The sequence below is a fragment of the Bradyrhizobium sp. CER78 genome, from assembly GCF_029846235.1.
GTDB lineage: Bacteria > Pseudomonadota > Alphaproteobacteria > Rhizobiales > Xanthobacteraceae > Bradyrhizobium.
The window spans coordinates 1-57,509 of the sequence record NZ_JARVWP010000023.1 but is presented as its reverse complement, the minus strand read 5'-3'; the positions used below and the strand labels follow the sequence as shown (position 1 = coordinate 57,509).

General features: G+C 63.3%; 52 protein-coding genes and 1 tRNA gene (1 of these 53 running past the window's edge). 34 read left to right on the top strand and 19 right to left on the bottom strand.

Annotation, left to right across the window (positions count from 1 at the left end):
• A protein-coding gene (locus QDT69_RS33250) for an EthD family reductase (protein WP_279710693.1) crosses the window boundary here: on the top strand, positions 1-91 show its final stretch. The gene continues 179 nt to the left of window position 1, outside the view; 91 of the gene's 270 nt are visible here — the last part of the coding sequence; its start codon lies beyond the left edge, outside the window; its stop codon occupies positions 89-91.
• Between the two features lie 540 nt (positions 92-631).
• Here the strand turns inward: QDT69_RS33250 and QDT69_RS33245 are convergent.
• The gene (locus tag QDT69_RS33245; RefSeq protein WP_279710692.1) at positions 632-928 is read right to left on the bottom strand and encodes a hypothetical protein; all 297 of its coding nucleotides are present in this window, start codon (positions 926-928) and stop codon (positions 632-634) included.
• Between QDT69_RS33245 and QDT69_RS33240 the strand changes: the two genes are divergently transcribed.
• From QDT69_RS33240 to QDT69_RS33155, 18 genes are all read left to right on the top strand, one after another.
• Positions 912-1,064: a DUF1127 domain-containing protein gene (locus QDT69_RS33240; protein ID WP_279710691.1), complete on the top strand. Its 153-nt coding sequence runs from the start codon at positions 912-914 to the stop codon at positions 1,062-1,064. The genes QDT69_RS33245 and QDT69_RS33240 overlap by 17 nt on opposite strands.
• A 705-nt stretch (positions 1,065-1,769) precedes the next feature.
• Complete coding sequence (locus QDT69_RS33235) at positions 1,770-2,612, top strand: metallophosphoesterase (protein ID WP_279710690.1); 843 nt, start codon at positions 1,770-1,772, stop codon at positions 2,610-2,612.
• A gap of 619 nt (positions 2,613-3,231) precedes the next feature.
• Entirely contained in the window at positions 3,232-4,095 is an 864-nt protein-coding gene (locus QDT69_RS33230) for a hypothetical protein (protein ID WP_279710689.1), read from the top strand.
• A gap of 15 nt (positions 4,096-4,110) precedes the next feature.
• Positions 4,111-4,359, top strand: coding sequence for a hypothetical protein (locus QDT69_RS33225; RefSeq protein WP_279710688.1), 249 nt, complete (start codon positions 4,111-4,113; stop codon positions 4,357-4,359).
• Positions 4,360-4,451: 92 nt separating this feature from the next.
• Positions 4,452-5,834, top strand: a complete 1,383-nt coding sequence (locus QDT69_RS33220; RefSeq protein ID WP_279710686.1) for an AAA family ATPase — start codon at positions 4,452-4,454, stop codon at positions 5,832-5,834.
• Positions 5,835-6,200: 366 nt separating this feature from the next.
• A complete protein-coding gene (locus QDT69_RS33215) occupies positions 6,201-6,536 on the top strand; it encodes a DUF6634 family protein (protein WP_279710685.1) in 336 nt (111 codons plus the stop codon).
• A gap of 708 nt (positions 6,537-7,244) precedes the next feature.
• Entirely contained in the window at positions 7,245-7,949 is a 705-nt protein-coding gene (locus tag QDT69_RS33210; protein WP_279710684.1) for a hypothetical protein, read from the top strand.
• Positions 7,950-8,253: 304 nt separating this feature from the next.
• A complete protein-coding gene (locus QDT69_RS33205; protein ID WP_279710682.1) occupies positions 8,254-8,832 on the top strand; it encodes a hypothetical protein in 579 nt (192 codons plus the stop codon).
• Between the two features lie 1,114 nt (positions 8,833-9,946).
• On the top strand, positions 9,947-10,375 hold the full coding sequence (locus QDT69_RS33200; protein WP_279710681.1) for a hypothetical protein: 429 nt from the start codon (positions 9,947-9,949) through the stop codon (positions 10,373-10,375).
• A 58-nt stretch (positions 10,376-10,433) separates the two neighbouring features.
• Entirely contained in the window at positions 10,434-10,805 is a 372-nt protein-coding gene (locus QDT69_RS33195) for a hypothetical protein (RefSeq protein WP_279710680.1), read from the top strand.
• 596 nt (positions 10,806-11,401) lie between these two features.
• The gene (locus QDT69_RS33190; protein WP_279710679.1) at positions 11,402-12,136 is read left to right on the top strand and encodes a TnsA endonuclease N-terminal domain-containing protein; all 735 of its coding nucleotides are present in this window, start codon (positions 11,402-11,404) and stop codon (positions 12,134-12,136) included.
• 194 nt (positions 12,137-12,330) lie between these two features.
• Positions 12,331-14,715 carry a transposase family protein gene (locus QDT69_RS33185; protein ID WP_279710678.1) on the top strand — a complete coding sequence of 795 codons (2,385 nt, stop codon included), beginning with the start codon at positions 12,331-12,333 and terminating at the stop codon, positions 14,713-14,715.
• Positions 14,716-14,733: 18 nt separating this feature from the next.
• The gene (locus tag QDT69_RS33180; protein WP_279710677.1) at positions 14,734-15,441 is read left to right on the top strand and encodes a hypothetical protein; all 708 of its coding nucleotides are present in this window, start codon (positions 14,734-14,736) and stop codon (positions 15,439-15,441) included.
• An 83-nt stretch (positions 15,442-15,524) separates the two neighbouring features.
• A complete protein-coding gene (locus QDT69_RS33175; protein WP_279710676.1) occupies positions 15,525-16,586 on the top strand; it encodes an ATP-binding protein in 1,062 nt (353 codons plus the stop codon).
• Positions 16,583-18,898 (top strand): hypothetical protein, encoded by a 2,316-nt coding sequence (locus tag QDT69_RS33170; protein WP_279710675.1) that lies wholly within the window; start codon positions 16,583-16,585, stop codon positions 18,896-18,898. The genes QDT69_RS33175 and QDT69_RS33170 overlap by 4 nt, the downstream gene beginning before the upstream one ends.
• A 39-nt stretch (positions 18,899-18,937) precedes the next feature.
• Complete coding sequence (locus tag QDT69_RS33165) at positions 18,938-19,162, top strand: hypothetical protein (RefSeq protein ID WP_279710674.1); 225 nt, start codon at positions 18,938-18,940, stop codon at positions 19,160-19,162.
• Positions 19,163-19,412: 250 nt separating this feature from the next.
• On the top strand, positions 19,413-19,823 hold the full coding sequence (locus tag QDT69_RS33160) for a glyoxalase superfamily protein (RefSeq protein WP_279710673.1): 411 nt from the start codon (positions 19,413-19,415) through the stop codon (positions 19,821-19,823).
• A 516-nt stretch (positions 19,824-20,339) separates the two neighbouring features.
• On the top strand, positions 20,340-20,918 hold the full coding sequence (locus QDT69_RS33155) for a hypothetical protein (RefSeq protein ID WP_279710672.1): 579 nt from the start codon (positions 20,340-20,342) through the stop codon (positions 20,916-20,918).
• A 703-nt stretch (positions 20,919-21,621) separates the two neighbouring features.
• Here the strand turns inward: QDT69_RS33155 and QDT69_RS33150 are convergent.
• Positions 21,622-22,428, bottom strand: a complete 807-nt coding sequence (locus tag QDT69_RS33150) for a cyclic nucleotide-binding domain-containing protein (RefSeq protein ID WP_347952179.1) — start codon at positions 22,426-22,428, stop codon at positions 21,622-21,624.
• 474 nt (positions 22,429-22,902) lie between these two features.
• Between QDT69_RS33150 and QDT69_RS33145 the strand changes: the two genes are divergently transcribed.
• Positions 22,903-23,007, top strand: a tRNA-OTHER gene (locus tag QDT69_RS33145).
• Between the two features lie 58 nt (positions 23,008-23,065).
• On the opposite strand, the gene QDT69_RS33140 is transcribed toward QDT69_RS33145, so the two are convergent.
• The 10 genes from QDT69_RS33140 to QDT69_RS33095 all read right to left on the bottom strand — a co-directional run bounded on the left by QDT69_RS33140 (position 23,066) and on the right by QDT69_RS33095 (position 34,588).
• Positions 23,066-24,574: a glycerol-3-phosphate dehydrogenase gene (locus tag QDT69_RS33140; RefSeq protein WP_279710670.1), complete on the bottom strand. Its 1,509-nt coding sequence runs from the start codon at positions 24,572-24,574 to the stop codon at positions 23,066-23,068.
• On the bottom strand, positions 24,571-25,299 hold the full coding sequence (locus QDT69_RS33135; protein WP_279710669.1) for a class II aldolase/adducin family protein: 729 nt from the start codon (positions 25,297-25,299) through the stop codon (positions 24,571-24,573). The genes QDT69_RS33140 and QDT69_RS33135 overlap by 4 nt, the downstream gene beginning before the upstream one ends.
• Positions 25,300-25,336: 37 nt before the next feature.
• Positions 25,337-26,377, bottom strand: a complete 1,041-nt coding sequence (locus QDT69_RS33130; RefSeq protein ID WP_279710668.1) for a 2-hydroxyacid dehydrogenase — start codon at positions 26,375-26,377, stop codon at positions 25,337-25,339.
• Positions 26,370-27,950, bottom strand: coding sequence for a carbohydrate kinase (locus QDT69_RS33125; RefSeq protein ID WP_279710667.1), 1,581 nt, complete (start codon positions 27,948-27,950; stop codon positions 26,370-26,372). The genes QDT69_RS33130 and QDT69_RS33125 overlap by 8 nt, the downstream gene beginning before the upstream one ends.
• 2 nt (positions 27,951-27,952) lie before the next feature.
• Positions 27,953-29,062, bottom strand: a complete 1,110-nt coding sequence (locus QDT69_RS33120; protein WP_279710743.1) for an ABC transporter ATP-binding protein — start codon at positions 29,060-29,062, stop codon at positions 27,953-27,955.
• 18 nt (positions 29,063-29,080) lie between these two features.
• A complete protein-coding gene (locus QDT69_RS33115; RefSeq protein ID WP_279710666.1) occupies positions 29,081-30,178 on the bottom strand; it encodes an ABC transporter ATP-binding protein in 1,098 nt (365 codons plus the stop codon).
• 4 nt (positions 30,179-30,182) lie between these two features.
• The gene (locus QDT69_RS33110) at positions 30,183-31,040 is read right to left on the bottom strand and encodes a carbohydrate ABC transporter permease (RefSeq protein ID WP_074127298.1); all 858 of its coding nucleotides are present in this window, start codon (positions 31,038-31,040) and stop codon (positions 30,183-30,185) included.
• A gap of 14 nt (positions 31,041-31,054) precedes the next feature.
• A complete protein-coding gene (locus tag QDT69_RS33105; RefSeq protein ID WP_279710742.1) occupies positions 31,055-31,984 on the bottom strand; it encodes a sugar ABC transporter permease in 930 nt (309 codons plus the stop codon).
• Between the two features lie 119 nt (positions 31,985-32,103).
• The gene (locus QDT69_RS33100; protein WP_279710665.1) at positions 32,104-33,543 is read right to left on the bottom strand and encodes an extracellular solute-binding protein; all 1,440 of its coding nucleotides are present in this window, start codon (positions 33,541-33,543) and stop codon (positions 32,104-32,106) included.
• A 28-nt stretch (positions 33,544-33,571) separates the two neighbouring features.
• On the bottom strand, positions 33,572-34,588 hold the full coding sequence (locus tag QDT69_RS33095; protein WP_279710664.1) for a sugar-binding transcriptional regulator: 1,017 nt from the start codon (positions 34,586-34,588) through the stop codon (positions 33,572-33,574).
• A gap of 134 nt (positions 34,589-34,722) precedes the next feature.
• Here QDT69_RS33095 and QDT69_RS33090 point away from each other — a divergent pair, with 134 nt between their 5' ends.
• From QDT69_RS33090 to QDT69_RS33080, 3 genes are read left to right on the top strand one after another with little or no spacing between them, the layout of a single operon-like run.
• A complete protein-coding gene (locus QDT69_RS33090) occupies positions 34,723-36,003 on the top strand; it encodes an FGGY-family carbohydrate kinase (protein WP_279710663.1) in 1,281 nt (426 codons plus the stop codon).
• Positions 36,000-36,869 carry a TIGR01459 family HAD-type hydrolase gene (locus tag QDT69_RS33085; RefSeq protein ID WP_279710662.1) on the top strand — a complete coding sequence of 290 codons (870 nt, stop codon included), beginning with the start codon at positions 36,000-36,002 and terminating at the stop codon, positions 36,867-36,869. The genes QDT69_RS33090 and QDT69_RS33085 overlap by 4 nt, the downstream gene beginning before the upstream one ends.
• An 8-nt stretch (positions 36,870-36,877) precedes the next feature.
• Positions 36,878-37,906: a class II aldolase/adducin family protein gene (locus QDT69_RS33080; protein ID WP_279710661.1), complete on the top strand. Its 1,029-nt coding sequence runs from the start codon at positions 36,878-36,880 to the stop codon at positions 37,904-37,906.
• Positions 37,907-37,942: 36 nt separating this feature from the next.
• Here QDT69_RS33080 and ilvA read toward each other — a convergent pair whose 3' ends face one another.
• The 5 genes from ilvA to QDT69_RS33055 form a co-directional block, all read right to left on the bottom strand.
• A complete protein-coding gene (ilvA, locus tag QDT69_RS33075; RefSeq protein ID WP_279710660.1) occupies positions 37,943-39,484 on the bottom strand; it encodes a threonine ammonia-lyase, biosynthetic in 1,542 nt (513 codons plus the stop codon).
• 335 nt (positions 39,485-39,819) lie between these two features.
• Positions 39,820-41,010: a Xaa-Pro peptidase family protein gene (locus QDT69_RS33070; RefSeq protein WP_279710659.1), complete on the bottom strand. Its 1,191-nt coding sequence runs from the start codon at positions 41,008-41,010 to the stop codon at positions 39,820-39,822.
• A gap of 16 nt (positions 41,011-41,026) precedes the next feature.
• Entirely contained in the window at positions 41,027-42,433 is a 1,407-nt protein-coding gene (locus QDT69_RS33065) for an MFS transporter (protein WP_279710658.1), read from the bottom strand.
• An 18-nt stretch (positions 42,434-42,451) separates the two neighbouring features.
• Positions 42,452-43,243, bottom strand: a complete 792-nt coding sequence (locus tag QDT69_RS33060) for an alpha/beta fold hydrolase (RefSeq protein ID WP_279710657.1) — start codon at positions 43,241-43,243, stop codon at positions 42,452-42,454.
• Positions 43,244-43,254: 11 nt separating this feature from the next.
• On the bottom strand, positions 43,255-44,874 hold the full coding sequence (locus QDT69_RS33055) for an FAD-dependent monooxygenase (RefSeq protein WP_279710656.1): 1,620 nt from the start codon (positions 44,872-44,874) through the stop codon (positions 43,255-43,257).
• A 109-nt stretch (positions 44,875-44,983) separates the two neighbouring features.
• On the opposite strand from QDT69_RS33055, the gene QDT69_RS33050 reads away from it, so the two are divergent.
• From QDT69_RS33050 to QDT69_RS33015, 8 genes are all read left to right on the top strand, one after another.
• A complete protein-coding gene (locus tag QDT69_RS33050; protein WP_279710655.1) occupies positions 44,984-45,880 on the top strand; it encodes a LysR family transcriptional regulator in 897 nt (298 codons plus the stop codon).
• A gap of 296 nt (positions 45,881-46,176) precedes the next feature.
• A complete protein-coding gene (locus QDT69_RS33045; protein ID WP_279710654.1) occupies positions 46,177-47,550 on the top strand; it encodes an aromatic ring-hydroxylating dioxygenase subunit alpha in 1,374 nt (457 codons plus the stop codon).
• Between the two features lie 11 nt (positions 47,551-47,561).
• Positions 47,562-48,065, top strand: a complete 504-nt coding sequence (locus QDT69_RS33040) for an aromatic-ring-hydroxylating dioxygenase subunit beta (protein WP_279710653.1) — start codon at positions 47,562-47,564, stop codon at positions 48,063-48,065.
• Between the two features lie 8 nt (positions 48,066-48,073).
• Positions 48,074-48,397: a non-heme iron oxygenase ferredoxin subunit gene (locus QDT69_RS33035; protein WP_279710652.1), complete on the top strand. Its 324-nt coding sequence runs from the start codon at positions 48,074-48,076 to the stop codon at positions 48,395-48,397.
• A 39-nt stretch (positions 48,398-48,436) separates the two neighbouring features.
• Complete coding sequence (locus tag QDT69_RS33030; protein ID WP_279710651.1) at positions 48,437-49,750, top strand: MFS transporter; 1,314 nt, start codon at positions 48,437-48,439, stop codon at positions 49,748-49,750.
• Positions 49,747-50,340, top strand: a complete 594-nt coding sequence (locus tag QDT69_RS33025) for a MarR family transcriptional regulator (protein ID WP_279710650.1) — start codon at positions 49,747-49,749, stop codon at positions 50,338-50,340. Before QDT69_RS33030 ends, QDT69_RS33025 begins: the two co-directional genes overlap by 4 nt.
• Before the next feature lie 147 nt (positions 50,341-50,487).
• Complete coding sequence (locus QDT69_RS33020; RefSeq protein ID WP_074127324.1) at positions 50,488-50,769, top strand: hypothetical protein; 282 nt, start codon at positions 50,488-50,490, stop codon at positions 50,767-50,769.
• A 222-nt stretch (positions 50,770-50,991) separates the two neighbouring features.
• Positions 50,992-51,945 (top strand): helix-turn-helix domain-containing protein, encoded by a 954-nt coding sequence (locus QDT69_RS33015; RefSeq protein ID WP_279710649.1) that lies wholly within the window; start codon positions 50,992-50,994, stop codon positions 51,943-51,945.
• A 27-nt stretch (positions 51,946-51,972) separates the two neighbouring features.
• On the opposite strand, the gene QDT69_RS33010 is transcribed toward QDT69_RS33015, so the two are convergent.
• Positions 51,973-52,842, bottom strand: coding sequence for a DUF2066 domain-containing protein (locus QDT69_RS33010; RefSeq protein ID WP_279710648.1), 870 nt, complete (start codon positions 52,840-52,842; stop codon positions 51,973-51,975).
• A 202-nt stretch (positions 52,843-53,044) separates the two neighbouring features.
• Here QDT69_RS33010 and QDT69_RS33005 point away from each other — a divergent pair, with 202 nt between their 5' ends.
• Entirely contained in the window at positions 53,045-54,058 is a 1,014-nt protein-coding gene (locus QDT69_RS33005; RefSeq protein ID WP_279710647.1) for an NAD(P)-dependent alcohol dehydrogenase, read from the top strand.
• An 18-nt stretch (positions 54,059-54,076) separates the two neighbouring features.
• On the opposite strand, the gene QDT69_RS33000 is transcribed toward QDT69_RS33005, so the two are convergent.
• Positions 54,077-54,850, bottom strand: a complete 774-nt coding sequence (locus QDT69_RS33000) for an enoyl-CoA hydratase-related protein (RefSeq protein WP_279710646.1) — start codon at positions 54,848-54,850, stop codon at positions 54,077-54,079.
• Between the two features lie 104 nt (positions 54,851-54,954).
• Between QDT69_RS33000 and QDT69_RS32995 the strand changes: the two genes are divergently transcribed.
• Both QDT69_RS32995 and QDT69_RS32990 read left to right on the top strand, forming a co-directional pair.
• Complete coding sequence (locus QDT69_RS32995) at positions 54,955-56,544, top strand: gamma-glutamyltransferase (RefSeq protein ID WP_279710645.1); 1,590 nt, start codon at positions 54,955-54,957, stop codon at positions 56,542-56,544.
• Positions 56,545-56,588: 44 nt separating this feature from the next.
• On the top strand, positions 56,589-57,443 hold the full coding sequence (locus QDT69_RS32990) for an enoyl-CoA hydratase-related protein (RefSeq protein WP_279710644.1): 855 nt from the start codon (positions 56,589-56,591) through the stop codon (positions 57,441-57,443).
• The last annotated feature ends 66 nt before the right edge of the window (positions 57,444-57,509 follow it).

The window sequence follows — 57,509 nt, the reverse complement described above, 5'->3', positions numbered from 1 at the left end:
CTCGCTCGACGAGTGCCGGTCGGCGTTTGGCCCGCACGCCCATGAGATCGACGAAGACATACGCAATTTCACTGATGTGACGCCGATCTGAGCGCGGCATAAAAACGCGCGGATTGGCGGCGGGAGACCTTTGCGGCAAAGCGGTTCGTTACGGCGCTCTGCCGCCCGGTTGGCGCGGCCGAGCATGCCAGGTGAACCTGGGACTAAACCAACGTCTAGTCGATTTATACCGATGCACTAGCCCGAGCGTTCCTTGGTCCGATCGCTTCATACCCGCGCGCAATGGCTCCATCAGGTACTCGCTGCTATCCATGAATGCGGAGTGACGCGCAACGGAACCGGCCCGCGAGCCGGCAGTTGCAGGACAAGGCCGGCGGTGTAGCGCCCGCCGACCTTTTTCCTGATCGAGCCCGCGTCCGCTCCAGCAATTGGTGTCTACCGCCACAGTTGGCTGCGGAGAGTACGCCATGAGAAACATCGCCGATCTCCTAATCCGGATTTGGCAAGGGAGCCAGACCGCGTCCGATGTTCAGGTTGCGGCTGTGACCGAAAGTCGGGATCAATCCAGCATGGCCGATTTTGTCCGCATACTGCAGGCCTACGATCAAGACCAGCACGGCAGGCGTTAGGGTCAACCGCATCGCACGAGCGCCGCGACCTTGCGCATGGCCGCGGCGTTTTCGTTCCAGCTCGATGTCGCATCAGCAGTGGCATTGATGGCCGAGAACATCGCTGGTGCGCGGCACGACCAGCAGGGAGTGTCATAAATCTTTGTATCGTTCCGTTCCCCTTCGGTGTGTCCGACGACCACCGGCGTCCAATTGAACCGCTGATCACGATCGTCTTTAAGCTGGATGTGTTGGAAAACCGCATTTTGCGAGAGCTGAATCGAACGATAAGGAGACTTACTAATGTTGCTTTCGTTCATCAACATGATCAAGGCGTTCAGGGACCGTCGGCGCAATATCGCCGAGCTATCCCAATTCAGCGATCGCGAATTGGCCGACATCGGCCTTCATCGCTCGGATATTCTGCGCGTAGCAGCGGGCAACTATAACGGCTGATCCTCCCCAACCAGACGTTTCGGCCCGCCCAACTCATATGGCAGCGGAGCGGATTTTCGCGGCCCTCTCAATCGCTATCGCAACCACGTTCGCGACTATGCCTTTCTCCGCGCGTTCGAGGGCAGAAGGATCGAGCAGCTCGCACTCTACATCGGCGGCGATCGCGACCACGTCCTCACCATGCTCGCAAACATACTTCCGCTGATGAAAGACGCCCTGCCCGATTTGCGCGTATGGATTTGCTACCCGGTTGCGGCCACTGGACCCAGTAGGAACGGCCCGACAAAGTAAACATCAGGCTGATCGCCTGGCTGCGAGACATCTGACCTCTGTTACCGCGATGCCAAGAGGATACTGCGCTTTTCTTCGATGACATGAGCTCGTGAGCCGAACGGGTTCAGATAGCTAGATATTTAGATATCTAGTTATTGACTCGGCTTCATGTTCCTGCTTTGTTCTATCTAATGGAAGTAGTGCTGAGGCCGTTTTGATGACAAGCGTCGTTCGAGCTTCGAGTGTCGTACTGGTTGAGGCTGCCTCCGACCTCATCCTTCCGTCGAGGGGCGCGCGAGCTGCGGCCCAAGTCTCCTCCGACTGCGGCAAGGCTGGCGCGACTTGCTTAAGCGGGACGAAGTTCCGGATGAGGATTCGCGGTTCCCAACGGTGGTTTCCTCTCAAAGAAACGCGACAAAAGGAGGATTAACCGTGCGTTTGTGGATCCTGTCAGATCTGCACGTCGAACTGACCCGCGGCTGGGACCTACCGTCCGGAGGCGCGCGTCCACAATTCGACGTCCTGGTCGTCGCCGGGGATCTCATCCCGCGCATGGAGCGGGGCGTGAAATGGCTGCTCGAGCGCGTCCCGGACAATCCAGTGATCTATGTCCCGGGTAATCACGAAGCCTATGGGACCGATATCGACGAGACTGTCCGGAAGGCGATGGCAGCCGCTGAGGGCACCAAGCTGTTTGTGTTGCAGAATCACTGGATCAGGCTTGGCGACGTGACCTTCGCAGGTGGTACCGCGTGGACGGACTTCGATCTGTTTGGCGAGCCGTACCGCGCGATGAGAGTCGCGGCTGAACGGATGAACGATTTCCGGAAGATCAGGATGGCGCACTACAAGCAGCGGTTTCGGCCTCACCACGCTCTGGGCCGCCACATGCAAACGCGTAGCTTTCTCGATGCCGAGATGCGAAAGCCGCGTAACGGACCGCTGGTGGTGGTCACCCATCACGCACCAATACCGAGCCGCGCGTACCGATTGCCGCCTCACTATCCAGACTCGCGCCTCTCCGAGGAGGAGATGCTCGACGCGGCATACCGCAGTGACCTGACCGCCCTGATGCGGCTTGCGTCCGGCGATGCCGGACGCGACGCTTTGATACCCGCCGATCTTTGGATTTACGGACACACCCATGAGTCCGAGGACACGGTGATCGGCGCGACGCGAGTGGTGTCGAACGCCAAGGGTTATGGACCTTGGCTGCCGCAGCAGCGCGCCTGGGACAACCCGCACTTTAATCCAAACTTCGTCATTGAAATCTAAGGCTGGGAAGGACGCAGGACCGACATCTGCGAGCACTCGAAATAGAAGGCAGCATCGGATGCAATTCCATTGGTCCCGTGCGACCGTGTCAACACCACTCAAGACCCCTGCCCGCGTATAGGAACGGGTTAGTACCGACTCTTCGACGGCGCCACGCGCATCCGGCGCTCGCGCGGGAAAATGTTTTCACAGTTCGGAGGAAATGAGGGATGCTGGTGATAACGGTCGATCTCGTACCGGGCGGATACGAGCCCATGCGGCGTACGATCGCTGCAATGCGAATAGCGAACATTTCGGATCTGACAGAGATCTCGGACTACCAAATCGTGGCGAGCGAAGCGAGCAATCCCATTGCCGGCACTCCGCCTCGCACAGTTCGTTGCCTTGTACACGGACACGCTCGGGCGCAATCCGTATGGGCGTTGCTGGCAAGGGCCTCAGACGAGGTCGTGAAGTCTGATCCGTCGAACTCTAGTGGGGTCGGGTAAGGCGCTTCTTCTTACCGGCGCCGGTGTGGTCGACCACTTGATCGAGAGGTTCAAAGCGACAAGCCAACTTTAGGACCGCCAGCGGACGAGAGTCCGCCTTGCTACGACTGTCGAAAGACAGGAGCTCAAAGATGAGTACGGATGCGTTGGAGAATAACCATCGTCACTCGATGGGACTGGTAACCGATCACGCGGAGTGGAAGGCGGTCCTCGCCGCTTTGGAGTCCGCGGGCATTCCAGCGGCCGCGGCTACGATCATGCAGGAGCAAAGGTGGGATCAGCAAGCGCTCCGATATTTTATCGGGCCTCACGTCGAGATCGAAATACGGGATGCCCGCACCTGGGCCATGAACGAGCCTGACCGGATCGAGCTGGAAGCGCGGCTTCGCGCGGCCGCGCCGCCAGAATGGAACGGACCTCACCTCGTCGTTGCATGGCGCCGACCTGTGGCCGGCAAATGGGGGGCGGCCTGGCTCGACGCGATCGATAGGCTCTGGCGCGACTGGCGCCGTCGGCGGATCGCAGATGACGCATTCCACGATTCTCTAGACGCGCTGTCCGAGCTTCATCGCCGGGTGTGGTACGAGGCAGAAGGCCAAGGTCCGCTCCTGCCGGAGATCGCGGAGATCCTGGCCAAGGCGCGTCGTCATCCACCAGCAGCGCGGCAGTTTCCGCCGCTGCCGCCGGGCCAAGTCGATGTTGCGGAGGTGGTGGACATCTTGCGGCGTATCGCAAGCGGGTCTGCGCGCCCAGAGGTCGTCTCTCCAAAGGATGGCTGGAAACTTTTGTACCATGGCATCGGCGAGTTCACCGTCGATGGTTGGTCGATCCAGTCGTTCAAACGCAATTTCGGGATGAAGTACGTGCAGGAAGCGCGTGCGCCCGACGGGCGGACCGGCGACTACCCCTCATTCGCCGCGCGCGAAGGTAACCCTTTCAGTCTTCTCGAAGACGATGAGCAGGACGCCATCTGCGAAATCCTGGAAGGACTTTAGGTGGGAGGTCCTGGAATGTCCGAGGTCACCTACTACGTCGCCCTGCCCTTCGTCGCCACCTGCAACGGCATCCTGCCTGGCGAAGCTGTCGAGTGCTTCAACCCGAATTCGGCAGTGATACGCGCCAAGGCGTTTTCGCATAAGCCCGGCTACGTCGGCGCGCTTGCGTTCAGCCGGACGGGTGATCCGGCGACGGGAGATTTTCGGGACGCCAAAATCATCTGCTCGTTCGGCAAGGTACCGAACGATCTGAGCAAATTGTGATGCGGCTTTTCGGCGACGCCTCGCGGCCTCCTCGCCGTACTAAACCAAAGCGATCATACGCAGCCAAGCCTGCGCCATCGAGGAACTGAGTAATGGCTCAGGACGTAACAAGCGATTCGGTATTGGCGCCTTTGCCGGTCGAGCTTCTGTGTCTGTCTGGCTGGCCCCCGGCCGCACTGCTATTCTGGGCGCGCATTGGCGACAGCGAAGGTTTCCGCGATCAAGTTGCGGCCGATTTCTGGTCGGGCAGGAAGGAACGCAGCAAGCAGGCCTGCGAGAAGCTCGCCGACCGCTTGTTCGCGGTTGGCCGCGGCGAGGAGGCGCTCGCGGCGCTCATGCTCGCGGCTGATCCCGGTAAGCAGAAAACCTTCGAAGTTGTGTTGCCGCAATTGGCTTACGCCATTGAGCACCTATGGGACTCGCCAATCGCCAAAGTATGCAAACCTCTGGCGCTTCAGCGCCTCGGCATATGGTGGCGTGCGGCAAGGGGCGATTTCAAGGACGAACCGCGGAGCATCTTTTTCATCGCCTATCTCGAGACGCGGGATCAGGATGCCTCCTCGCATGAGCCGCCAACCACGCCCGAGCCGAACAAAAGCGAACAGCAAGATAAGCCAACGGAGCCCGGGCTTGTCGTCATGCCCAAGAACAAGGCATCCGCTCTTGATAAGCAGTCCAGCTTCAAGGACCTTCTCGATCTGAGGTTGCCGCTGGTCGTCGCCCGCGACCTTGGCAGGGTGCGCGCCACGTTGATGACCGAGTATCCGCACGCCACCACCGCAATCGACCTCGTACTGCGCAACCTGGGCAACGGTGAACCAGTACGGCTCAAACCTCTGCTTCTGACCGGGCCTGCCGGCGTCGGCAAGTCGCGCCTCGTGCGCAGGATCGGTGATCTGCTCGGGATCGGCGTCTACCGCTACGACGGGGCCAGCGCCTCCGACAACATGTTCGGCGGCAGTCCGAAAGCATGGAGTAACACCACACCTTCAGCGCCGGTGCGCGCTATCCATCAGATGCGCATCGCCAACCCGATTCTGATGGTCGATGAGATTGAGAAAGCTGGCACCTCATCGCACAACGGCCGACTGTGGGACGCCCTTTTGCCATTCCTCGAGAGCGAGACGGCGGCGAGGTACCGCGACGTCTCACTCGATGCCGAGCTGGACCTGTCCTTTATCTCCTATATCGCGACTGCAAACTCGATCGATGCCCTGCCCGCCCCGTTGCAGGATCGCTTCCGTATCATCAAGATCCCAGCGCCTCGGGTGAGTGATCTGCCACTCCTTGCAGCCAAAGTATTGCAGGATCTCGCGATCGAGAACGGCGACCAGGCATTCATTTGGCCGCTTGCCTATGATGAACTCGACTTAATTGCCCGGTCCTGGGAACGGGCCGGATTCAGCATCCGCAAGCTGCAGAAAATCGTTGCAGCCACCATTGAGGCGCGCAATGCCACTGCGGTGAGGCACTGAATGTCGCTTGTACAGGACCATTTCGACCGAGTGCTTAGACTGGATATCGAGCGCTATCTCAAGGGCCAAGGACCCAGACCGGTTGAGCTTGCAAGCGCCCCTCTCCTAGAGCGGTGGTGTGTGAACCTTGTGTACGAAAGAATCGAGACAGCATCCTCGGTGTTGTTCAAGGACGCCATGTCGCTCAGTGGCCATGTCGCCAAACGTCCCGGGCTAACCGACGAAGTTCTGGTTACGATGACAATACTGGTATGGCTCGACCGCAATGAAAAATGGGCGAGAACCAAGCATCGTCTCTACCGACTCGGAAGCCGGTCCGACGTAGCGGGTTAGCGCCAAGTCGGACAAATGATTGGGACCTTCCACATGCCCTCAGAGGATCGTGATACCGCGGCAAAGTTGAAGCGCGACTTCGAATCTTATCTGAAGGGCGGAGAACCGTCGTCGCCCGAACTCGCCTGCGCCCCTCTGCTCGAGGGCTGGCGCACGACTGTGTTGCGGTTCAAGCGCGAACGAGATCCTTGGCCAAGGGTCCTCGTATTGTTGGGACGCGTCACCGGGCATCCGCAGCTCTATGACACCGCGACAATTCGCACCTCACCATTGATCTGGCTTGACCGCAACCGCAAATGGGCGCGCACCTGGAATCGAGTCTACCGGCTCGGAGACCGAGCGGACGATGCGACGACTACCTCAACGTGATCACAGAAATCGCGATAGAGTTCGAGTCTGCACAATCGGTTCGTTGCGCCCTCACCAGCCGCTGATCGACCTGTCGTACGCGCCGGTACACTCGGCGCCCCATGAGCATCGCTCATACAACGACGCCTATCTAAGTCGAAGATGAACCGTATTCTCGCTCTAGCGACTGCTCCGCCCGTCCCGATCGGGGGTCGTCTAGATAAGTTACCGAACTCGAAAGCTACCTATTTCTTCCGCTTGTGCCGCGAAAGCCAATCCCTGATCGCGGACTCGGCCAATTCGTAAGCAGGCCGTTCGCGATCGAGCGCCGCCTGCTTAAGCTCTGTAATGACCTCCCTTGAGAGGTAGATCAACATTTGTCGACGCCCATCGGCTCGCTTACGAGCGGGGGATGCCTTTTCTTTGGGCTTTTGCACCGACTTTTTTCTCCTGGACGGAATCGGGAGGCTGCAGATAGCCAGCTATCGCAACCAGTTAACACCTTGGAAGACAAGGGGAAAGTCAGAATACGGCTCGTTTCCAGGGCATCCACAAGTCGCGATTTGAAGGGACTGGAGACAGATTTTCACTGGGATCGATATCTAGATAGCTAGATAGCTCGCTATCTAGCTATCTATTGACTTAGAACGTCGTGGGATGTTTAGCTTCAATCGGTCTTCGATCAGATCCTCGAAAGGACGACGACTGTCCGGAGGAGGAGCGACCACGATGCCGAAAAAATTGGTTACACCTGCTATCGGGCGCGCTGCCCGCAACGACAAATCCCAACCGGACTTCCGGGTGAGTCCAATCGAACGAACTCGCTCTGCTCAAACTCAATATCCAGATGCCCCCAAGGGCCTCCCGACGTCTTTGTCGAGATTGGACGAGTTCGGTATTCAGCTTCTACTCGACCCGCACGTCACAGCGCTCGAATTTCGTACCTCCCTTCCCTATTCAGGTCGCGAAGTCCCACTCGAAATGTTCGTAGCCGATCTGGACGACGGCGAACGCGCTGCGTTCGACCTCATCGACCAACGCCCATTTAGAAGCCTCGACGGCGAAGGCTTGTTGCTGCTTGCCCTTCAAAGCCACGAACTGAACCTTATTGAAATTGATTCTGCCGTTATTGATAGTGAGCCCCGCGCAAGCAACACGCGCCACCTCTGGAGCTTTCGCGAGCATCGGGTGCCGCCGCCGTTGAGAGCGTCCGTCGATCGCGTTTTGGCTGCCCGTCAGCATCTCACTGTCCAATCGTTAGCTAAGATCGTTGGACTACGAGATCCGATGCCGTTGCTCGGTGCGCTAGTCTCTCAGGGTGTGCTCGCCATCGATCCGGCGAAGCCGCTCGGTCCCCATTCCGTCGTTGGTCGGAGGTGCGATCGCTGGCCAATTGCCATGGGATTGAACTGGTTCGGAAAGGCCGGCCAATGATCGAGCAGAGTTGGCAGCGATTGCCAGTCCACCAGCATCCGCTGCCTTTCGTCCCCAAGCTTCGTGGCCACCCGGTCGATAGTTCCAGCAAGGCCGCACTCCAACGCGCCCTGCAGGGTAAGAGGCTGCTCACAATTCGGGACCTCAGTCCGATGAAAGCTGTATGCGCTCTCGTTTGGAAGGGTGTACGCACCCTTGAACTCTCGCGTCCGCTCGGCGCGGAAACACGGGCCGGTGGACGGATCGAAGGCCGTCCCGCACCACGTTATTCGGCGCCCTCCTCCTCTAGCGGGAGAACTCGTTGATGAAGAACTGGCAGCAGGATCTCGTCAATCTCCATCCGGAAGTGTTCGTTCGGAGGTTTCGTGGCATTGCGGCTTCGCCTGGCTATCCCGTCTGCCATGATGGATGGTGCGACATCGTAAGCAAGCTTGTCGAGCGCGTTTCTGCAGCTGCAGCGGGATATCCGATTTATTTCGTACAGATCCTAGAAGGGCGCGGTTGCCTGAAGGTCTATTGGAAGGCCGACGCCTCGATTCCCACTTCCGTGGAGCGCATGATCAATGAAGCAATTGAGCTGGCCGAGGCGCGGTCGGCTTGCACTTGCGCGATATGCGGAGCCAAAGGACAGCTATTCAGTAGCGGAAACCGGCTCCTCACCGCCTGTCCCGACCACTCACGTGGTAACTCGGTGCCAGTTCCTAGCGCACTGCAGGACGTCCACATCGTTCGAGCATTCATTAGAGACAATCTTAGCGTGGCTTGCCGACGTTACGATTGGCTTCAAGACAAATTTGTCGAAATCTATCCAGCGCACGTAGACAATTGGCGCAACAATTCGACCCTATTGGGCCGTGCGCGCAAGATTCGCCATCTGACGTGAGGTCCAAACCGCTGAAGCAATCGACGTTTTTTCGCTCCCCTATGCCGCGCCTACTGCGGTTTGGTATCAGCCCTTCCGTGTCCATGAGGCAGGCAGCTCTCACGGGTTCGACATACCCCCATTGTTCCAAGCCGTACGGTGGGCCTTTTCCGGTACGATGGACACGACAACTCCCTGGCGCCTAAGCACTGGCCTCGCCAACGAATCGAGGCTGATAGCATTCACATCCCCGTGAGCAGGTAAAGAAGGTGAGATCTGTTGAACCGAATACTCTCGCTTCTTCGCTCCGTCCGGCTACGCCCAACTCTTCCTCAGCAAGCACGCTCGACCTCACCGGGCGATCCCATTACTAGGATGCAAGTCGGCAGATTTCAGCTAGTCGATTCCTTGGGCCCAATCGACAAATCCTTGAACACTGAGTCCTTAGCACATCGTTCTGTGTCAGCCCTCTAGATTTCATCGAGTCACCCGACGCCTACAATCTACCTAGCGAATCCTAACCCCTCGAACCCTTGAATCATTCGGAACAAAACGAAAGTGGTGGGGCGAACCAGAAGCCACCAAATTTTCTAGGATTCGCGTTTCGAACGAGCAACGCGAAAGTCAAACGATCGTCCAAAGCAGGCAATTGCACAATACCGACCACATCGAGAATGACCTAACAGATCATCCGCTCCGGTACGTGAGAGGCGCGACCGAGTACAATCTCCCTGCTCAGAATCCGCTTGAGTCGCTGGCAGAACGAGTCACTATCTACTTGGCAACAGAATGGAGGTTACGCACACCTCTAGAAGGCACCGCCGATAGCTTCCCACAAGGCTCACGTAATTCCATTCGGAACGAGGTGTCCTGTGGGATCGGTAACCGACGATCGAGGACGTTCAAACGACGAAAGGCGGCCCTGTTTCAGCCAGGACCGCCCGTTCATCAGAGACCAACCAGAGAGGAACCTCGGAAGGACACCCAACGAGACATCCGGAGCGTACAGGCGCGCCTCGCGAAAGCAAGGCCTATTCGCCCGAGGTTGTTCTCCCTAGTCCCACTTTCCACTCATTCGCCCGACGCCAGGACATCCCGGCGAATGGCGGAGCTTGGCTAGAAGGATGCAGTGACGATGAAGATCAATGAACATCCTGCGCAAGATCCATTTCAGGATCCGATGATCGAAGATCCCATTCTGAGCCGGATCACTCTCAATCTTAAGCAGATTATGACCGACCTTCGTCAGCTCACGAGAGACAACGACGTGGTCGCTCAAATTCTTTATGGTCGTGCGCTTACTCTCAAGGAAGCCGCAGACGTTTGGCGATGTAGCGACGAAACGGTGCGAAAGGAATGCAAGAAGGTTGCTGCGAAGAGACAGCCGATAGGACACAAAGTTGCAAACCGCTGGATCGTCTGCAGAGAGCGACTACTCGACCGAATCGAACAGAATGAAGGCCCGTCTGCCCGCTCTATTGCTGAACGCCGCATCAATGAAATGAGGCTAAGAAGCATTGCAGCAGCAGCGGACCGAAACCCGCCAACACCTGCTAAACGCTGAGCCCGCAGCTTACCGAGGAGCGGCGGGGCTCCTTCCCTATCAAGCAAGGGAGACGATCATGATGGCTTCCGGGACTCGAATCGCAGCGGCGATACAACTGCGCGATGCCTCGCTGCGCATCCTAAGCCATATTGGCCGTCAGAGGATTATCGCGAACCCGGAACGGGGCTACTTCCACCGCGTGAACGAGGCAAGAATTAGCGGCTTGACGATCTGGTGTACAGGGTTCACGACCGAGCAAATGGTCGACATTTGGGAAGGCAGAAAGGTCTTCAGCATCAGGTGGAACGTGACGCGAGCGTACCTGGTCGCCTTTCGCTCTGGCACGTGGCAGAGGCTCATCACTAATGCCGACATCGAGTTTACGCTACAGTCCGTCAAATGCTCGGCTGGACTGAAACGCTGGTTGATCGGCAATAGTGAAGCATAAGAGCGGCTTGCCCGAAGCCAAGTCAGAACGTGCCCGTCACGTGGTTCATGCGACGAAGGTGGGCATGAATCAATGCCTCCAGCAGCCAGCCATAAGGCGAGCAACTCTACCCTTCGAGTTGCGCCGAACCGATCTGTAAGGTCGCGAGAATGCTAACAAGCGGCAAGTAGGGATCAGTTCGCAACTTCCCAATAGGGCAGACTGGAATGAACGCCGCAGATCGCCGACATAACTCCGCGAACAAGCGACCATCTCAAGCATAGCCGATAACAGCTCCACCCGCACGAAGCGGGATGGCTCCGAGGCTCCGCGAACGGATCATCCAGTTTGCTGCTGGCTCGTCCTTCGTTCTGACGACGAACGCGCCTGCCGTCACCATTCGCGTCCCGCGCCTCCTTCGACCAAAATTATGCGAAATTTTGGCGTGAGCCAAGAAAAACGCTTCTAACTTGGGACGCGCCAAGCCGCACCTCTCGCAACGACATCTAGGCCGTCGTAGATTCCTCAAACGAGAATACTGCGCCAGACAACAAATCGATCCACCGCGACGCCGGGCCTCTCTCCCGTCGAACGGCGAAGCTTTGCCACCTAGGATCATGAGCACGAAGAGACTCAAGCTCGAGTTCGTCCGGATCGTACGCGCCCGCGGCGGCGGCCCTCTCCGCACGGTCATCCAAGCGGTGCTGAAGATCCCTACCGGCGAATTCCCCTCCCTCAAGGCGGGCATCGCGCTCCCTTGGGAAGGGATTACCGAGCGCCACTTCGTTTGGGTCTGCGAGGCAGACTGGAACGTGCGCTCGTTCATGACGCAGCCGATGCGCATGGAATTCCACATGAGCGACGGCAGCATTCTTTACTACTTTCCTGACGTGGAGCGCGACCTCGCCGACACCGCCATCGAAATCATCGAGATCAAGAAGAGGGAGGCCGAGGCTCGCCGGGATCCGTACTACGAATATAAGCTGCGGCTCGCTCGCCGGGTTTGCGCACTCCGCGGTTGGAGATTCCGCATTCTGACCGCAGAAAAATATCTTGCCGAAGGCCATCGCCTGGCCAACGCGCGGCTGATCCGGATCGACCGCTTCACTACGGTTTCGGCCGAGGACTACATCCGCCTCGGCGAAGCCTTCCGATCCACCGACGGAACGCTGACGTGGGGCGAGGTCGTCGCCGCACTCAGCCGCACCAACGACGAGTGGAGCCCGAACGGTCTCGCGCGCCTGCGCGCACTGATAGTCCGCCGCCACGTCCGCGTCGATATCGATCGCCGCATCAAACAGCAGACGCCGGTCGTCCTGACCGAGAACGCCGCTATCCGGCTCAGCAAGTAAGGGAGCCCGCCCGTGAAGCAGAACACTCGTCCTCCGAACTGGCCTGCAAGGGAACTTTGGATCTGTTGGGGCCTCCCGAAGGAAATCCTAACCGACTGGTCGTGCTCGTTCCATTCGGCGTCCCTGCTGCACGTGTTGACCGAACTCCAGGACGGCTGCACGCGCGATATCGATCCGTAGCCCTGAGATCCCGCATGTCATCGCTCGATATAAAGAAAGGCACACTGATCCACCATCAATCGAAGGGGCTCTGCCGCTTCGTCCGGTGGAAGGCCTTCAATGTCATGGTGTTCGAGACGGTAGCCGGTCGCGACGAGGTCAAGCTGCCGGAGCACAAGTTCTGCGAAATGCACGCGCTTCGCCAGATTCGGCTGATCGAGCAAGACGCCGACGGCAATCCGATTGAGATTCGCGAGTTCGGCCCCGACGAGTGCTGGACCGACTCCAACGATCCTGAACAAGTCAAGCTTACTCCAGAGGGACGCAAAGCGCTCGCCCGACAGTTCTACACCAAGAAATGGGACGAAGAGGGTAACGGGTCTCTGGGCGACCGAGGGCTCCAAAAGCTGATCGACCGTTGGCGGCCCGTCGTCCGTCAACTCCAATACGAAACTGACGAAATCGAGAAGCGCACCGGACACCCTTGGCGAGTGAAAGTCGCTCGCCTGCGCCATTTCATCAATGATTGCGGGAGGCCCGGCGCGCGGCCGCTCGAAGCCTTCAGGTCAAACAGCGGCAAGAACTCACCGCGCCGTCTACCGAATGAGGTCGAGAACGAAATCACCAAAGTGATCGACTATTTTTACGGCGCCCGCACGCGCGACTACAAGGACGCCTACAGCGAACTCCGCAAAGCGATCCAGAGTCTCAATAAGAGCCGGCTCAGGGAGAGGCAGCTCAAATATCCGCAACCGGAGGTGCTCCGCCGTCGCATTGACCGAGCGCTGACCTTCGACAATTGGGCTCGCAAGACTACCCGCAGCGAAGCTTGGCGGAAGATCCACGGTCACCGCGAACATATATCCGCGGCGCGGCCGCTCGAGCTCGCGATTATCGACACCACACCGCTCGACGTTCACGTTCTCGACAGCAGACTGTTGTTGCCGCTCGGACGACCGTACCTCACCGTCTGCCTCGACGTCTACAGCCGGATGATTTTGGGATTCTTCGTCACGTTCGAACCGCCAGGCTTGTACTCCGTCTTGGCGACGATGAAGCGCGTCAACAGGCACAAGCATTACGTCCGAAAGCTCTACCCGCAGATCAAGCGGCCATGGGACGGATGGGGCTGCCCTACCGAAATCGTCGTGGATCGCGACTGGGCTCATCAGTCGCCGTCGTTTCAACACTCGATGGCCAATTTGGGCACAGAAGTTCACTACGCGCCGGCAGACACCCCTCAATACAAGGCAATCTGCGAGCGGTTATTCAGGACCATTAACCAGGGCCTGATCCACAAGCTCGCCGGCGCGGTGCGCTACAACGTCTACGTCATGCGCCAGGTCGGCCTTGATCCCGCCAGGGACGCGCTGATTACGCTCGAAGACCTCAACGAGCTGCTGCACGAATTCATCGAGAACTATAGCTACGATACGCACGACGGCATCGGAGCCGTTCCTGCACGCATCTGGCAGGAAGGCCTCGCGATCCAGCGCCGCCGCTGGATCAAGGACGTGGCGGTGCTCGACCATGTTCTCGGTCCCGTTCACACCGCGACCATCTCCGGCAACGGCATCAAATTCCGGAACATGCGCTGGCACGACGAGACCGTCACCTCGCTGCTCCTGAACGATCTCGTTCGCTTTGAGAAAAAGCGCTCGCAGGATCCGCGCACCTTCGGCCAGTCGCGAGCGCGCATCATCGTGAAATGGAATCCGGGCGATGCTTCCGCAATTTCTGTCTGGAACCGCGGCGGCGAACCGAACCCATACTGGGTGACGATGCCGAATGCCGATCCGGAGTTCCTCCAGGGCCTCTCTTTTTGGCACCACGACCGGATCCGGGAATTCGCTAAAGCCAAGGATCTCGAGTTCAGCACCGAAGAGCAGCGCTGGGATGCCTATAACAGGCTGCGCAATCACTGGGAGACGCTCGCGGGCCAAATGCCGATGCATGAGACCCGCCAGGCGCGCCGCGGGCTCGGCTTGATGCTCGGACAATTCGACGACACCACAGTCAACGAACTCCCCGAAATCACCTTGGACGACATCCGGGACGCCGAAGTCGAGGCATCAACGGCAGGGCTCAACAAGGTCGAGCCGGAAGGGATCCCCGATCAAGTCGCAGCAGAACTGCTCGACCGGGACAACGAACCCAACAAAGGTCGCACCCCCGGCAAGGCCACGATCGCCAAAGGCCAAAGCACCAAGCGGCGCAAAAAGGCCGAGAAAGCTCAAGCCGAGCACGAGGCCTACGTCAAGGCGATGCGTGGTGAACCCACCGGTGACCCCAAGGCACGCGGGACGCTTATCCGAGATGAGGACAGCGACGAGGACGGCTGGGGCGCCCCGGTCGCAGCTCCGCCCATCGCGCCCGACGAGCAGACCGATGACACATCCGCGGACGACGAAGGCTGGTAACCGAAAGGATCTCTGAACATGTGCAAACTCTTTGGCAATTTCGTCGAACGACTGCGGCACCTTGTTCGCAGTTACATGACCGACGCGGCAACCGGCGGCGCCGAGCAGCCGCCCTCCAACGAGCTCAACCTGAACTGCGATTATTGCCGCTCCGCTGTCGTGACGCTTACATGCTCGGGCATTTACTTCAAGGGAATCCAGTACTACAGCGCCGGCGTCAGCGAGATGCTGCTGAACGCCATTCGTCGTTCTCAAGGGACCCGTCACTACGTGCGGCGCCCCTTTCCACCGATTGCGAAGGCGAAGATCAAGTGGGATCCATCCGACGCGTCGAACATCAGTGTTTGGAACCCCGCCCGCCGCCCCGGGCCTGACTGGGTCACTGTCGGAGCCGCAGACACGCTGCAGAAGCTGCCGATCGCGCAACATGCGGCCGCCCGCGACCTCGCAAGCACTCACAATCTTCCGTTCTTCAGCGAGAAGGATCGATTGGAAGCCTATGAGCGGCTCCGCCAGCACTGGGAGAGTCTCGCGATCCTACCGCCCGCCCGCGAGTTCCGGCAAGCGCGGCGAGGCCTTAGACGCTGCCTCGATTCTCAGAGCCATACGTCCGACGACGATGCCCACGTCACCAGCAACGGACTCTCGGCCTCGCAAAACAACGGCGCTTCGGAAGCAGGCCAATTTGCACAATGCGCGGGCCGAGCCAAGTCCACGATCGTCTAGGTCAAGCGTGCGAAGCGCGGGAGCGCGCAAGCGACAACGACGTCTTCACCACCACGCCCCACGCAACTGACAGGAGTCACGAAATGAAGAACGCTACCATCCCAAACCTGATCGACCGCATGCGCCTCTTCGATGGGATCCTCATCGAACACCCGCGTCTCGGCAAGATTCGTGAGAAGGTGCTTTGGCTACTCGCCGACACCAGCGGCGTCGTTGCCACGAACGAAGCTCGCCGCGCGGCAGCAAAGGGGAGACCCTTTAAGAACAGAGAGCTTTGGGTTCTCCCGATCGTCGGCCCCAGCGGAGCGATGAAAAGCTGGTCGATCGGCAAGGTCATCGACGAGGTCAACGCAGACGAGGGCTTCCCCGCCGAAGACATCCCGGTGCTCTTCGTGAATATGCGTGGCGTCAAGAACACGCGCGCATTCCTCAGCGTTGTCCTCGAGCACTACGGTGATGCCGCCAAGGACGTCATACCAGGAGCCGGCCCGATCGACGCCCAGGTCGTAGCGCGTGGTCTTTATCACGCGGCGAGGACGAAGCACACGCTTCTCCTTGTCATCGACGAGGCTCACGAGATGCTCCGCTACGATGGTGGCAAGACCGGCAAGAACATGGCGATGCTCCTCAAGACCATGGTGAACGAGGGAATCTTCTCCGTTGTCCTGGTCGGCACCGACGAGATGCTCGGCCTCTTCCGCTCACAGGAACTCAAGAACCGCAATGTTGCGGATGAGGACGCGACATTGCTCCCATTCGACATCAAGATAGCGTCTCACAGACGTTACTTCTTTCGCTTCCTCCAGCGCATCGAGGACGAAATGATGGAGGCCCACGTCGTTGACCAACCACTCGGCTGGGTCGCCACCCTAGAAGATCGCGCCAAGATCTACGACATGTGCGGAGGCGTTCCGGGTATCGCTTGCCGGGTACTTCGCATGGCGCTTGAGCGCACCCTGCGCAGCGGCCGTACCTCGATCGAATGGTCGGATTTCGAGTCAGCGTTCCGCTCCTTCAACGCCACCCAAGAGCGCCCCTTGTTCAATCCGTTCGCGAACGGCCCGAAAAAGGAAACGCTGGTCCGACTCAAGGCGGAGGCCGCGGCCAAGAAAAAGTCCAATGGCAAGATCCCGGAGCCAGCATGACACTCGCCACTCCTCCTCGGAAGTTCATCGCGACCGTCGGAGCGCCATACATCGACGAGAGCCTGCGCGGCTATTTCGGTCGGGCACTGTCGGTCACGGCCGTCAGAAATGTCGCGACCATGCTGAAGGTCGCTGACGCCATCAAGCCAAACGCGGTATCGCTCGCGACGACGCTGACGGATCCGGACGAGATCGCACGTATTGCTACCCTGATCGGATGCACGCCTCTGGACATCGTCTCGCGCACATACCGGGTCGGCGAGATTTCGCACTCCGGTTCCGAAAGCATCGACTTTTTCGGCACCCAGATCCGGCTTCACTTTCGCGAAACCAAATATCGGCGGGTGTCGCCGATGGCCCTTGAGATCGCGCAGTATCACCGTGCTATTTGGGAACTTCGTCCCCTCGGGTACGATTTCCAAACCAACGAGAAGCTCCTCAGCAGCTGCCCGGCGTGCAAGCGCCGGCTCGGCTGGTTGCGCGCCGACGTACCGACCCTCTGCGACAAATGCGACTTCGACCTGCGCGACTGTTCGCAGCCGGTCTCGCCCGCCGAGGACGAGGAGGCCTACGGTTTCGTGGTCGGCCTCGTCAGTCCGGATCCGGCTATGAAGGAGGCCACCCGCCGACTGCTGCCGGAGGCCTGGCGCAACTTCTCCAACGGAGACCTGTTCGAGACGGCTGTCGCGCTCGCATCCGGCCTCACGGCGGATCCGACCAAAAAGGGCTCAGCGCAGGGGCGTAGCAAGCGCAGGGAGCAGTTCGAACAGCTGAATCCGGAGCTGCTCGCCCTGGCCGGACGCGCCATCATCGGTGGCGCAGCCGGATTCGCGGATCTATGCGACCGATACCGCGCCGATATGGACAAGCGCCCCATCCATTACGGACGCCGTAAGGAGCTCGGACCGCTCGCCTACATCACCTACGACAAGCACGTCGATCCGAACATCCGAGATCTTCTCCGAGGCCTCGTTGACGGAAATTTAGAAGCCACGAGCGAGAAATACGCGCTTCGCCGAGGCAAGGACGCGGCCGAATCGACAATGACAATTCAAACTCTGTCAAAGACATTCGGTGTCCGCAGATCGATCCTTCAGCGCCTCGCTGAGAGCGGCCTCGTTCCGGTTGTCCGCGCGGACGACGCCCAGTCACCCGTGCGCATGACAATACGAGACGTACGACCGCTGCTCGCTCAGATGAAGGACGCAATCGGCGAAAACGAGGCGGCCGGAGTCCTTGGACTTCCTCTCTCAGTGTTACCGAGCCTCGCCGACTACGGCCTCATCCAGCGTCTGGAGGGCCCCGTTCAAGGTCTCGTTCCGGCCAACGACGGCTATCGCCGCTCGTCGGTCGACCAACTGATGCACAAGATCTGGTCGGCCGCCCGACCCAAGCCCGGAAAATGCTATTCGATCATGGTAGCGGTCCGCTCGATCGGCACGGGTGAGACGCACTGGGCCGCCGTCATCAGCGCAATCATCGCCGGCGACGCGGTCGTCCACGACACCGGCGCGCAGCGTAGGAATATCCGCTTCAGCCTGGCCGTCTCGGACATCGATTCATTCGTGGCCGGCGTCTCCAAGCACCTTCAGGACGGGCTTCTCGGCCTGAAACTCCCTCATTGGCTCGCCCAATCAACCGCTGCGGAACTTCTCCAGGTCAACGTGGCCTTCTTCTCGCGCTTGGCTAACGCTCGACCCGATCTGCTGCCTCAGCTCGGGCCGGGCTATACGCACTACCTCGCGAGTGACGTACAAGCCCTCGTCGCAAAGTACATCTTCGTGCCCGAGATCGCCCGACGCGCCGACATGCACCCCAGGCGCGTCGTTTCCTGGCTGCGCTCCGAGCATGTAGCCCCTAGCATTTCGCTGCAAGAAAATCGCGACTTCGGCTACCCGCGCAGCGTCGTCGATCCCCTGCTGATTGCGCTCATCGACAAGATTGCATGCATGAAGGCCTCACTCGCCGAAGAAGCCGACGGCGCCCGGACCAGGTTTATCGCTGCGGTCGCCAACGGCGCCGGTCCGAAGGCCACGGCAAAGATAATGGGTTTGCCCTACCGGAAGGCGAAGCGCTGGTTCGAGGTCTGGCGCGAGACCGGCGTCGTCGCGGCCCGAAAGTTCGGGACGATTTCGAAGCTCGACGCGGAGGAGGGTTTCCTGCGCCAACTGGTCGCCGAGCAGCCGTCGATCAAGCTCGCAGAGGTCCATGACGCCCTAGATAAGCGCGGCGTGAAGACGAGCAGCTCTGCCGTCTGGAACGCGCTCGAGCGCTTCGACATCAGGCTTGGCGGTCGGCGGCGGCCGACATGACCGAAATAGCCAAGCCTTCCAACCAACGAGGAATCCAAGATGAAGACAAACCAACTTACGAAACCGTATCCTGCAGGCAATCAGGCCTGGGCAATTGATCTTACGCGGCTTGATTTGGGGCACCGTCCTCCTGTGCTGATGGTGATGGACGTCCAGACGCGCCGTGTGCTGAGCACGATTGTGCAAGACCCAATTGCCGGAAACATCACCATCGAACTGACGAAGCTGATGATGCGATTGGGACCCACGAGAGATCTGGATTGATCACGGCTTCGACCTTAGCTGCAAAGCGCTTCGTAGCTGGGCGGAAGGACATCGCATTTCAGTCATCTACGCTCCAACGATTCGAATGAAGGCGCTGACCGAGCCGGTTCTTCGCGATCTCGCTACGTTTCTCCGGGGAACGCGCCTTCCGAGAGGCATGGAGCTCGGCCAAGCGATCGAAAATTGGCGACAATCTTACACCAGCGCCTCGCGGCGCTTTCCTAACGTCGGCATGTAACAGGAGCGCACAATGATCATCGTGATGTCAGAAGAGCGGATGAAGCGTGCGGCAAAGCGCCTCCGAAAAGTGCTGTGCGGATGCGGGGTCGAGCTCAAGCATTTCGCCTGTCTCGATCTTGCAGTCCGTCTGTGCGGTTACAAAGACTGGCAGGACTACCGTCGCCTGGATGGCGACGAGCCGCTCAGCCCCCTCGACGAAGACCTCTCGGAAGAAGAGTTCGCCGCACGTGACGAGTTCCAGATGAATGTGCTGGAGGAGGCGGGGCTCAGCGCGGTTGCGCGCGAGCTTCTGGATCGCGCGAACCCGACGGGTTCCTGGGTCAAACAAGCAACCGCGGGGCTGACTTTCGACGACAACTCCACGGAGCGAGGTCATTTGGACAACTCCGAGGATGATCGAGCTGGGCACTTGATTGCCTGACCATCAAACCGATCACGGCGGCCTCCAATGATTCAAGATAGCACCGCATCAATCCCCTTGCCTCAAGCCCGCCGCCCCAAAACGGCGGCCGAACGGCAGCGCGCTTATCGGGAGCGCAAGCGGCAACGGCGCCAGATTACGCCGGCTGCTCTCCCGTCCGATGCTTCCGCGGAAGGCCAACCCAACGATCTGTCCATCACTCCCGCCATCGCGTTACCAGTCACAGCCAGAGTCACACCTATCACGTCCGCTGCCCCGTTACCAATCACGGCGAGCGTCACGCCCGTGACGCCCTCCGCCGCGTTACCGGTCACAGCCAACGTCACGCCCCTTACGTCCGCTGCCACGTTACCGGTCACGGCCAATGTCACGCCCGTCACCTCCGCTGCCGCGTTATCAGTCACGACCAAAGCTACACCTATCACGGAACCACACCATCACGTAACGGTCCGGCGGTCGATTAGCTCGCATGGTTTGGCCGCCGCCGCACTCGGTCTCGGCGGCGTTGGCGTCACGATGAATGGTTGGTTTGCCAGATCGCTGGGTTCGACCGATCTCGCCGGATGGCTATTTCTCGCCATCGGCGTTGCGGCTGATCTCGTTGCCCTCGCTGGTCCCTCAACTGCCGCACAACTTTGGAAAGCACGCCAGCGGGTGACCGCTATGGCCGCCTGGTTGATATGGTCGATGACTTTTGCGTTCGCCGTGACCGCCAGCATCGGGTTTGCCTCCCTCAACATCGCCGACGTTACGCTCGCCCGCGCGTCACGCGTCACGCCCGCTGTCACAACCGCGCAAGACGCGTTACGTGACGCCGTAACGTCACGCGACCGAGAGTGCCTGAGCGGGGTTGGTCGCTTCTGTCGCGAGCGCGAGCAAACCGTGTCCGACCGCCGCCGCGCGCTCGATGCCGCTTTGAGTTCGGTCGAGCAAGCTGCCGACCCCCAAACCGATGCGGCCATCAAGATCGTGGCTTGGCTCAGCGCCGGAACAATCAAGCCAACCGCCGACGATTTCGCCATGCTACGTTTGGTGCTGTTGGCGCTGCTGCCGCAAGTCGGCGGCATCTTGCTGATGGTCAGCCGGGCGCGCTAGGAGAAATGGCACGAAGCGACCTGACACGACTTAGGCTCCCTCCGCCCCGGCCCTAAATCAAAAGCACGACCTGACGCGCGCTTGGTACGTGAGTGGCGCAGGATCCGAAAACCTGGCGTGCCCCACTACGTAGTTCGGCGTGCGGCCCCCAAGCACGCCCATCTGCGGTGCACTTGGCCGATGCTCTGCGGCCTGACCTTGATGTCGACCGCATCAGCGAGCGAGAGCCGGATCTTGCCGCAAACCTGAATCAGCATCGCTGGCGGAACACACTTCAGTTTACGAAAAGCTGCATTTCCGATCCTCTGCGAAAGAAATAGTGCAAATAACAGAGCGTCCTCAGCAGCTTACGAGATCGAGTCGTTCTCAAAACGAAAATCCGCCAAATCGAGTCGTTCTTAAAATCAAAATCGAGTCGTTTTCAAAATGCGGGATCGTGGAGAATCAAAGGGATAGCCGAGTCGTTCTCAAAGTGGCTCCACACGTGTCGTGCTGGGTCCTCGCTGCCCGTCGCGCGACGACCGCACCAGATACATGTGCTCTTCGTTCGTGGGCAAGTTCGCGAGGGCGTCGGACCAACTCGCAGGATGAGTCGATGCGACAGTAGCTGGAATATCCGCCACCCGGTTTGGCCGCCATAGACGGCTTTTGACCTGACCGCGCGGAACGCCTGCCGCTCGCCACTCCTCGTGCTACTCCGCCGTCAGCTCGCGGAGGCGGTCTGCACCGCGATCTTGTTCTGCGCGATGATGGCTTCGGCCCGCGCGAGATTTTCCAGGAGGCGCTGGCTCGTCAAGACAAGGAAATAATAGCCGAACTGCGGGTTCTGGAAGTAGATCTCGAGCAGCTTTTCATAAGTGATGGTTAGAACGTGCCCGTCCTCGATACATTCGATGGTCGCGGTCCGGCGGTTGTCAGGCGTGAGGAAGCCGAGTTCGCCCATCAGGCGGCCCGGCGGAACATCGACGTTGATTTCAATGACTCGGAATTTGCCGGTAACCGTCAGCAGCATCTCGTTGGCCGCGTCACCTTTCTTCATCAGGATTTCGCCCTTGCGATACTTACGCTGGGTCATGAACGGCTTGAGCCACTCCATCGACATGTCGCCCTGCGTTGCCGTGCGGGCCTTCTTCACCAGAGCGAGCATTTGATGCAGCCGGTAGGCGTTTATAGGAACCATCAAGAGATAAAGAAGAAACGTTGTAATGGCTCCAGTGAGCGCACCGAAGATGGCAAAGAATACGCAACCGATCATGTTAGCGACTCGGAGCGGGACCATGGTCTGCGTCAGAAGGGTGGCGACAAAGAAGGTCGCGCCGACCAGAGCGAACATGTTTGCCAGGGTGATGTTGTGCAGAAAGATTTCCAGCAGGCGGCTGAAGATGGCGTTCCAGGTCACGTCATTTGGATCGAGACCGATCTGAATCAGAATCTTCGCGAACCTGAGGTTGTCGGTTGCCGCATCGAGAATGCGATCCAGTATGCTGGACACGTCTGCGCTGATCATCATTTGGTTTCGCCAAAGTGTTGTGTAAGCCAATACCGGCAGCGGCTATTCCGGATGAAACCATTGCGCCCGTCAAGTCGAACGAAAGACTCGGCGAGCGCGCGATGGAGTGAACGGAGATACCGCGATCATCGAGCCTCCTTCAAGCGCTACCGGAATCATCGCATGCATCACCGGTGCGAGGACGGCGCCGCCACATGTGTCGAGCAGACGACAGCCGCGGTGGGAAATGATTGAAGCTCCAAAAATGTCGTCAGTCGACGCGCTCGAAATCTCCCGGCCGAGCGGAAGCCCTATAATTCGGCGCAGGACGACGCGACTTGTGGGTTTATGGAGCGTTCGGAGAAAGGTTTCATTTTTCTGTAATTTCAATGAGTTACAGGTGGCGGTGAACGAGTTGAGGTGCACTTCGCGCGTAAAAGTGCCTTTGGCCCCTTCACGTCGGGCAGGTCGTATCTCACCTTCAATCGTCCTCGCGGAGCCGAGAGCGGACGACGGAGCAGGAGACCTGTCCTATCCCACGTCAGGCTAACAGCCGCTCATAACGGTCTGGTTGCAGGTTCGAGTCCTGCCGGCCCACCATGGATCGGCCGGCTCGATCAACGGAGGTCAGCCGCCGTAGCTCGATGCGGATGGCGATCTAGGTGTAGCTCTCAAACGCCAGCCGCTCCACCGGCGTCAGATGCAGGCCGTGCTTGGTGCGCCGATCCAGGAAGTCGGCAGGCTTCTTGGCCCACTCCTTCTCGCGGAGATATTCCGCTTCGCGTTCATAGAAGTCGCCGCCGAAATGACGGCCGAGATCCACCGAGCTGCGCGCCGAACCGAGCAGCTCGCGCGCACGTGTGCCGTACAGACGGGCATAGTGACGGATGAGCGTTCCCGGCAGATCGGGATAGTCGCTCGCCAGCGCGCCCGAGAAATCGTCAAAGCTGCCGCCGATATCGCCGCCCGGCAGCGGCCGGTCCGCGGTCCAGGCCGGCGACAGTTTTGGAAACCACGGCGCGAGGCGCTGCATGGCCTGCTCGGCGAGCCGGCGATAGGTCGTGATCTTGCCACCGAAGATCGAGAGCAGCGGCGGCGCGCCCTCCGCGCCGTGAACCTCGAACACATAGTCGCGCGTCACGGCTGACGGGTTGTCGGCATTGTCGTCGTAGAGCGGCCGAACGCCGGAGAAGGCGTGCACGATCTCGCTCGGCTGCGGCGGCGTTTTGAAATAGCGTCGCAGCACCTGCAGCAGATAGTCGGTCTCGTCCTCAGCGATCGCGACGTCCTCGGCGCGGCCCTGATAGGGAATGTCTGTCGTGCCTATCAGCGCGAGATCGTCCTCATAGGGGTTGACGAAAATCACGCGGCGATCGGTATTTTGCAGCAGATAGGCCTGCGGCCCGTCCCAGAACTTCGGCACCACGATGTGGCTGCCCTTGACCAGCCGCACGCTCTGGGCGGAGTTCAGTCCCGCCACGTCCTGGATGACATCCTGCACCCACGGCCCGGCGGCGTTGACCAGCGCGCGCGACCGCACGAGCGGCGCCGTGCCGTCATCGCTCTGCATCTCGAGCAGCCAGGTCTCGCCGTCGCGGCGCGCACGCACCGCCCGCGTGCGCGGCAGGATGCGGGCGCCATTCTGCGCGGCATTGATCAGGTTGAGGATCACCAGCCTGCTGTCATCGACCCAGCAATCCGAATATTCAAAACCTCGCCGGAACTCCTGACGCAGCGGCGCGCCCTCCGGAGCCTGCGACAGATCCAGGCTGCGGCTCGCCGGCAGCTGCTTGCGGCCGCCGAGATGGTCGTAGAGCAACAGTCCGGTGCGGACCAGCCAGGCCGGCCGCTGCTCCGGCGAATGCGGCAGCACGAAGCGCATCGGCCAGATGATGTGCGGCGCGGACGCAAGCAAGACTTCGCGCTCGATCAGCGCCTCGCGCACCAGGCGGAACTCGTAATATTCGAGATAACGCAGCCCGCCATGGATCAACTTGCCCGAACGCGACGAGGTGCCCTCGGCGAAATCATCCTTCTCGCAGAGCAGGACCTTCAACCCGCGGCCTGCCGCGTCGCGAGCGATGCCGGCACCGTTGATGCCGCCACCGATGACCGCGATATCGACCAGCCCGTGATCCCTGCCTTCGACCGGCGCAGTGCCCGTCATCGTTTGCTGCTACGCCGTTTCTCGGCGCGACGCGGCGCCGCCTTTGCCGTCGCGCGTGCCTTGCTCGGGTTCGGCGCCTGCAGGCCATAGGTCGAGAACCCCTTCGCGGTGTCGGCGATCTCCTCGTCGGACAGGATGATCCGCGAATCGAGCGCGAGCGAGAGGTAGTATTGCCGCGCGATGGTCTCGAGCTCGACCGCGAGCCACATCGCCTTGTCGAGATTGGCGCCGAGCGCGATCATGCCGTGGTTGGCGAGCAGGCAGCCATTGCGGCCCTCCAGCGCCGCGATCGCGTGGTCGGACAATTCCTTGGTGCCGTAGCGCGCGTAGCCGGCGCAACGGATGTCGGTGCCGCCGAACGCCGCCATCATGTAATGGCAGGCCGGGATCGGCTTGCGCGCGATCGCGAGCACGGTCGCATAGGTCGAGTGGGTATGGACGATGGCGCCGACATCGGGCCGGGCGCGCGTGATGTCGAGATGGAAGCGCCATTCGGTGGACGGCTGCAGCGGCCCATCCCACGTGCCGTAGTCGCCCTCGAGCGGCATCGACGCGATCATCTCCGGCTTCATCGAATCATAGGGCGTCGCCGACGGCGTGATCAGCATTCGGTCCTTGTAGCGGGCGGAGATGTTGCCTGATGTCCCCTGGTTGAGACCCGACGCATTCATCCATCGGCACTTGGCGATGATTGCCTCGCGCAATTGTCGTTCCTCACGGGTCATTCGGACTGCCTTTCTCTTCAGCACGGCTTGCTCTTCTTCAGCACGGATTGCGTGGCGGCTCGCCGGCCAGGAAGCGGCGAACCTCTTCGGCCGCCTGCTCGGCGGCCACGGTGACGGTACGCACGGAGGCGCCGGCGATGTGCGGCGTCAGCGTGACGTTGGGGAGTTGTAGCAGCGGCCAGTCCGCGGGGACGGGCTCGACCGCGAAAGTATCGAGCATCGCGCCGCCGAGATGCCCCGACGCCAGCGCATCGTGCAGCGCTTCGTAATCGACCAGCGGGCCGCGCGCGGTATTGATCAGGAACGCGCCCTGCTTGATCCGCGCCAGCGCGTCGCGCCCGATGAAGCGGGTGGTCTCCGGCGTCACCCGCGCATGCAGCGTGATGACGTCGGCACGGCCGAGCAGTTCGCCGAGCGCGACATGCTCGACGCCATCATTGCGGTCCTGGGCGCTGAGCTGGACATAGGGATCGGCGACCAGGATCCTGCAGCCGAAGGCCTTCAGCAGCTTGACGACACGGCTGCCGATCGCGCCATAGCCGACAATGCCGACCGTCATCTCGCCGAGCTCGCGCCCGGTGCGGTCGGCGCGGTAGAGATCGCCGCGCCACTCCCCGCCGCGCAGCGCTTCATGGCCGCTGCGGATCAGGCGCGTCTCGGCAAGAATGGCGCCGATGGCGAACTCCGCGACCGCGCTCGCATTGCGGCCGGGCGTGTTGACCACCAGTACGTTGTGGTCGCGCGCCGCCTGCATGTCGATATTGACAGGGCCGCCGCGCGACACCGCGATGAATTTCAGCTTCGGCAGCCGCTCCAGCATCGACCGCGAGATCGGCGCCAGATGGGTGACCAGCAGTTCCGCATCGCCGATGAAGTCGATGATCTCGTCCGGCTGCCCCATGAATTCCTTCAGGCCGTCGAGCTTCGAGCCGGCATAGCCGTGCTCCATCGGCTCGTCCGGCCAGGGCTGCTCGAGGGTGCGGATATCGACGCCATTGCCGCAGGCCGCGCGGATATGGTCGGCGAACATCGACGGCAGCATGAAGCGATCGCCGATGATGGCGATGGAGTTAGACATGGTCGCCTCCGGCGCGCAGCGCGGCGAGTTGTTTCCAGACCGGCCGCGACGCCAGCCTTGCATCGAGATAGGTCGGGAAGATGCTGGCGTAGCGCTTCGCCAGCGCGGCGTCAGGCGATTGCGGCGCGCTCAGATGCGGCGTGACCCACTGTTCTGCGCAGGCGCGCATGTCGGAATGGGCATCGATCGCGACCGCGGCGATCATCGCCGCACCTGCCGCGCCGGCCTCGGCGCGGCTGCAGATCCGCACCTCGCAGTCCAGTGCGGCCCCGAGGATGGCACCGAGCGCACGGCTCTTCGCCGCGCCGCCGGTGATCCGGACATCGCGCGGCAGCGCGCCCATCGCGGCGTAGCAATCCCGCGCGGCGAAGGCCAGGCCCTCCATCACGCCGCGCATCAGATCGCCATAGCGGTGGCGAGAGCGCAGGCCGAAGAACTGCGCGCTGGCCTCATGCGCGACGAACGGCCCGCGCTCGCCGGCATCGGAGATGAACGGATGGAACAGCACCTCGCCGGGCTTGGCCCGCAGCACCTGGTCGTCGAGCCGGCGGATCAGCTCGGCGCGGGTGCGCGCCACGCCTTCCGCCGCCAGCAAGTCGCAGGCGAGATCGAGCATCCAGTCGATGTTCAGCGTCGCCGCCATGTTGGACTGCATCTGGGCATAGTAACCCGGCACCGGGAACGGCATGGTGTAGCCGGTTGCCTCCCGGTTCAGCGTCACCGCGTCTGCGCTCGACACCAGCCGCATGTGCATGCCGGTCGAGCCGATGATGGTGCAGCCTACATCCGGCGACGGGTCATACAGCCCGGCACCGAGCGCGTTGCAGATCACGTCGACATAGCCAAGGCAGACCGGCACGCCCTCCGGCAGGCCGGTCTCGATAGCCGCCGCCGCGGTGAGCGGATGCGTCATGACCGCGCCGTCAACGACCGGCGGGAACAGGCGCGCCACGTCGTCGATACCGATCAACCGGGCGGTCTCCGCATCGAAACCGCGCTTACGGAAATCGCCGCAGGAGAACGTGACTTCCGACGGATCGGTTGCGCGCTGGCCGGTGAGCAGGAAATAGAGCCAGTCCTTGCAATGGAAGGCCGTTGTCGCCTGGGCGATCGTCTCGGGCCTATGCGCCTGCAGCCAGGCCAGCTGCGGCCCCTGCTGGCAGGCGTTGAGCCCGGAGCCGGTGCGGCGGTAGAGCGCCGCGTTGCGCTCACTGGAGCGGATCTCCTCGACCAGCCGGCCGGCGCGGGAGTCGAGCCACAGCAGCGCCGGCGCAACCGGCCGGCCGTCGTCATCGATCAGCCAAGTGCCGTCGCCCTGCCCGGTCACCGCGATCGCCGCGATCCGTGCGGACAGATCGGGCACCGACTTCGCCAGCGCGCGAATGACCGCGACCGTATCGGTCCAGGTCCGTGCCATGTCCTGCTCGACATGGCCGCCGGCCAGGCTGCTATACGCATTCGGCCGCGAGACATCGGCAAGCTGCTCGCCGGCCAGCGTGAACGCCACCGCCTTGATCAGCGAGGTGCCGGCGTCGATGCCGATGATGACGTCGCGGCTTGCGGAAGCGGCCATGGTCAGGACACCTCCGCATGGCGGATGCAGGTTCCGTCACTGCCAAAGATGTGCAGGTGACGCGGCTCCAGCGCGAACGGCACAATATCGCCCGGCCGCGCGGCGACGCGGCCTGAGGTCACAGCGATCAGCATGCGGCCGCCGCAATCGCCGGCGACATGCGACTGATCGCCGAGCCACTGGTTGGAAACGACCTTGACCCTGACGTCACCGGTCCCGACCACGATCTTCTGCGGACGAATGCCGATCCGCACTTGCGGCGCGCCGGCAAGCGCCTTCGCCGCCTCGCTATCGAGTCCGGCACCGTTGATGTCGAAAGCCATGTCGGTTCCGACCGACAGGCGGAAGCCGCCATCCGACTGCGTCACGCCGGCGTCGAGCAAGTTCATCGGCGGCTCGCCGATGAAACTCGCGACGAACAGGTTGGCGGGCCGGCCCTTCAACTCCTTCTCGCTGGCGAATTGCTGCAGCACGCCGCCTTCCATCACCGCGATGCGATCGGCCAGCGCGCTGGCTTCGGTCTGGTCGTGGGTGACGAAGATCGCGGTCATGCCGCGTTCGGCGAGCAGGCTCTTGATGCGGCCGCGTAGCACCGCGCGCAGCTGCGGCTCGAGCTGCCCCATCGGCTCATCGAGCAGATAGAGATCGGCGTCGCGCACCAGCGCCCGCGCCAGCGACACGCGCTGCTGCTGCCCGCCGGAGATCGCGCGCGGATAGCTGTCGAGGATGTCCTCGATCTCGACCAGGCGGGCAATCTCGTCGACGCGGCGCGTCACTTCAGCTCGTGGCAATTGGGCGGATTTCAGCGCGAACGCGATGTTCTCGCGGACCGTGAGCGGCGGATAAAGCGAGTAGCCCTCGAAGGCCATCGCGACCTTGCGCCGCGCCGGTGGCAGCTCGTGGATCCGCCGCCCGCCCAGCGCGATCGATCCGGCCGAGACGTCCTCGAACCCCGCGATCATGCGCAAGGTCGAGGTCTTGCCGCAGCCCGACGATCCCAGCAGCGCAACGATCTCGCCCTTCTCGACCGCCATGTCGAGCGCGCGCACAGCGTGCACCGGCGCCTTGCCGCGGCTGCGGTAGACCTTGTCGATGCCTCGAAGCTCGAGCATGTCCATGACCATCCGCTCCTATGCCGCCTTGAGCCGGGGCGAGGCCCCTATCCGTAGCCCGGTCGCGCGATCGAACAGCATCGCGGCATCGGGCGTGAACCGGACGAAAACACTGTCGTCGGCCGCACCTTGCGGTGCATCCGGCGGCAGCGCCGCCAGCCACTCCGTTCCATCGGCGAGACGGAGCAGCAGCACCGCCTTCTCATGCATCGGCGTGATCGCGAGGATGCGCGCCGCGATGGCGCCGTCGCTGGACGCGGATGAGACCGCGAGATCCTCGGGCCGGACGCCAAGCCAACACGCTCCGGCAGGCGCTGCGCCATCGGCCGCACCGAGCCGCATCCTGGCGCCGGCGACGTCAGCCGACAGCACACCATGCTCCGCGACGGGAGATACCTCGGCGAGGTTGATGGTCGGATCGCCGAACAGCCGCGCGATCGCAACCGACGCGGGCTGGGCATAGATATCGGCTGGTGTCGCGACCTGCGCGAGCCGGCCGTCGATCAAGACCGCGATGCGGTCGGCGATCGCCATCGCCTCGCGATAGTCCTGGGTCACATAGAGCACGGCGGCCGTTCCGCGCCGCAACAGGTTCGGCAGCTCGAGCCGCATCTCGTAGCGCAGCTTGGCGTCGACGTTGCGCAGGGGATCATCGAGCAGCAGCACGTCCGGATTGCCGATCAGCGCCCGGGCCAGAGCGGTCCGCTGCTTCTGCCCGTTCGACAATTCGCGCGGTGCGTGACCGAGCACATGCTCGATCTTGAGCAGCTTGCTGATCGCAGCAACGCGGCTGGCAACCTCGTTGCCGCTGGCACGCAGGCCGCTTGCGATATTGTCGCGGGCGGTCATGTGCGGGAACAGGGCAAAATTCTGGAACGCCATGCCGATCCCGCGCCGCTCGGGCGGAGCCCCGACGACCGAGCGGCGGCCGATCAGGATGTCACCGTCGTCGGGCTCGAACATGCCCGCGATCATGCGCAACAATACGGTCTTGCCGCTGCCGGATGGTCCGAACACGGCGACGATCTCGCCGGGCTCGACCGCGAGCGACAATCCGTCAGCGGGCCGCGCCGCACCGAATGCCTTGCTCACCGCATTGATTTCGAGACGCGCCATCGGATCAGCCCTTCACCGCGCCGAGCGAAAGACCCTCGACCAGATAGCGCTGCGCATAGAGCGCGAGCAACAGGGTCGGCGTCACCGACAGCACGATCGCCGCAGCGATCTGGCCGTACTGGATTCCCGATGCGGTGACGAAGGCGAGCGCGCCGACCGTCACCGGCTGCTTGTCGGCGGACGCCAAAATCAGCGCGAAGACGAAATTGTTCCAGCAGAAGATGAACGACAGCAACCCCGCCGCGGCGATCCCTGGCCCTGCCAGCGGCACCGCGATCCGGGTGAAGGCCTCGCGCCAGGAATGCCCGGCGAGCCGGTAGGCATGCTCGATATCGGGGCTGATATCCTCGAAGTAACCGCGCACGATCCACAGGATCAACGGCAGCGCGATCAGCTGATAGACCCAGACGATGCCAAAGTACGTGTCGTTGAGCCCGAGCTCCTGATAATACAACGACAGCGGCAGCAGCACGAGCAGCGGCGGCGCAAAGCGGAACGACAGCAGCGTGAAGGCAATGCTCTCGCCGAGGCGGAATTTGAAACGCGCGAAGGCATAGGCGGCCGGCACGCCGAGCAGCAGCGCCAGCAGCACCGCCGCGCTCGACAGCACGACGCTGTTGAACAGGTTGCGCATGAAGGAGATCTGCAGATTGCCGGCCGCGGTGCGCAGCTGGCCGGAGATCAGCGCCTCGTAATTCGCAAACGTCGGCTCGAACAGAATCCGCGGCGGAATCCGCAAGATCTGTTCGTTGGTCTGGAACGACATCAGGAAGATCCAGACGATCGGAAACATGAAGAAGATCAGGATCAGCGTAAGCGCCACGCCGCGGAAGATGCGACCGGCAAGACTGGAATGTTCCATCGCGCTCCTCCCCGTCACGCGTGGCCGTGCGCACGCGCGCGCAACCGCAGCCAGTTCTTGATGAAGATGTTCGACAGGATGTTGGTGATCAGCCAGAGGATCATCAAAAGCGCCGCCGACCGGCCGACATTGGTGTACTGGAAGAATTCCAGATAGGCCTGCACCTGGAACACCATCAGCCGGTCGCCCGGCCCGCCCTGCGTCATCGCGTAGATGATGTCGAACTGCTGGATCGAATCCAGCAGGCGGAACAGCGACGCCGTGATGATGTAAGGCGCGAGCATCGGCAGCGTGATGCGGAAGAACACGAAGCTTGCCGGCACGCCGTCGAGCGCGGCGGCCTCGAACGGCTGCCGCGGCAGCGAGCGCAAACCCGCCAGCAGCAGGATCATGATGAAGGGCGTGTAGACCCAGACGTCGACCAGCACCACCGTGAACAGCGCGCTCGACGGATCGGAGGCCCATTTGAAATCGGTGACGCCGAACAGGCCGATCAGATAGGACAGGATGCCGAAGCTCGGATTGGTCATCAGCTTCCACATCAGCGCGGCAATCGCAGGCGCGGTCATCAGCGGCAGCAGCAGCATGATCGACACCGCATTGTGGAAGCGGGTCCGCCGGCGCAGCAGCAGCGCGATGCCGAGGCCGAGCAGCAGCTCGAGCACGACCGTCACCGCGGTATAGGTGATCGAGATCCGGAGCGTATTCCAGAACGCCGGATCGGACAGGAAGTCGATGTAGTTACCGGCACCGATGAAGCCGCGCAGGTAAGGCAGGTTCAGCCGGTAGCGCTGCAGCGAATAGACTGCCGCGGTCACGAACGGAACCAGGATCGCCACGCAGACGAGCAGCGCCGGCAGGCTCAGCAGATAGGGCAAGAGGCGCACGCGCGGCCTTGGTTTGGCCGGCGCTGCCTGCGCGTTCGTCTGGAGAAGTTGGACCATGCTCATGATGATAAGAGATCGCGTTCCGCTGGCAAAATGCCGCCGGCTCGGAATGGGACAAGGCTCCGAGCCGGCGGATGGGTGCGGTGCGGGGGATCAAGCACCGCACAGTTGACCCGTCAGCCGAGACCGGCCTGCTTGAGCTGGCGGTTGATGCTGTCGGCGAGCTTGTCGAGCCCTTCGTCGACGCTGACTTCCTTCGCCACCATCTTCTGCAGCGAGGCGGCCCATTCGGTCGTCAGGTCGAAGAACAGCGGCTGCGCCGTGAAGTAGATCTTGGCGCCTGGCGACGACATGTCGTGCTGATCGAGATAGCCGGGATAGGATTTCGCGATGCGGTCGCGGAACTCGCTGTCCTTCCACACCGAGGTGCGCACTGGGTTGACGAAGTCCATCTTGCGCGCGCCGAACAGATCGTGCTCGACGGAGGCCGCCCACTGCATGAACAGCCAGGCGGCGTCCTTCTGCTTGGAGAAGGTCGACATCGCGAGCGACCAGATCCAGACGTTCGGGGTCGGCGCCTTGGCGGCCGGATTGGCGGCGAACGGCGCGTAGCCGAGATGACCCTTCTCCTTGTTGTCGCCGCCGTTCATGAAGTAGCCGAGGATGTCGGCGTCGAAGATCATGCCCGACGCGCCGGCGCCGAGATCGGTGCCGACCTGATACCAGGTGTAGGTCGACCAGTTCTTCGGGCCCGAGGTCTGGATCATCTTGACCCATTTGTCGTGGAATTCCTTGGAGGCCTTGGTGTTCATCGCGGCCTTCAGCTTGCCGCCCTCCATCACGAAGTCCTTCTGGCCGAAATTCGAATAGGCCGACAGGAAGCCCGGATGGATGGTCGCCCAGGAGCGCGAGCCGCGTACGCCGACGCCGTAGGGGCCGCCGGCGTCCTTGGTGATCTTGGCCGCGACCTCCAGCATCTCGTCGAGGTTCTTGGGCGGCTTGACGCCGACCTTGTCGAAGACGTTACGGTTGTAGGTGATGTTGTTGAGCTCATAGCCCCAGGGGATGCACCACTGCTTGGCCTTGCCCGAGCCGAGCTCGGAGCCGGCGACGCCGTCCCACGCCGTGGAGGCGCGTAGCCCCGGTAGCACGTCGTCCCAGGCGAAGGCCGGATTGGTCTTGGCCGGATCCTTGATGTAGGTGCTGAGGTCTTCGATCCAGCCTGCCGGACCATAGGTCCAGGTCATGTAGGCGCCGGTCATGAAGGCATCGTACTGGTCCGACTTCGACGACAGCGCCGCCGTCACCTTGTCGAAATAGACGTCCTCCGGGAAGATGTCGTAGGTGACGTTCATGCCGGTCAGCGACTTGAACGCCTCGATGTCGCCGATCATCGCGTCGACGTAAGGGTGCTTGTTGAGCAGCAGCTTGACGCTCTTGCCGCTCTGGGCCTTCCAGTTGAAGTCCGCGGCCATCGCCTTCGACATCGAGGAGGCGAAGGCGGCGTTGGCGGCAAGGCCCGCGATGCCGAGCTTGGCGGCGCCGTCGAGGAGATCGCGGCGGCTGATGCGTTTGGCAGCGTAGGAGTCGAACAGATTCTTCTCGCGATCGAACATGTATTTCCTCTCCTTGTTGACGCTTGTTTTATTTGTCCTTCCGGGTCTTGCTTCTTGTCTTGCCGGATGTGGTCTCCGGCTTGTCGGTGGCGAGCGCCTTTGCCGTCGCTTCGTCGATGATGAGGCCGTGCAGCACGCCGCTGCGCAGCACCCCGCGCAGTGCGGTTACCTTGGCCGGACCGCCGGCGATGGCGACGATGCGGTGCTTCCTGAGATCGGCCATGCTCATGGAGGTAGCGCGGGCCGAGAGATCGGTGTCCAGCACCTTTCCGTCGGCGCTGAAGAAATGTCCGAGCAGGTCGGCGCAGGCGCCGACGCGCTTCAGCTCGGCGACCTCGTCCGGCTTGATCATGCCGCTCGCCACCAGAAAGCCGTCATGGCTGACCTGGCCGATGCCGACGAACAGCAACGAGGCCTTGCGCGCCAGCGCGAACACGTCGGCGATGCCGAATTGCTGCATCAGCACGGCGCGATCGGCGACCGAATTGGCGAACACCGGCACCGGCAGCAGATAGGCTTCCGCACCGGTGCGCTCGGCGAGGCGATGAATCACGTCGAACGGATTGGCGGCAAATTTCCGCGTCAGTCCGCCGAGCAACGACACGAATTGCGCGTCGCGCGCCGGCGTCTGCGGCATCTGCTCGACCACGGCGGCGAGCGTGCGGCCATGGCCGACGCCGATCACCTTGTCGTCGCCGCGCTCCAGGATCTGGCGCAGGAAGCTCGCGCCTTCCAGCGCCAGCGCCTTGAACGGCAGATCGCTCTCGCCGAGGTCGGGCGCGACGCGGCAGAACGAAAGGCCGAAGCGCTGCGTGAGATCGTTCTCCAGCGCGACGCATTCGGCGACCGGCCCCTCGACGAAGACGCGGATCATGCCCTCGCGGCTGGCGCGCGCGATCAGGCGGTGCGCCTTGGTGCTCTGGATGTTGAGGCGGTCGGCGACCTCCGACTGGGTCAGTCCCGCCGCGAAATACAGCCACGCCGCGCGAGTCGCGAGCGACGCCTCGCCGTCGATCGTCGGCAGCCTGTCGGGCGGTGTGGCCATGTCCGGAAAAGTCCGCTTGCAAAATTCTTCACGCCCTGCAAAAAATTGCAGAGGCCGAACGGGGCGTCAATCCCCTAAACGTGCTGCAGCGCAACCAACGTCGAAGCGCGGGCACGAGAGAGCGGTGAAGTCGGATGGGAGGTTTGTATCTCGGGATCGATGTCGGAACCGGCGGCGTCCGCGCCTGTGCGATCGATCCACAGGCCGGCATTCGCGGCTTCGCTTCGATCGCGCTTCCTGCGCCGCGCGTCGACGGCAACGCGATCGATCAGAACCCGGAGCTGTGGTGGCAGGCGGCGGAGGCCGCGATCCGCGAGCTCGGCGAGACTGTTCCTCTTGGCGATGTCACGCGCATCGTCGTCGACGGAACATCAGGCACGCTGCTGCTGGTTGATGCGGCCGGCCGCCCCTGCTCGCCGGGGCTGATGTACAACGACGCGCGCGCCACCCATGAGGCCGCGCGCGTGGCGGCGGTCGCACCGCTTGAAAGCGGTGCACATGGCGCGAGCAGCGCGCTTGCCAAGCTGCTCTATCTGCAGAACGACGGCTATGTCGGCGATGCGCGCCACGCGGTGCACCAGGCGGACTGGATCGCGGGGCGGCTCGCGAACCATCATGGCATCAGCGACGAGAACAACGCCCTGAAGCTCGGCTACGACCCGGTCGCGCGCGCCTGGCCGTCCTGGCTTGAAGCGCTCGGCGTGCGCGACGATCTGCTTCCCGAAGTGCTGGTGCCGGGAACGCCATTTTCGGAGATGGATCCGCAGATCGCGCGCGCGCTCGGGCTGCCCGCCACAGCCCACGTCGCGGCCGGCACCACCGATGGCGTCGCGGCCTTCATCGCGACGCGGGCCGACCAGCCGGGCGACGCCGTCACCTCGCTCGGCACCACGCTGGTGGTGAAGCAGCTCGCGACCCAACCGATCTTCGCAGCCGACCAGGGCGTCTATTCGCACCGGCTCGGCGAGCGCTGGCTCGCCGGCGGCGCCTCGAACTCCGGCGGCGCCGCGCTGCTGCTGCATTTCACCGCCGACGAGATGGAGCGGCTGACACCGCAGGTGGTGCCGGATGCACCGACCGGGCTCGACTATTATCCGCTGCCAAAACCCGGCGAGCGCTTCCCGATCGCGGATCCCGCGCTGGCCGCACGGATCACGCCGCGCCCGGCGGAAGACTGCCGCTTCTTCCAGGGCCTGCTCGAAGGCATCGCGTCGGTCGAAGCCCTCGCCTACCGGCAGCTGGCGCGGCTCGGCGCACCGCGCCTGCGCCGCGTCATCGGGATCGGCGGCGGCGCCAGGAACGACGCATGGACCAGGATTCGGCATCGCGTGCTCGGTGTCCCCGTCTCGGTCGCCGCACAGACCGAAGCAAGCTACGGCGCCGCACTGCTCGCGCTGAACGGAGGTCCGCCATGAAGGCCGATGCGACTGCGATCGCCGGCCTTCACCTCATCGCCGACCGCTTCGATCATGTGCTGCTCGACCAGTGGGGCACGCTGCACGAAGGATTGGCGGTATTCCCTGCGGCGCTGGACTGCGTGGCGCGGTTGCGCGAGGCCGGCAAGCGGATCCTGATCCTCTCCAATTCCGGCAAGCGCGCCGCCAGCAACCAGCGGCGCCTTGCCGCGCTCGGCCTGCCGCCCGAGGCGTATGACGGCGTGCTGTCCTCGGGCGAGGTCACCTGGCGCGGCCTGCATGCACGCGAGCAGGCGCCCTTCGCAGAGCTCGGCCGCGCCTGCTTCCTGATCTCGCGCGACGGTGACCGCTCGATCGTCGACGGCACCGACCTTGTGATGGTTTCGGACATCCGCGAAGCTGATTTCATCCTGCTCGGCGGGCTCGACGATGACGCGGCCGCCCCCGAGCGCTGGCGTGCGCAGCTGACGGCCGCGGCGTCACGGCGGCTCCCGATGCTGTGTGCCAATCCGGACCTCGTGATGTTCGGCGCCGCGGGCCTGATCCCCGCGCCCGGCGCGCTCGCCTCATTCTACCAATCGCTCGGCGGCACCGCGCTGTTCGTCGGCAAACCGTATCCGCCGATGTTTGCCGCCGCGCGCGATCAGCTGGGACATCCACCGCCGGAACGAATCCTCGTCATCGGCGACTCCCTCGATCACGATATTGCCGGTGGACGCAGCGCCGGCATGCTGACCCTGTTGATCGGCTCCGGCGCCCACCGCGCGACGCTTGCACAGGCGCGCGATCTGCCGCAGGCGATCAAGACCGCGGCCGGCGCAGCGGCGCGGATGCCGCATTGGACCATGGACCATCTGACCTGGTGAGAGCCGAGATGCGACCGCCTCAAACGCTGAACGAATTGCGCCGGATGTCGGCACGCGTCGGCCGGAATATCCTGCTGGTGCAGGGCGCCGGCGGCAATTCGTCGGTCAAGGACGGCGACGTGCTGTGGGTCAAGGCGTCAGGCACCTGGCTCGCCGATGCCGAGGACAAGGACATTTTCGTGCCGGTCATATTGTCGGCCGCGCGCGCGGCGCTGACGCAAGGCGACGAGCGCGTGCCGCTCGCGCCGAATGCCGGAACGACGCTGCGTGCCTCGATCGAGACCTCGCTGCATGCGCTGATGCCGCACCGGATCGTGCTGCACGTCCATTCCGTCAACACCATTGCCTGGGCGGTGCGCACCGACGCCCGCGACGAATTTGCCCGGCGATTGGACGGACTGGCCTGGCATTACCTCGACTATCACCACCCGGGGCTGCCGCTGGCGCGCGCGGTCAGTGAGGCGATCGCGCAAGATGCGGTCGACGTCCTGATCCTCGGCAATCACGGCCTCGTCGTCGGCGCTGCCACCTGCGACGCGGCCGAGGCGCTGGTCGCCGAGGTCGAGCAACGCCTCGCGCTGGAGCAGCGTCGCGCGCCGGCTGCGGATCATCACGCGCTCCGGACGATCAGCATCGGCACGACCTATCGCCTGCCGCGGGATCCGAGCAGCCACGACATTGCCACCGACCGCTACAGCCGCGCGATCGCGACCAGCGGCTCGCTGTATCCCGATCACGTCGTCTTCCTTGGTCCGGGCCTGCCGGTCCTGGAGCATCACGAGAGCCTGAACGTCATGACCGCGCAGATCATCGCGAACGGCCTGCCGCCGCCGGTTGCGCTTCTCATTCCGGATGTCGGCAGCCTGATCCGCGAGGACGCGAGCGACGGCGCCGAAGCCATGCTGAGCTGTCTCGCGCTGGTCACCTGCCGCCTGCCCCTGACCGCACGGGTCAACTATCTGACGGCAGAGAACGAGCACGCGTTGCTGAACTGGGACGCCGAGCGCTATCGCCGGCAACTGACTGCCGATCGCTGATCCGCCAAGTCTCGATCTCGACGCCCACGCGCCGCGTCATCCCTGTTCGGCCGAGAGAAACAGCCGATAGGCCGGATTCTCGCTCTCGTTCCAATAGGGATAGCCGAGCGCATCCAGCGCCTGGACGAACCGGGCGCGCTCCTGCGGCTTGACCTCGATGCCTGCCAGGATGCGTCCGTAGTCGGCGCCGTGGTTGCGGTAGTGGAACAGCGAGATGTTCCAGTCGGGCGCCAGGCTCTCGAGGAATTTCAGCAATGCGCCGGGCCGCTCCGGAAACTCGAAGCGGTAGATCACTTCGTCCCTGAGCAGCGGCGCACGGCCACCGACCATGTAGCGCACATGGTCCTTGGCCATCTCGTTCTCGCTCAAGTCCAGGATCGGATAGCCCTCACGCCGCAGCAGCTCCATGACCTCCCGCTTCTCCGCCTCGCCGCGGCTCAGCGCGATGCCGACGAACAGCTGCGCCGGCGCGGTCGTCTCGTTGAATCGGTAGTTGAACTCCGTGATGGCGCGCGAGCCGAGGATACGGATGAAGTGCCGGTAGCTGCCCGGCTTCTCCGGCACGGTGACCGCAAGCAAGGCCTCACGATGCTCGCCGACCTCGGCGCGATCGGCGATGGTGCGCAGCCGGTCGAAATTCAGATTGGCCCCGCTGTTGACGGCAATCAGGCTGCCGTCGCTCAGCGCACCGCGCTCGGCATAGGCCTTGAGGCCGGCGAGCGCCAATGCCCCGGACGGCTCGGCAACCGATCGCACGTCATCGAATATGTCCTTGATCGCCGCGCACATCGCGTCGGTATCGACGGTGACGACCTCGTCAAGCAGGTCGCGGCAGAGCCGGAACGTCTCGGTTCCGACCTTGCGGACCGCGACGCCGTCGGCGAACAGCCCGACCTGATCCAGCGCGACGACGCTCCCTTTGGCGAGCGCCGCCGCCATCGACGCGGCGTCTGCAGGCTCGACGCCGACGACCTTGATCGAGGGGTTAAGGAATTTGACGAAGGCGGCGACGCCTGCGGCCAACCCGCCGCCACCGATCGGAACGAAGATCGCCTCGATCGGATCGGGATGCTGCCGCAGGATTTCCATCCCGACGGTTCCCTGGCCGGCAATCACATCGGGATCGTCGAACGGATGCACGAAGGTCAAGCCGCGCGCGGCCTCGATCTCCCTGGCCTTGGTTTGCGCGTCGTCGAACGTGTCGCCATGCAGGACCACGTCGCCGCCCAAACGCCGGACCGCTTCGACCTTGATGGCGGGCGTCGTCCGCGGCATCACGATCGTTGCGGGAATAGCGAGCTTGCGCGCGGACAGCGCCACGCCCTGGGCATGATTGCCCGCCGACGCGCAGATCACGCCCAGCCTGCGCTGCGCGTCCGGCAGCCTGACGATCTTGTTGTAGGCGCCGCGCAGCTTGAACGAGAAGATCGGCTGGAAGTCCTCCCGCTTCAGCAGCACGGATCGCGACAAGCGCTCAGAGAGCCGCGGCATCGGATCGAGCGGCGTCTCGACCGCCACGTCGTAGACCCGGGCGGTCAGGATGCTTTGGGCATAGTCGCGGAGTGCGTTGGCGGTCATCGGGTCGCTTCTGTCGATGGGACGCAATCCTTATCGGTTGCACCTGCCCATCGTCGGCGCCGACCTGGCGAGCAGACGGCACGGAACCGCCGCTGCATCCAGCTCGAAGCATCGCATGACCGGAGGCTCGAGTGAAGCAAAGACCGCCGGCAGCGGGGGCGTTGCCAAAATATCGAAAACAACCCCATGCAAAGCAGCCGGCGGCGGCCGGCAACTTGACACGTCGGGCAACTCAGGGATATATTTCTAATATTCCGAAATCGGCCGACGAACGCCTCCAGCACCGCAGCTCAATCGGTGACCCATCCAAACATGCCGCCCTGGCGTTGACCGGCTCACGCCATGAGACGCGACGTATTCCACCCCCGGCCATGGTCACCGGGCGCCTCCCAGCCCGATTCGGTGACGATCAGCGTATCCTCGAGCTTGATGTAGCCGCGCGCCGGATGCAGCAGCGCGGTTTCGATCGAGATCACCATTCCGCGCTCGAGCGGCCGGTCGGCGTCATACGGCGCGTAAGGCACCGGACCGGTCGCGGTCAGGCGCGGCGCCTCGTGACTGACGAGCCCGATGCCGTGCGCGGTGAAGTCGAGCACGGCGCGATGCGGCGACGATTTGACCGCGGCCTCGCCCGCCGCAATGATGTCGCCACCCATCGCGCCCGGCCGGATCGCACGCCGCGCCACCTGCTGGATGTCCTCGACCTGTTGCAGCAACTCGCGCAGCTCACTGTCCGGCTCTCCCAGGATGCCCATGCGGCTGAGGTCGCCGATATAGCCCCGGTAGTTTCCGCCGGAATCGATCGAGATCACGTCGCCTTCCGCAAGACGCTGGTTCGACGGCGCGCGGTTATGACTCTTGCCGGCGGCAATCAGGCAATATTCGAAGACGAGGTCCCGCTCCTGCTCCTCGCGGCGCAGGCGGGCGACGACGTCATTCTTGGTCATCCCTGGGGCGCAGCTTCTGAACGTCGCCAGCATCGCATCGACGACGCGTTCAGAGGCTTCCCTGATCAGATCGAGTTCGGCGGGAGATTTCACGGCGCGAAGCCGTTCGAGCGTGAAATGGGCCTCGCGAAATTCGACATTGTCAAAGCCGGCAAGCAAATGATCGCTGGCATCGGCCGGCAGGAAGCCGGCCTCGATGCCGACGCGCCTCGCCCCGCCGCCCAGCTTTCTCACATGATCGATCGCGAGGCCGATCGCATCGACCGTGCCCCACGCCTCCGTTCTAACAAGCGGCGTCCAAATCCGTCCGAGCTCCTGCTCGAACCTCTCCATGCGGTTGCCGATGTAGACAGAGTTCTCAGGGCGCCCCTTCTGATAGACGAACACCGGCAGATAGCGGCTGGTGCCGATCGCCTCCATGACATCGAAGAAGAAGAAACGATAGCCGCCGAGCAGATACTGCACATTGTGACGCGAGGTGGCGATCAGGATGTCGAGGCCTGCCTCATCCATCAGCCGATCGAGTTTTTCGGTATCGAACGGCGCCGCCGTTGCGAGCGTGTCGAACGCATTGTCCATGGTATGACCCTTTGTCTTAGCTTGCGGTTTTCGCGGCCAACGATTTCGGTGCGGCGCCCGCGTTCTCGCCGAACAAGGCCACCGGGCGGCCATGCGGCTCGACGCCGAGGAACGTGAAGGCGAGCCCGATCAACAGGCCCGCACCGGCAAGAAAGCAGAACGCCGGCATCACCGCCGCGGCGGTCGCGCTTGGATGCACGAGATTGTCCGCACCGGCGATCAATGCAAGACACAGCGGCCCGACGATCTTGCCGACCCCGTTCGAGAGTTGGGCAAGGCCAACCGCGCGTCCCGAGAGCTGGACCGGAAAGATCTCCGCGGGATACGGCCCGATGTTCGAGAACCCGCCGTCGAAGAACACGGCGCCGACGATCAGGAAGACCAGGAACAGCGGCACCGAGCCGGCGAAGTCATTGTGAAAATAGGCGGCCAGCGCCAGCGAAACCGCGGTGCCATAGCCCATCAACTGGCCGCACGGCTTGCGGCCGATCCGATGGGCAAGAAAGGCGAAGCCGGTCCGGCCGAGGACGCCGGCGAGGCTGACATAGATGAACATCTTCGCCGCCTCCTGCGGCGCGACGCCAAGCAGCAGCGCGACGATGGTCGGCCCCCAGAGGAACACGCCGTAGTTCGCCGTGCTGGCGCCGAACCAGATCAGCACCGTCAACCAGAAGCGCCGCTGCTCGGCAAAGAGATCGGCGAATGTCGCCGGGCTGGCCGGCGGCAGCGCGGGCAGCGTGAATGACTCGCCGCCAACCCGGTAGAGTTTCCGGATGCTCGCCTGCGCTTCGCGCACGCGGCCCTTGCTGATCAGCCATCGCGGCGATTCCGGCATGATGATCATGGTGAGAATTCCGAGGATGATCGGCAGGAAGCCGACCGCCGCCAATCCGCGCCAGCCGACCAGCGGCAGCAGGAAGCTCGCGGTCACCGACGCCGACAGCACGCCGAAGGCGACCGGGACGACCACGAGGCTCGTGACCAGCGTGCGATGACGGGTCGGAGCGAATTCGACGATGGCCGGAACCGCCGCCGCCGCGCCCGCCGCAAGGCCGAAGCCGACGAAGAAGCGCAGGACCGCGAACGCAACCCAGCCGTCTTCCGGAATGAACGCGATCGCGCCCGAGGTCAGGCCGCACAGCATCACGCCCGCCACCGCCAGCGGCTTGCGCCCGAAACGATCGGCGAGGATCCCAGCGGCGAACGCCCCGAGCATCGCCCCGATACCGGCGCTCATCAGCATGATCGAGGTCTGCCCGAACGTCAGGTGCCATTTCGGCGCCAGCACCGAGACCAGAAACCCGACCACGAAGAAATCGAAGAAATCGACCACGCCGGAGATGGCGAAGATGATGATCGATAGCCAGTAGCGCGTCGTCACCGGCGCTTCGTCGAACGGCACTGCGTTCGTTCGCTCTGCCATGGTCTCCCCCTGTTGTTGTCAAGCCGCCTTCTTTTTTGAATTCAGAAATGCCGTCACCGCCTCCGCCACCCGCTCGGGGGCCTGGATCGACGCGACGTGGCCCGCGTTTGCGATGGTCATCGTCTCGACGCGCGCAAGACCCTGGGCGAGCGCAAATGTCTCAGCATTCGGGATCAGCCGATCGTCGCTGCCCACGAGCAGCAGTGTCGGGCGATCGAACCCCGTCAGATCGGCCGCGACAGGCTGCGCAAGCAAGGCGCCGCGGCGCGCCTTCTGGCCGTCGTCGCGGTTGGAGCCACGGAAGATGTCGATCAGTTCGGGCCGCGCGCGCAAATAGTCCGGCGGAAAGAAGTACTCCGCGATCTTCGGCGCGTTGGCGATGGTGTCGGCGCGGTAGGACGCGAGTGTGCGGAAGACATCCGCGTTGACGTCGAGCGGGCTTTTGTTGACTTTCCAGGTGCTGCTCAGGATCAGGCGATCGATGCTGCCCGGATGGCGCGCCGCCAACACCTGCGCGATCAGGCCGCCGAGCGAGGTGCCGAAGACATGGGCACGGTCGTAGCCGAGCCCTCGGATCAAGGCGGTGGCATCGTCGGCCAGATCGGCCAGCGAATAGGACGACGCGGGATTCCTGGTGGCGCCGGAATCGCGCTGATCATAGGCGATCACGGTGAACTGCGCCGCCAACGCGGGCGCAAGGCCGTCGAACATCGAATGATCGGCCTCGCCGCCATGCAGCAGCACGATCGGTTCGCCACGCCCGGTCTTCTCATATGCCGTGACGACGCCGTTGGCTTCGAGCGATTGCATCGGAGACCTCCCTAATGCAGCAGCGTCGAGAGCGCGCCGGCGAGCTCTTTCGCGGGATCCGACGGCAGCCACGGCATCCGCCACGCCACATGCCCGTCGGGGCGCACCAGCACGGCGCCGCGCATGCCCAATTGGAATCCATCTGCCGGGTCGGCCGACGGCAGTTGCTTCAGCGAGAGCGGCAGGCGGGTCTTCTCCGACACCTGCTTGCCTGCCTCCAGCCACTCGCCGCCGAGCGGACCGGTGACGACGGTGAATTCCTTGTCGAACCAGTCGAGCGTCGATTTCTTGCGCGACGGCTCGAGCCACATGTGCGGAAAGCGCGCGCCGGGGCGGTCGGTCGGCGTGTAGTAGCGGGAGTTCAATGCCTTCGCGACAGTGCCGTCGGGGATCACCGCGCCCTCCTCGTAATTGTGCCCGAGGTTCTGCCCGATGCTGTGCAGATGATTGTCCATGTCGTTGATCCAGAACCTGATCCGGTCGGGATTGCGCGATCGCACGGCGTCGTCGGTCAACCCGAAGCGCAGCCGGTTGCCGTAGCTGAAGTTGGCATTGGATTGCGCGATCGGGCGGCGCTCGCTCGAATAGCTGTCGAGCAGCTTCTCATCCGCGAAGCCCTTCAGCACGAAGGCGAGTTTCCAGGCGAGATTATGCGCGTCCTGAACGCCGGAGTTCAGGCCGAAGCCGCCGGTCGGCGGAAAGCGGTGGGCGCAGTCGCCGACCAGAAACACCCGGCCCTTTCGAAAGGTCTCGGCCACCTGCATGCTGACGCGCCAGATCGAACGGTTCAAAAGCGTGACGTCGAGATCGGGAATGCCGACATGGCCGCGCGCGATCTCGATGAACTCCTGGTCGGTCCACGGCCGCTCGCGATCGTCCTTGGTCAGGCCGATCTGCGTCACGGTCAGCCAGCGATCCCGGCCGTTGGTGTTCAGGATGCCGGCGCGCGGCAAGTCGGACCTTTCAGGGATGATGATGAAGCCGGCGGCCTCGCGCGCGATCGGCAGCCGCGACAGATCGGCGCGCCAATATTCATTCGACATCACCGCCAGCGTGGACGGCCCGACCATCTCGATTCCGGCGCTGCGCCGCGTCTGGCTGCCCGCGCCATCGGCGGCGATCAGGTAAGTCGCCGTCCAATGCGTGACCTCGCCGGTCTTTTCGCAACGGGTCGTGACCCTGACGCCGCTGTTGGTCTCCTCGAACGATTCACAGGATGTGTTGAACAGGACCGTGGCATGCTTGGACTTCTCGACCACCCGCAGGATCTCTTCCTCGACGGCGTCCTGGGCGACCAGGCTCTTCCAGGCCGGCGTATGACCGACATTCGGTTCGGGTCGGGTGCGGCCGAACTCGTGACCCGCGATGCTGTCGAGGAACACGAACATGTCGGAATTGTCCTGCAGGCCGCGGTCGCGGATCGCCTGCTCGATGCCCCACTGCCGGAAGATCTCCATGGTGCGGACCCAGCAGCCGCGCGACTTGGGATGGTCCGTCGTCGTCGGGCTCTTCTCGACCACCACGCAGTCGATGCCGAAGCGATCGAGCAGCAGCGACATCGCAAGGCCGACCGGCCCGCCGCCGGCGATGAATATTGACGTCTGGCGTGCCTCGTCGGTGGCGATGCCCATGCTGGTGTCTCCTCGGTTTGATCGTTGGGCGGAGACTGCTCTCTTTTTGCTATCTCACAAGAATATGTTTGATATGGTTTCCATCTCGATTTGAGATGGAGCTGGCATCATGGACCTGCGGCAGATCCGCTATTTCGTCGCCGTCGCGGAGCGCGGCGGCTTTGCCGCCGCAGCCAGCACGCTGAACGTCGCCCAGTCGGCGCTCAGCCGCCACGTCAAGGAGCTCGAGGACGAACTCGGCGGCGCCCTGCTCGAACGCGGCGCACGCGGCGTCTCCGTCACGGAGTCCGGCAAGGTGCTGCTCGCGCGCGGACGCTGGCTGCTCGGCGCTATCGATGACATCAAGGCCGAGGTGCGCACGGAAAATCGCGAGCCCAGCGGCACGGTGCGGATCGGCGCGCCGCCGAGCCTCGGCGATGTCATCTACGCGCCGCTGGCCCAGACATTCGTGAAGCAGTTTCCGCGCGTGCGGCTCGAGCTGAATGAGGGGCTGACCGAGAACCTGTCCGAACGCCTGTTGCGGGGTGAGCTCGATCTGGCGATCGTGACGACGCCGTCTCCCAATGATCATCTTGACTATGAGATATTGATATTCGAACAGGTGTTCCTGATCGGACCGCCGCGCGATCCGCTGCTCAAGCGCGGCAGGCTGAGCCGCAAGGAGTTCGACGCCCTGCCATCAGCCGTGGCTCCGCTGAGCCGCAACCCGTTCCCGTCGACGACGCTCTCCGCGGTACGGGTCGACAACAGCACGCCAATGAAGCGCATGGTGGCGCTGGGCCTCGGCTATGCTTTGCTGCCGTTTTCGGGGATTCACCAGGAAGTGGCGGCGGGCGCGCTATCGGCGGCGCTGTTACCGTGGATGCGCGCCGAACGGGTGCTGGCCCTGCCGCGTGGCCGGCCGGTCAGCCGCGCAACGCGCGAGGCGATCGTCGCGCTGAAGACGATCTGCCGCGCCTTGATCGCCGAGGGAATCATCCTGACGGCGCCGGCGCGCAAGACCTGAACGCGCCACGCCACTCGAAACGATCGGCTCGTTCCGTAATGTAGCCCGACGCGCGAGCCCCATTCGCTGCATCCCGCCGTCCGTTCGAGACGGCCGGCCTGGCCCCACCGCGCCCGGCTCCGACTTCCGGTCAACCGAGCATCTTGACCATAGTTGTCATGACAACTATAGAGTCATTCCAAGATTGGCGATCAAGCCGGCTGTTTCCGCCATGGACGCACGTGAGCCGTGAAGGCTCTGCGGGCGACCTTGGGGTTTGCCTTGCGCAGCCGACGGCAAGTCGAAGGGAGGACGTGATGAACGCTGCTTTGCAGGACCACGCGACTCGGCTGCGGGAGATTTCCCGGCTGATTGACGACCGCCCCAGCGAACGCATCTTCGAAGTCGATCGCCGGATCTTCACCGATCCCGAGGTGTTCGACGCCGAGTTGCGCCATATCTTCGAGGCCACGTGGAATTTCGTCGGCCTGGAATCCCAAATCGCCAGGCCCAACGACTTCGTCACCACCCATATCGGCCGGCATCCGATTCTCGTGATGCGTAGCGCCGACGGCAAGGTCGGCGCGTTCCTCAACACCTGCCGGCATCGCGGAACGATCGTCTGCCCCTTCAAGCAGGGCCGTCAGAAGTTTCACGTCTGCCGCTATCACGGCTGGGCCTACGATTCGAGCGGCCGCAACATCTCGGTGACGGAGGAAGCGAGCGGACAATATCCGCCGTCCTTCTCGAACCAGAATCACGATCTGCTCCCGGTCGCGCGGCTCGGCTCGTATCGCGGCTTCCTGTTCGCGAGCCTTTCGGCCGACGTTCCGCAGCTGGAGGAGTTTCTCGGCGATACCCGCGCCTTCCTCGACCTCATCATCGATCAGAGCGACAGCGGTGAAGTCGAATTCGTGCCTGGCGCCAGCACCTACACGTTCGACGCCAACTGGAAGCTGCAGTTCGAGAACGGCCTCGACTACTATCATTTCGCGACCACCCACAGTTCCTACGTCGACATCCTGAAGAAGCGCAACACGACTGCCGGACCGGACGCCGGATTCACCGCAGAGCCGGAGGGCGAGCAGGAAGGGCAAGGCAGCTTCAGCTTCGACTACGGCCACGCCGTCAACTGGTCGATCAAACGCACGCAGCTCTATGGCCGTCCGCTCGGCATGGACCCGGCCCGTCTCGATGCCGTGCGACAGCGTGTCGGCAGCACCCGCGCCAAATGGATGCTCCGGCAACGCAACCTCACGATTTTTCCGAACCTGCAGGTCATCGACATCCTGTCCGCGCAGGTGCGGACCTGGCGGCCGCTGGCGCCCGACAAGACCGAGATGGTGTCGCATTGCCTGGCACCGGTCGGCGAAAGCGCCGCGGCGCGCACGCTGCGCATTCGCAACTACGAGGACTTCTTCAACGCATCGGGGCTCGCGAGCTCCGACGACAATGTCATGTATGAGTTCTGCCAGACGGGCTATGAGGCGACCACCGCCGCGCCGACCCAAGGCTATCTGCGCGGCGTCGCAGACGTCGGCCACGGCGAGAGCGCGCACACGCGCGAGCTCGGCGTAACCCCGTCCGAATGGTCGTTCGGTCCCCCGAGCTTCGGCGGCGAGACCAATTTCCACCCCGGCTATCGCGAATGGCGCAGACTGTTGCAGCGCGCTGCGGGGGAGACGGCGTGATGGCTGGCAGCATGACTATGCAAACAGATGCCCACGCGGTGGCCGCCGCGACCATCTACCGCGAGGCTCGCCTGCTCGACACCGGCGAATGGGCCGACTGGGTCGCGATGTACAGCGAGGATGCCGTCTATTGGGTGCCGGCATGGCTCGACGAATACACCACCACCAATGACGCCAACACGCAGGTTTCGCTGCTCTATCACGATGCACGGCGCGGGCTGGAAGAGCGGATCGCACGCATCGAGTCGCGCAAATCGATCACCGCGCTGCCGCTGCCGCGCACCGTGCATCAGATCTCGAACCTCGAAGCCTCCGAGACCGGCCCTGACGAAATCATTTGCCACTCGGTGTTCTCGGTCCACGTCTACGACCCGCGCATGGCCAAGGAGCATCTGCGCCACGGGCGCTATCAACACACGCTGAAGCGTGACGGCGACACCTGGAAGATCGCGCGCAAGGTCATCACGCTGGTCAACGACCGGGTCCCGACCGTGCTCGATTTCTACAGTATCTGAGAGAACACATGACGGATCAGGGAATCTGGCACGACGGTGCCGCACTGAGCGCGCTGAACGAGGGCGAGCCCTACGGCATCGAAATCGGCCAACATCACATCGCGCTCTATCGCGTCGGCAACGAATACTACGCCACCAGCAACATCTGTACCCATGCGGAGGCGCTGCTGTCCGACGGCATGCTGGACGGCTGCGAGATCGAATGCCCGCTGCATATGGGCCGCTTCGACATCCGGACCGGCGAGGCGCTGACCAGTCCGGTCGAGATCGACATCCAGACCTATCCGGTCCGCGTGGCAGGCGACAGGCTGGAAGTCTGCTTGCCCGCATAATCCAACCAACGAGAAAATCAAAAATCGGGGGAAACGGGAATGACCGAAGTCGTGATGGACAAGGCGGCGATTGCGACCGCCGATCCGGAGATCGAACGCACCACGATCCGCAAGGTCGCGTTGCGCCTGATGTGGTTCGTGATGGCGATGTACTTTCTCGCCATTCTCGACCGCGGCAACATCTCCTTTGCCGCGCTGCAGATGAACAAGGAGCTCGGGCTCAATGCCGAGATGTTCGGCATCGCGGTCGGCATCATGTACTTCACGTACGCGATCTTCGAGATCCCGAGCAATCTGATCCTCGCCAAATACGGCGCCCGCATCACGCTGACGCGGATCGCGATCCTGTGGGGCATCGCCACCGTGCTGATGGCCTTCACGCAGGGCCCGCTCAGCCTCTATGCATTCCGCGGCTTCCTCGGCTTTGCCGAATCCGGCCTGTTTCCCGGCGTGATGCTGCTGCTGAGCCTCTGGTTTCCGTTCAGCTACCGCGCCCGCTACAATGCGATGTTCAACTATGCGGTGCCGATCTCCTACATCTTCGCCTCGCTGATCTCCGGCGCCATCCTCGAGCTCAACGGATTGTTCGGCATCTCCGGATGGAAGTGGCTGTTCATCCTCGAAGGCGTGCCGCCCATCATCCTGGGGATCGTCGGCATCTTCTATCTGACCGACCGCCCGCAGCAGGCGAAATGGCTGTCGACGGCGCAGCGCAACTGGCTGACCGGCGCGCTGGAGCGCGACGCCAAGGCAACCGGGGTGGTGCATGCCGAGGGCGTGCTGAGGACCATCACCAAGCCGATGGTGCTGCTGTTCGGCCTGTGCAATTTCGGCCTGTTCTGCGGGCTGGCGTCGCTGTTCCCCTGGCTGCCGCAGATCATCAAGTCGTTCGGGCTGCCGAATTCGCAGGTCGGCTTCGTGACCGCGATCCCGCCGATCGCCGGCCTGATCGGCATGATCGCGTTGTCGCGGCACTCCGATCATGTCGGCGAGCGCTTCTATTATGCGGCGACGACTTTCGTGATCGCAGCCGCCGGCTTTGCGATCGCAGCCTTCTCGACATCCTCCATCTGGATCATCATCGGATTCATGGTCGCCAATGTCGGCGTCTACGGCACGCAGGCCGTGTTCTGGACCATTCCGCAGTCCTACATGTCGCGGCAGAGCGCGCCGGGCGCGATCGGCCTGGTCGGCATGATCGGCAGCATCGGAGGCGCGACGATCCCGATCGTGATCGGGCGGGCCAAGGACGCCTCGGGCAGTTTCACCATCGGATTCCTCGTGGTAACAGGCGTCCTCCTCCTCGCGGCGGTCCTGGTCTTGATCGCCCGCTCTCAACTCGTGAAAGAATGAAAAGCCGGACCGCCACAAGCCGAACCAAGGCGACTGCCCCGCGTCGCGCCCCGCAAGAGGACGCACGCTCCGAACTGGTGATCGATTTCGAGCGTTACGTGCCGACGGTGCTGTCGAGCCTGGTCGCAAAGCTGCGCGCCAACGCCAACGCGTTCTTCCCGCAGGCCTATGGCGTGTCGCTCGCGGAATGGCGGGTGCTGTCCTTCCTCAGGGAGCACGAGCCCGCAAGCGCCTACGACATCTGGACCAATGCGCAGCTGGACAAGGCCGTCGTCAGCCGCGAGACGACATCGCTGAAGAAAAAGGGTCTGATCGAACTGACCCCGGTCCGCGGCAGCGCCCGGAACCGGACCGAGATCCGCCTGACGGCCGAGGGCGTCGCGCTGCTCGACCGCAGCCTCGACGAAATCCTGCGCCGGCACAGCAACCTCACGGCCGGCCTCGACGCCAAGGCGCTCGATGCTTTCTTCCGTGTCGTCGATCACATCGAGCAGCGCATTCCTCACATGGCCGACCAGTCCGGAGAGGCCGTGCCGGCGCACGCACCGGTCAAGCGGATTGCGAAGCGGAGGCCGCCGGGCGGCTCCTGAAGGCGGCAGGCCGGGAAGACGGCGAGCGCGCAGATCGAAATACGAGTCACGTAGCGGTGAGTGCACAGGGAACCCGGGCGTAATTTATGTTTCAGTAAGCAAGTTGTAGCTAGGATCGATCAGTGCGTTGCGTATGGGAGACTTCCAGTGATCGACTTTGACGAACTTCGTAGTATCGCCGCGGATGTTCGTATCTTCATCGACGCATCGGAAGACAAGGGCGGCGCCTTGAAGGCCATCGTCGACGCCTATGACGTCGTGCTCGGCATTTTCCCGGCCGGCCCCGGAATGGACCTTCATGTGGTCAAGGGCAACGAGGTGCTCAATCACATCGCGCAGACCCAGGCCTCGACCGGTTTCACGCACACCGCCATCGCATTCCAGACCCGCGAGCAGGCGGTTGCGCTCGAGCACTTGATGGCGGCCTGACGATCGGCGAGGCGCTGCCAAAAGCTGCGCATTTCGCTTTAGGATCAAACGATTGCCCGCCACGCAGCGGGCGATATGCACTTTGTGCCAGCCCCGCGCCAATATGCGCGGCCTGTCAAAACGGCGTCCCGGCCGCGTCAATTCCGCGCCGTCGTCCGCGTTGCCTTCCCGAGCAAAACCGGCAAAAATCCCGTTCACGATTCCGCCGTGGGAAGCGTTGGTATGGGCAAGCATCTGTCGGTTCACACCGGCGAGCTTGACGGCTTCGAGGGGCTCCACGACGCCGTCAAAGGTTCGCATGTCGAAGTCATGCAGCTCGAGCGCGGCAAGCTGCGCGGCACCTTGTCTCACGTCGGGATCGGCGATTTTTCGCTCAGCATCGGTGCGTTCAATGTCGGGGTCCGCACCCAGCGCACGTCCGCCGACGACAAGCTGATCATCGGAATGCTGCTCCATGCGACGGACCGCGTCACGCATTGGGCATTCGACATGCAGCCGGCCGACGTGCTGGTGATCCCTCCGTCGGTCGAACACGACGGGGTGTTTCACCGGGCCTCGTCCTATGCGGCAATTCGCTTCGACATGGCCGATCTTCCCGACCTGTTCGGCGGCGAACCGCGGCTCGCCGATGCCGCAACATGGCAGGCGAAGAACCACTTTCGCGCCGACCCCGCCATCGGCATGAGCGCCGCCGACCGGCTGCCGCAGATCATCTCGCATCTCGCGCGGTCTCCGGACGCGCTGTCGGAGGCGACGGCCGAATTCTGGAAGCGTGCGATCATCGACTGCGTGACCGCGACGGTTGTCACGTCGCTGCCATCAGACGGAACCAGCTATCTGCCGTCGGCGATGAAGCTGGTACGCGACGTCGAGGACTATCTGCACGCCGCGGGCGCCCGCCCGGTCCATATCTCGGAAATCTGTACCGAGCTTCGGCTGTCGCGACGCAGCCTGCACCGCGCCTTCCACGAGGTGTTCGGCGTCGGCCCGGTGACGTTCCTGCGCTACAAGCGGCTTTGCATGATCCGTTCGATCCTGCGCGAAAGCCGGCCGGAACAGACCACCGTTTCCAAGGTTGCGATCGAACAGGGCTTCATCGAGCTCGGGCGTTTCTCGCAATATTACCGCGCGATGTTCGGGGAATACCCGTCACAGACGCTTGGCTACGCCGGTTAGAGCGAGCCGCCTGGCGCGCCTGCGAGCTCATTTCGATCGCCCCGGATCGCCATTGCCGGACAGCACCTGCGCGGCGCCGCCGACGCCGCGGCGGAAGGCTTCATCGAAGGTGACGCCGCGGAACTGCCATTTGTAGTCCCGGCCGTGCCACGCCATCCGCCATTGCGTGGCCCAGCCGAGGTCCTTGTCATCCCAGACCAGTTGCCCGACCAGGGTGGCCTCGCCACCCTGCGGCGCCACGATCGAGTTCAACTTCGCCGGGGGCATCTTCAGGAGCTCCGCCACCGTGACGCCGGCGCTTGTCAGCGCGGCCGTATCCGGCAGCACGAAGCGCATGCCGCGCTTGACGGCCGCAGCCGCGAGCGCGTCGCGCTGCAAATCGGACTGCGTCCCGTCCGACGTGACGATATAATCCTTCGGGCCGTGCAGCATCTCGACGAAGACGCCGAGCACCGGCCGCTGCGATCGCCACGGCCTGAGCCCGAGCTTGCCGAGAATGCCGTCGATCTTGGTCTCGTCGAACGCCACCGTCAGGTCGTAGGGCCGGTCGCGGGTGCCCTGCTCGTCGTGATGCGGCTTGCCGGCATATTGGTCGTGATAGTCGTAACTGCTGACGAGTTCCTTGGCCTTTGACTTGTAGCCTGCGAGACGGCGGTCGCTTGCCAGCATCGGCTGGCCGGAGACCTTGATCAGGACGTCTTCCAGACATGCACCGAAGCCGATGATGCGGTTCGGCTCGCCCTGGCCGGTGACGACGGTCTGCGCGCGGTAGAGGCTGTCGTCTGCCGCCGCCATCGCGATACCGCAACAAGTCAACGCCGCAGCGAGCAGCATGCAGATCACGCTGCGTGCGAGCGTGGCGATCGGATCGCGTTTGGTCTCAAGCAAGGCAGCCATGGTCACCCCCGCCCCGTCACTTCATCAACGGCACAGATTGGCGGTATTTTTCGGCAGCGCCAAGTTGTTCGGCATGGGCGCAGTTCCATCGGCAGCTTCGAGCGCTATGGCCACGCGCGGCAAGCCTGACATATGCTCGGTGGTGGCGGGTGCGCCGCCCACGACGAGAACACCGACAAGAACATTCAGCAGGAGACGTCCCGTGAAATGCTATGAGTTGCAAGGCCCCGGCGGCGTCGACGCGCTTGCGCTGGTCGACAAGCCGGTTCCGCAGGCCGGCCCCGGCGAAGTCCTGGTGCGGCTGAAGGCGGCGACACTCAATTATCGCGACCTGCTCACGGTCAAGGGCGGCTACGGCTCGCGGCAGAAATTTCCGCTGGTACCGGTCTCCGACGGCGCCGGCGTGGTCGAGTCGGTCGGCCCCGGAGTGAGAAGTTTCGCACCCGGCGACCGCGTGATCGGCAGCTTCTTCGAAAGTTGGCTCGGCGGCGAGCCGAGCGAGGCGCGGATGCGCGCAGCGCTCGGCGGCAGCGTCGACGGCGTGCTGACCGAGTACCGGGTGTTCCCGGCGCACGCGCTGGTGCGCACGCCGGACCATCTCAGCGACATCGAGGCTGCGGCATTGCCATGCGCCGGCCTCACGGCGTGGAGCGCGGTGGTCAAGCTCGGCGACATCAAGCCGGGACAGACGGTGCTGACCCAGGGCACCGGCGGCGTCTCGCTGTTCGCGCTGCAATTCGCCAGGATGTGCGGCGCCCGCGTCATCGCCACCTCTTCCAGCGACGCCAAGATCGCGCGGCTGAAGCAGCTCGGCGCCGATGTCACGCTCAACTACAAGACCACGCCCGACTGGGGCAAGAAGGCGCGCGAGCTGACCGGGCGCGGCGTCGATCTCGTCGTCGAGGTCGGCGGCGTCGGCACGCTCAACGAGTCGATCCGCGCCACCAGGATCGGCGGCACGATCGCCTTCATCGGCGTGCTCGCCGACCCCGCCTCGTCCGACTCGAGGCTGCCGCTGATGGTGATGCAGCAGCAGCGGCTGCAGGGCGTCACCGTCGGCTCGATCGAGGACCTGCAGGCGCTGTGCGACGGCATCAGCATGCACGGCGTCAAGCCCGTGATCGACAAGGTGTTCGCATTCGATGAGGTCAAGGACGCCTTCGCCCACATGGCGAGCGGCGCGCATTTCGGCAAGATCGCGATTGCGATCGGGTAGCGCCCGGAGGACCAAGGCTTAGCGCCCTGTGAACTGGGCCTTGCGCTTCTCGACGAAGGCCTTGCGGCCTTCCTGCGCGTCGGCGCTTTCGCGGATGATCGACTGCAGCTCGATCTCGCGGCGGAACTGATCGGCGTAGCTGGCGTGCTCGCTCTCCTCGAGCAGCTGCCGTGTCGCGACCAGCGCGCGCGTCGGGCCCTCGGCGAGGCGACCGGCGAGCGCCTTCGCCTCGTCGAGCAGCTTCGCGTCGTCGACGACGTCGCGCACCAATCCCCACTCCTTGGCCCGTTCGGCCGACAGCGGCTCATTCAGCAGCATCAGGTCGAGCGCCCGCTGCCGCCCGATCAGGCGCGGCAGCAGCCAGGTCGAGCCGAGGTCGGGCACCAGGCCGATCCGGCTGAACACCTGGATGAAGCTCGCCGAGCGCGCGGCCAGGATGATGTCGCCGGACATCGCAAGGCTGAAGCCGCCGCCGGCCGCGACGCCGTTGACCGCGACCACCACCGGCATCTGGCACTCGCGCAAGGCCTGCATCGCCGGCCAATAGTGCTTCATCACGCCGACATAGATGTTGTCGCCGAGCGAGTTGAACGCCTTGAGATTCTGCCCGGAGCAGAAGCCGCGCCCCTCCCCGGTCAGGACCAGGGCGCGAACACCGGGGTCGATCCCCATCTCGCCGATCGCGCGGGCGAGATCGCCGAGCAGTTCCGGCGTCATCGCGTTCAGGCTGGCCGGATCGTTCAGCGTCAGGATGCCGACCTTGCCGTCCCGTTCGCGCTTCACACCGCTCATTTTCCGCTCCCTGAAATTGGTTCTTGTTGTTGCACTGACAGTGCCATGCCTGACATGCTACGCCAACGTGACCCGCCCGCAACAAGAACAGCGAAAGCAACGCCATGTCTGACCAGTTCTCCAACTCGCAAGTGATCCGCAAGCCGGCCGTCAGCGCCAAGGGCGGCATCGTCGCGGCGCAATCGCGCAAGGCGGCCGAGGTCGGCGCCGAGGTCTTGGCAGCGGGCGGCGATTGCGTCGACGCCGTGATCGCAACCACCTTTGCCCTTGGCGTGCTGGAGCCGTGGATGAGCGGTGCCGGTGGCGGCGGCGCGATGGTGCTGTATCGCGCCAAGGAGAACCGCGTCGAGGTGATCGACTATGGCATGCGCGCGCCCGACGGCCTGCGCCTGGAGGATTATCCGCTGACCGGCGGCGCGGCCTCCGACCTGTTCCCCTGGGCCCGCGTCAAGGACGACCGCAACCTGCACGGCCCCGGCTCGATCGCGGTGCCCGGCGTCGTCGCCGGCATGGACGAGGCACATCGCCGCCACGCCAAGATGCCGTGGAAGGATCTGCTGGCGCCGAGCGTCAAGCTCGCCGGCGAAGGCCTGCTGGTGGATTGGTGGACCACCGGGATGATCGCAAGCTCCGCTGCTGATCTCAGGCGCTATCCCGCCAGCGCTGCGGCGTATCTGCTGGATGGCCTGCCGCCGAATGCGCAATGGGGCATCAAGTCTGTGGTGCGCATGCCGCAGGATACGCTGAAGGCAACGATGGCGCAGCTTGCCGCGGCGGGGCCGCGCGATTTCTACGAGGGCGACCTGGCGCGCAGCATCGCCGACGATATCCAGGCCGCCGGCGGCGCGCTGTCGGTGCGCGATCTCGCCGCCTTCCGCGCCCATCTGCGCGAGCCGCTGAAAATTCCCTATCGCGGCAGCACGGTCTATGCGACGCCGGAACTGACCGCGGGGCCCACCATGGCGCGCACGCTCGGTCTCCTGCAGAAAGCGCTCGCGCCTGCGCAGGGCGGCCCGGACGCTGTGGCCTACGCGGCCTATGCCGAGGCAATGCAGGCCGCCTATCGCGAGCGCCTAAAGGACATGGGCGATGTCGACGGCCGCCGCGCGCTCGGCGCCGAGGCGATCGCGCCAAGCTGCACCACGCATTTCTCCGCGGTCGACCGCGACGGCAACATGGCCGCGGTGACGCAGACCCTGCTGTCGACCTTCGGCTCCAAATTCGTGACGCCGAACACCGGCCTCACCATGAACAACGGCATCATGTGGTTCGATCCGGTGCAAGGCAATCCGAACTCGCTCGCGCCCGGCAAGCGTTGCCTGACCAACTACACACCCGTCGTGGCGCAGGCCGCCGACGGCCGCACACTTGCTGTGGGCGCATCCGGCGGCCGCCGCATCCTGCCCGCGGTGTCGCAGTTGCTCTCCTTCGTGATGGATTACGGCATGGATCTCGACACCGCGATCCATCAGCCACGCATCGACGCCAGCGAGGGCGCGGTCGTGATCGGCGATGTCCGCCTGCCGCAAGCCGTGCGCGAGGCGCTGCGCGGCCGCTTCGATTATGAGGAGGCACGCATCCAGACCCAGCCGAAGAAGTTCGCCTGCCCCAGCATCGTGCTGCGCGACGGCACGACAAACAGCGGCGCCACCGAGCCGTTTCATCCGTGGAGCGATGCAATCGCTGAGGGGTGAGAAGATCACGGCGCGATAACAACAAGCATCCCGGGGAGGCCGTCATGAACTACGAACAGATCACGTGCGACGTCGACGGCCCCCTGATGATCGTCACGCTCAATCGCCCGGACAAGCTCAATGCCTATACCGGCACGATGGGCGCGGAGATTGCCGACGCGTTCCAGCGCGCTGACGAGGACGACAGCGTCCGCGCGATCATCGTCACTGGCGCGGGCCGCGCGTTCTGCGCCGGCGCCGACGTCTCCGGCGGCGCCAAGAGCTTCGACACCTCCGGCAGCCACGGCGCAGGCGTGTTCGCAAGCGCCGGCCAGCGCAGTGGCCGCTTCGTCGAGGCGATCTTCAACTGCCGAAAGCCTTCGATCGCCGCGATCAACGGCGCTGCGGTCGGCGTCGGCATCACCATGACGCTGCCGATGGATATCCGCATCGCGTCTCGCGGCGCCAAGATCGGCTTCATCTTCGCGCGCCGCGGGCTGGTGCCGGAGGCCGGCAGCGCCTGGTTCCTGCCAAAGCTCGTCGGCCTGCCGCAGTCGCTGCGCTGGTGCCTCTCCGGCCGCACCTTCGATGCGGACGAGGCGCTGCAAGGCGGCCTCATCAGCGAGGTGGTCGAGCCGGACACCCTGCTGGAGCGGGCACGGCAGATCGCCCACGAGATGACGGCGGAGACCTCCGCCGTATCGGTCGCACTGACCCGCCAGATGCTCTGGCGCTTTGCCGGCGCGCCCGACCCGTTCGAACTGCTCGCGATCGACAAGCCGATGTCGGTCGAACGCGGCAGCCACGCCGACGTACGCGAGGGCGTGCAGTCCTTCATCGAGAAGCGGAAACCGGCCTTTCCGGGCAAGGTCTCGCAGGACATGCCGAGTCAGTATCCGTGGTGGCCGGGGTCGGAGTAGCGCACGCTCGGTTCGGATTGCACTGCCAAACTGTCAAACACCTTGTTCAGTGTCATCACCCGCTTC

Excerpts from the sequence above, each read along its gene's own strand:
- QDT69_RS33240 (WP_279710691.1), top strand. The coding sequence starts at position 912 with ATGTTGCTTTCGTTCATCAACATGATCAAGGCGTTCAGGGACCGTCGG.
- QDT69_RS33245 (WP_279710692.1), bottom strand. The coding sequence starts at position 928 with ATGAACGAAAGCAACATTAGTAAGTCTCCTTATCGTTCGATTCAGCTC.
- QDT69_RS33230 (WP_279710689.1), top strand. The coding sequence starts at position 3,232 with ATGAGTACGGATGCGTTGGAGAATAACCATCGTCACTCGATGGGACTG.
- QDT69_RS33225 (WP_279710688.1), top strand. The coding sequence starts at position 4,111 with ATGTCCGAGGTCACCTACTACGTCGCCCTGCCCTTCGTCGCCACCTGC.
- QDT69_RS33220 (WP_279710686.1), top strand. The coding sequence starts at position 4,452 with ATGGCTCAGGACGTAACAAGCGATTCGGTATTGGCGCCTTTGCCGGTC.
- QDT69_RS33215 (WP_279710685.1), top strand. The coding sequence starts at position 6,201 with ATGCCCTCAGAGGATCGTGATACCGCGGCAAAGTTGAAGCGCGACTTC.
- QDT69_RS33210 (WP_279710684.1), top strand. The coding sequence starts at position 7,245 with ATGCCGAAAAAATTGGTTACACCTGCTATCGGGCGCGCTGCCCGCAAC.
- QDT69_RS33205 (WP_279710682.1), top strand. The coding sequence starts at position 8,254 with ATGAAGAACTGGCAGCAGGATCTCGTCAATCTCCATCCGGAAGTGTTC.
- QDT69_RS33200 (WP_279710681.1), top strand. The coding sequence starts at position 9,947 with ATGAAGATCAATGAACATCCTGCGCAAGATCCATTTCAGGATCCGATG.
- QDT69_RS33195 (WP_279710680.1), top strand. The coding sequence starts at position 10,434 with ATGATGGCTTCCGGGACTCGAATCGCAGCGGCGATACAACTGCGCGAT.
- QDT69_RS33190 (WP_279710679.1), top strand. The coding sequence starts at position 11,402 with ATGAGCACGAAGAGACTCAAGCTCGAGTTCGTCCGGATCGTACGCGCC.
- QDT69_RS33185 (WP_279710678.1), top strand. The coding sequence starts at position 12,331 with ATGTCATCGCTCGATATAAAGAAAGGCACACTGATCCACCATCAATCG.
- QDT69_RS33180 (WP_279710677.1), top strand. The coding sequence starts at position 14,734 with ATGTGCAAACTCTTTGGCAATTTCGTCGAACGACTGCGGCACCTTGTT.
- QDT69_RS33175 (WP_279710676.1), top strand. The coding sequence starts at position 15,525 with ATGAAGAACGCTACCATCCCAAACCTGATCGACCGCATGCGCCTCTTC.
- QDT69_RS33170 (WP_279710675.1), top strand. The coding sequence starts at position 16,583 with ATGACACTCGCCACTCCTCCTCGGAAGTTCATCGCGACCGTCGGAGCG.
- QDT69_RS33165 (WP_279710674.1), top strand. The coding sequence starts at position 18,938 with ATGAAGACAAACCAACTTACGAAACCGTATCCTGCAGGCAATCAGGCC.
- QDT69_RS33160 (WP_279710673.1), top strand. The coding sequence starts at position 19,413 with ATGATCATCGTGATGTCAGAAGAGCGGATGAAGCGTGCGGCAAAGCGC.
- QDT69_RS33155 (WP_279710672.1), top strand. The coding sequence starts at position 20,340 with ATGAATGGTTGGTTTGCCAGATCGCTGGGTTCGACCGATCTCGCCGGA.
- QDT69_RS33150 (WP_347952179.1), bottom strand. The coding sequence starts at position 22,428 with ATGATGATCAGCGCAGACGTGTCCAGCATACTGGATCGCATTCTCGAT.
- QDT69_RS33140 (WP_279710670.1), bottom strand. The coding sequence starts at position 24,574 with ATGACGGGCACTGCGCCGGTCGAAGGCAGGGATCACGGGCTGGTCGAT.
- QDT69_RS33135 (WP_279710669.1), bottom strand. The coding sequence starts at position 25,299 with ATGACCCGTGAGGAACGACAATTGCGCGAGGCAATCATCGCCAAGTGC.
- QDT69_RS33130 (WP_279710668.1), bottom strand. The coding sequence starts at position 26,377 with ATGTCTAACTCCATCGCCATCATCGGCGATCGCTTCATGCTGCCGTCG.
- QDT69_RS33125 (WP_279710667.1), bottom strand. The coding sequence starts at position 27,950 with ATGGCCGCTTCCGCAAGCCGCGACGTCATCATCGGCATCGACGCCGGC.
- QDT69_RS33120 (WP_279710743.1), bottom strand. The coding sequence starts at position 29,062 with ATGCTCGAGCTTCGAGGCATCGACAAGGTCTACCGCAGCCGCGGCAAG.
- QDT69_RS33115 (WP_279710666.1), bottom strand. The coding sequence starts at position 30,178 with ATGGCGCGTCTCGAAATCAATGCGGTGAGCAAGGCATTCGGTGCGGCG.
- QDT69_RS33110 (WP_074127298.1), bottom strand. The coding sequence starts at position 31,040 with ATGGAACATTCCAGTCTTGCCGGTCGCATCTTCCGCGGCGTGGCGCTT.
- QDT69_RS33105 (WP_279710742.1), bottom strand. The coding sequence starts at position 31,984 with ATGGTCCAACTTCTCCAGACGAACGCGCAGGCAGCGCCGGCCAAACCA.
- QDT69_RS33100 (WP_279710665.1), bottom strand. The coding sequence starts at position 33,543 with ATGTTCGATCGCGAGAAGAATCTGTTCGACTCCTACGCTGCCAAACGC.
- QDT69_RS33095 (WP_279710664.1), bottom strand. The coding sequence starts at position 34,588 with ATGGCCACACCGCCCGACAGGCTGCCGACGATCGACGGCGAGGCGTCG.
- QDT69_RS33090 (WP_279710663.1), top strand. The coding sequence starts at position 34,723 with ATGGGAGGTTTGTATCTCGGGATCGATGTCGGAACCGGCGGCGTCCGC.
- QDT69_RS33085 (WP_279710662.1), top strand. The coding sequence starts at position 36,000 with ATGAAGGCCGATGCGACTGCGATCGCCGGCCTTCACCTCATCGCCGAC.
- QDT69_RS33080 (WP_279710661.1), top strand. The coding sequence starts at position 36,878 with ATGCGACCGCCTCAAACGCTGAACGAATTGCGCCGGATGTCGGCACGC.
- ilvA (WP_279710660.1), bottom strand. The coding sequence starts at position 39,484 with ATGACCGCCAACGCACTCCGCGACTATGCCCAAAGCATCCTGACCGCC.
- QDT69_RS33070 (WP_279710659.1), bottom strand. The coding sequence starts at position 41,010 with ATGGACAATGCGTTCGACACGCTCGCAACGGCGGCGCCGTTCGATACC.
- QDT69_RS33065 (WP_279710658.1), bottom strand. The coding sequence starts at position 42,433 with ATGGCAGAGCGAACGAACGCAGTGCCGTTCGACGAAGCGCCGGTGACG.
- QDT69_RS33060 (WP_279710657.1), bottom strand. The coding sequence starts at position 43,243 with ATGCAATCGCTCGAAGCCAACGGCGTCGTCACGGCATATGAGAAGACC.
- QDT69_RS33055 (WP_279710656.1), bottom strand. The coding sequence starts at position 44,874 with ATGGGCATCGCCACCGACGAGGCACGCCAGACGTCAATATTCATCGCC.
- QDT69_RS33050 (WP_279710655.1), top strand. The coding sequence starts at position 44,984 with ATGGACCTGCGGCAGATCCGCTATTTCGTCGCCGTCGCGGAGCGCGGC.
- QDT69_RS33045 (WP_279710654.1), top strand. The coding sequence starts at position 46,177 with ATGAACGCTGCTTTGCAGGACCACGCGACTCGGCTGCGGGAGATTTCC.
- QDT69_RS33040 (WP_279710653.1), top strand. The coding sequence starts at position 47,562 with ATGACTATGCAAACAGATGCCCACGCGGTGGCCGCCGCGACCATCTAC.
- QDT69_RS33035 (WP_279710652.1), top strand. The coding sequence starts at position 48,074 with ATGACGGATCAGGGAATCTGGCACGACGGTGCCGCACTGAGCGCGCTG.
- QDT69_RS33030 (WP_279710651.1), top strand. The coding sequence starts at position 48,437 with ATGACCGAAGTCGTGATGGACAAGGCGGCGATTGCGACCGCCGATCCG.
- QDT69_RS33025 (WP_279710650.1), top strand. The coding sequence starts at position 49,747 with ATGAAAAGCCGGACCGCCACAAGCCGAACCAAGGCGACTGCCCCGCGT.
- QDT69_RS33015 (WP_279710649.1), top strand. The coding sequence starts at position 50,992 with ATGGGCAAGCATCTGTCGGTTCACACCGGCGAGCTTGACGGCTTCGAG.
- QDT69_RS33010 (WP_279710648.1), bottom strand. The coding sequence starts at position 52,842 with ATGGCTGCCTTGCTTGAGACCAAACGCGATCCGATCGCCACGCTCGCA.
- QDT69_RS33000 (WP_279710646.1), bottom strand. The coding sequence starts at position 54,850 with ATGAGCGGTGTGAAGCGCGAACGGGACGGCAAGGTCGGCATCCTGACG.
- QDT69_RS32995 (WP_279710645.1), top strand. The coding sequence starts at position 54,955 with ATGTCTGACCAGTTCTCCAACTCGCAAGTGATCCGCAAGCCGGCCGTC.
- QDT69_RS32990 (WP_279710644.1), top strand. The coding sequence starts at position 56,589 with ATGAACTACGAACAGATCACGTGCGACGTCGACGGCCCCCTGATGATC.